Below are 51,099 nucleotides of genomic sequence, written 5' to 3' on the forward strand. Positions count from 1 at the left end.
ATTGCTTTTTTCATAATCATCGTCCAATTAAAAATCCAACCTTAAAGTCGAATTGGGGTTTAATATTATTTTTTGAATTTAAATCATACCGAAATTCGATATTCGTACTGTTTGCGCCGCTTATTGGCAAAAGCACTCTGAATATCAATGGAATTCCAAAAGTATATTTTGGATTTTCGAGTCTTTGGATAAGTTCTGGTGCGGGAGCTTCTATATTGTTGATTATAAACTCGGAGCCGATACCGGCAAAGAATACTTTCCATATTCTATAGTCAATATTTGCACCTATAGTGTAATTTGAAACAAGGGTTGATTCAAACCGCTTATCATTTGCCCAGCCCATTTTTGAAGCATTAAAAACTGTTTGCAGTTCTATTGTCAATCCTGAATTGTCTGAAATGTGGTAACCACCATCGAGTGTAACCCCAAGCCCATCGGGATAGTAGCCCGTGCTATTCTCCCAGTCAAAATCAGCACCGCCATATAGCCTGTCCCAAAACCGTTTAGACGATTTACCATCTATTTTTACCGGCTTTTCCTTGGTTTCTTTCTTATTCGCTTGGCTAGTGGTATCGTTAACCTCTTGTTTAACTTTTTGCAGTTTCGCAAATAACTCCTTTACATTCTTAGCCCCATTTACTTGGTCAGGCGAAAGCAAACCGTCGGCTGTTATCTTTTTCTGCAACATATCAAGCAGCTTTGTCTGGCTAAAACTCGAGGCATTCATTTTAGGATCAAGCTGGGTGCCGGAATAGTCTGCCATTTGCGGCTTCATAATCGAAGCAAATTCGGGTTTCGCCTCAAGCGATTTCATGATTCCCATATGTTTATCCGCAAATCCTGCAAGCAATTTTGAATCCTGCTCTTTATATGATTGCCACAGTAAAGCGCGTTTCCTTAATTTCCGCAGCATTTTTTTCTGTTGCTTCGTGCCTTCTTTAAATGTAGTCTTGTACAGGTGCACACGCTTTTTCATATAATCAGCATAGTACTTTGACCCATATTTTTTCTGATTGGCTTTGTGCTTTACTTCGGCTTGATTGGAGTTTTGGGTATTTAATCCGGGAATATTTTCTTCACTTAATTTAACAGCCGCTGAAATGACTTTTTGCTTTTGACTTTTTAAAGTTTGAGGCTTGTTATTTCTATCGGTTTCCATTTTACCAAAGCTGGCAGCCGCAGAGCGCATCAAGGCATTTGCGCGAAAGGCATTACTATCGCATAAAGTATATAAGAGCTTGTCTTCTAAGTCAATAAATTTTAAGAAGCTTTTTCTGTAAGCCTTTTCACTCCTTCTATCTAGAATGGCGAGCTGTTTTCCATAACCTTTCGTAAACTTTTTAAAATCGTTTACTTTAGGTATTTTAAAGGCTTTTAAATGTCCGTTCCGGGCATCGTTCAGAGAAGGAAAACGAAAATTTCCCTGGGCAAAGGCCACTTGGCTAAAAACTATAAAGGCTATAAGAGTTGATATGCGTCTCAACGTAATCATGGCGGCAAGGTAAAGAATCCATTTTGCAAAATTTAACCATGTCTGCTGAAAACGTTAATTCTTTCCGCAATTACAAATTGTGTCTAAATGACACTTAGTGCGTTACTAAAGGCATTCAGAATGAAATCTATTGTTGATAACTTTTTTCGAATATTATTGCTTAATTCAATTTTCGAAATGATTTTTGAGGCGGTCAGTCAAAATTATTGGTCGTTTATTTAAACTTTTGATCATTTTTTTTAACTGAATCATGAAAATATTTGGAATTAGAGGTAGTTTTTCTCTTCACGACAATTGGTCTCTCTCATTCTCTAAAAATCGTTCTTTTTTCGTAAATTCACGTGGCAGAATATAGAACAGCTCCCAAAAATATTTCTTCACCTCCAGTATTTATTCATTACCAAAGCATCTCCAAAGCACGCCAGCCTCTATGCAACCAGTATACATCTCTACTGGAAACCCTATCTACCTCTATACCAACAAGAGTCAAAGGATAGCCTATTCGAATCCCACACAAAATAGCGACCTACTTGTTTAAATTGTATCTTTGCAAACCGAAAAGAAAAGATGAAAAAAGACGAAATAGTATTAGACAGCATTGAGTCTGCTATTAACGATATTAAAGCCGGACGAGTAGTAATAGTGGTAGATGATGAAGACCGTGAGAACGAAGGCGATTTTGTGGCAGCCGCCAGATCTGCTACTCCCGAAATGATAAATTTTATGGCTACTCACGGACGCGGACTTATTTGCGCCCCGCTTATTGAAAGCCGTTGCGAAGAATTGGAACTAGGACTTATGGTGCAGAGTAACTCAGCGACACATGAAACTCCATTTACAGTTTCAGTAGATTTACTGGGTCAAGGTTGCACAACGGGTATTTCGGCCAGCGACCGTGCTAAAACGGTGCAGGCGCTTATTAATCCAACTACAAAACCTTCAGATTTGGGCAAGCCCGGACATATATTTCCGCTTAAAGCGAAAAGTGGTGGCGTACTGCGACGTACAGGACATACCGAAGCTGCCATTGACCTGGCGCGCATGGCTGGATTTGAACCCGCAGGTGTAATCGTCGAAATAATGAATGAAGACGGCACCATGGCCAGGTTGCCACAGCTAAAGGAAATTGCAGAAAGATTTGACCTGAAGCTTATCAGCATTCAGGATCTTATTCAATACCGCTTAAAACACGAATCGCTGATTACTAAAGATATCGCAGTGGAATTGCCAACCGAATACGGTGATTTTCAATTGCATTTATACCATCAGGTTACCAACGATCAAAAGCACATTGCCCTTGTAAAAGGCACTTGGACTGAAGATGAGTCTGTACTGGTACGCGTACACAGCAGCTGCCTTACCGGAGATATTTTTGGTTCGTGCCGTTGCGATTGCGGCCCCCAACTTCACGCCGCTATGCAGCAGGTAGAAGCCGCCGGAAAAGGCGTAGTGGTTTATATGAATCAGGAAGGACGAGGAATAGGTCTGCTGAACAAACTAAAAGCATATAAACTTCAGGAGCAAGGTCTTGATACTGTTGAAGCCAATCTACAACTCGGTTTTAAAATGGATGAGCGCGACTACGGAATTGGCGCACAGATATTGCGCGATCTCGGTGTTCGCAAAATGAAACTTCTTACCAATAATCCAAAAAAACGCGCCGGCCTAATTGGGTACGGATTGGAGATTATAGATATCGTTCCTATAGAAATGCGCGCTAATAAGCACAACAAACGGTACCTAGAAACCAAGAGAGATAAAATGGGTCATAGTTTGAAGATGGATGATAGCGAATAGGTTTTTAGTTCTTGGTTTTTGGATCTTAGTTTCTTGTGCGGTTGGTAACTTTCGACTAAAGTGAATCAGCAGGGATGGTTGGCTATTTTTGTTGCACTAATAGATATATGCCTTTGATGAAGAATCGTGGAGAAAAATCATAATGAACTGTTTATCAATGCACGCGCGCCCCCAAACCCCTAAAGCGGCGAGCCAACTGCACGGTAAATCATTTCATGAGAAACTTTGAATTTAATTACCCAACCGAATGGTAACAGGATTAATTTAAAGGAAAACAGTTGTGTTTGCAAGAGGTGTGCGGGTCTCCCTTTAGGGCCGGGGCGCGGGAAGGAGTTGAAAATCAATTTCTTAAAATAATTTTATCGAAACGATCTAGTTTTCAGACCTGATGTCTAAAGAGATTAGTTCAGGGGCTAAGGAGGAGCGCAGGCATGGTATTTCCCTGTTTTTAGAAGAAAGTTTCGTCACTTAACCTAGCGACTTGAGACTAGCGACTCGCGACCCGAGGCTAAGACCCCACACGCGCGACCCGCGACTCGAAACTACTGCTTCTCCGCCTTATCATTACTAAACAGCCCTTTTATCTCTGTAAAGAATTCATCAAGAGTGTCAAAATCTTCCTGATAAACCAGCCCTATTCCTTGGGTGTAGATTGAGCTTGAAGTAGAAAACACTTCATACGGATTGGTCTCGTTAAATACTTTCAATCGAATTTTTCCATCTTTGGTAAGTGAATATTCCACAAGGAAATCTCCCAGAATGCTCGTTTGGCTTGGATTGTATTGGGTTTCGGTGGCAGAGGTAACGCCAAAGTTGCCACGAACCGTAAGTCGCTCGTTAAAGAGCTGGGTACTAAGTGCCACGGCTATTTCCTGATTGCTTATTTGATCGCCGGGACGGTAATTCACACCAATGTCAAATTCATTGCTCAATTCTGATAGCCAGCTGCTTATCTGCGAACTCACAAAATCGCTTGTTGTAGCCGCTCCCAATCCGCTAACACCCGCCAATGCCTGATTATTTGCCGTTTGTGCAACCGGTAAAAAGCGATTGAGAATGAGCAGAGAAAATACCTGCTGATTGAGCTGCTGTGTGGTACTTGCAATACTCGCCAGCTGACTCCTTTCTGTTTCGGTGGCTGCCGGAAGTTCAATTTCGAAATTAATTCCCGGATTCAAAAGCTTTCCACTTAGGCCAAGAACCACATTCACATCTTCACGACCCCGATACCTGTCTTGGTTTTCGATCATGATGGGATACAACGGTGTGCGCAGACTATACGTGGCTGTAATATCAATATCGGCCTGATATGGATCTCCATACCAGCCTATTACCCCACCCTGACGCACTTTAAACTGCTTGTTGATCAGGTTTTGAAGTGTAAACAAATAGCTCCCTTCCTGAATTTCATATCTACCAAACATCAAAAATTCACCTGTTGGCGAAATCTCTAAAGTAATCTTTCCGCTTCCTCTTCCGCGAATGATGTCGCCCGCTTTTTCGTCAAAGATGAGCTGTATCTCAGCATCGGGCGTGGCATCTACATTAAGTCGCAATTGCACGCCACTTAAATCTAGCTCCCGTACTTGTTGCTCGTCGTCTTTCTTACTCACAAAATGGACAAAGTTCTCCATCGTTACATCCTCCGTTTCATCAAGCGGAAGCTTTATGGACGTCCCTTTTTGAGTAGTTGCATCGATATTAATCTCAAGAAATCCCTCATAACCACCTATCTGCATAGTGCCTGTGCCGTAAGCAGTTCCGTAGTATGTGCTGTTCATGTCGCGCGTGGTGTTCATCAGAAAAAAGCTATTTGCCTCTACTGACACATCGTATGACCAGCGGCTATAATCTTCATGAAACGCCGATGCAACCACAAAGCCTTTATGACCGGACTCGTCGTAAATAGGTTTGTAGTCAATTCCAAACCAGCCATCCTCTACCCGCACCCGGTCATTAAATCGGTAATAAGTATTTAAGTATTCGACTTTAAAAATCGCATCTTGAAAATCGATATATCCATCAAGTACCGGAGCGGTAAGATCTCCGGTTATAGCAATTTCGCCATTTGCAAACCCGCTGTAATCATTGATTTGCGGAATTTTAAACGCGTTGAGTATCCCCAGATTGAAATCATTTAAAAAGAGTTTTCCCTTAAGTGGATTTTCCTTGCCAATTAGATAATCACCTTTAAAATCAATAATTTTATCGCCTCCGCGAATTAGATCTCCCACCAGGCTTAGCGAATTTGCATCAGCCAAATACCTGCTGCTCGCTGTAACATTTCCCAGTTCGTACTCGCCATAGCCGAGGCTATCAATCGTAAGATCGGCCTTTACTATGCGCTCATCGTAAAAATCGCGAAGGGTACCGTTTAGGTTTAGCACACCACGCAGCGATTTATTCATGTCTATGCCTAAAGAATCAAGTGAAGAAAAATCAAAATTTTGCAGTGATACCCGCAATTCATCCTCCTTATTTTTACTTATAATTCCTTGTACATCCAGTCTTTGGTTGTGGTTTGTAAAAAGTAGGCTGTCGACCTGAATTCTTGTAGAGTCGATAATTATTTTCGCTGTGCGATCTATTCTCCAAAGCGAATTTTCACTCCCCAGATATCCCGGTTTTAGCTCAATGACGCTGTGCCGACCGGCACCAAAGGTTACCTGCCCCTGCAAATCAGCTTGAGTAGATCTGTCGCTATTGAACCAACCTATACCTACCTGACCAATATCGTTGTATGCCTCCAAATCAATATCCAGATTTTCCAGGTGGAGCTTTTGAATTTCTGCGGTGCCGGCGTATATTTTTCCTTTTAATATTTCGCTTATTTTTCCAAGGTCGGCTGTAACATCTTCAACAGAGTAATCACGGTATCCCAAATAAGTAGATCTCAAAAACAGGCTAAACGATCTGTCGCGCGAATTATAAGATCCGTACGTCGTCGTGCCCGATGCAATATCAAGCTCAGGCAATAAAAGACCCGTTATCAGATTTTTCTGTTTGTAGCTTAAGCTAAAATCAAAGTTCTGTTCATTTTTCACCTTTTCCCTTTCGGCAACAGCTGGCAGGACCTCAGCTATCAGGTTTTGAAAACTTTGCGGCAATTCGGCAACATCAAAAGCTCCGGTGAGGTTAATGTCAACCACATCGCTGGTGAAACTTATTTTTCGATTGCTCACATTTCCCACCGCCGAGAGTTTAACCTCGTCGAGAAATAAAAGCGAATCACCAAAACAGATAAAGGTATCATAGGCTGATAATGAGCCATTAATATCGTTGGCCGACTTCCCAATCGCATTCAGCGAAAGCCGCGTGCTAAACGATAAATGCTCTTGGGTATCAACAAGTTTTAGAGTAGTGAGATCAACATTGATAATGTCTGCATCAAAATCCAAAATTGGAACTTTTGATGAAAAGTCAACAATTCCCTGAAATCTAAAATCAACATTTGGATCGCGTGAAGTAAGCTGGCCTTCAAATTTCTTGCTAGCCACTTTACCATCTACATTTATATTGCGGTAATTATAACCAGAGTATTCCATGCTCTCTATTTTTCCTACAACGGTAGCCGATTGTAGTTTTTCTTGAGAGTATGCTGTAACATCGGCCTTTACGGCAACAATTCCAAACTCTTTTATATCGAATACCCTTCCTACATCTAAACTTTTGGTGCTTATTCCACCGTCGTAGTTCACCCTTTTTTTCAATGAATCTGCTTCTACATGCAAGTCGAGTTTTACAGTTCCCGCCTCGGTGGTCAGATTTCCATAGGCTACAAAATCGTCTGGAAATCCAGTATATGATCCTTCAAAGAAAAGACTTCCCGCACGCTCTAATTCAACCGGAAGGCTACTTTTGAAATTTGGATCGGGACTTAAATCAGTACTAATTGCAGCCAAATCATGGTAGTCGCTCGACAATTGTTTTATGCGCAGATCAATAAAAGCATTTTCGGCATCGGGCAAACCAGTAATATCAATATCGCCTCTAAAAATGCTTCGCTCTCCGGCTGTTAGTCGCATGTCACGACCTTTAATATTAGCAATGGGCCCAGTGATTTTGCCTTCTACGTAAATCGGGAAATCTATATTGTAAAGCTGTGGCACGAAATAGCCAATATCTTTTAAATTTAAAGTACTCTTGTCCAGTTCAGATTTCCACTTTATGGAATGCAAAAAATCTCCATAATCATCCCAGCTCTTTTGCCGTAAGGCTATATTGCCAAGTATTTTGCTATTTGGAGTTGAAAGCTCCAGATTTTGAGTTTGAATTCCATCGTTGTCTACAATGAGTGTTCCACTTAAATTACTCAATGTCATTCCGCTCTTTTCGCGAAAGCTAAACGATTCAAATTCACAGTTTAAACTATCATTTATAAAAATAAAATCTTCAATATTTCCATTGATATAATTTACCGAAATATTATTGAGATCCATTCCGGTTTCCAGCGGATCGCTGTATGGATTTGAATAGGTAAAGCTGCAATTGCGTAACATAACCGATTTTGCCGAAAGGAGTAAATCTGACTTTATCGAATCAACATCGAGTGTATCGGGATTACTGAAATATTCGGTAATAAAATCGAGGTTCATAGCCCCGTTTTCATCAATTCTGCGCAGGTTTACACGGGCATTATCGAGTTCCAGATCGCCAAATCGGAAGGTATTGCTGCGTATTCCCAGCCTTCTTACGGTAAGGTTTATCCGCTTAGCATACATTAATGTATCGTCTTGCTGATCAAAAACAACAAAGCCATTTAGGGTAAGTCTGTTTATAAAATCAATATCGATTTTATCTACCATCACTCTGGCATTCAGTCGCTCGCTAAGGCTATTTGCAACCCACTGGCCTAATTTCGTCTGTACAGTACTCGAATTTGTAACCACGAAAAAAAGCCCTGCCAGCAAAACAAGCAGAATGAATAAAATGAACAATATTTTGCGCAGTGCTCTTATCGTCTAAAGATTATAAATTTGTCGAAAATAATACAAGTTCACGACCCATTGAAAAGTAATTCGGACATTCTCATTCTCGGCATTGAATCTTCTTGCGATGATACCTCTGCCGCCGTGATAAAGAACGACAAAATTCTTGCCAATATCACTGCCGGGCAAGATGTTCACAAGCTTTATGGCGGAGTGGTGCCAGAGCTTGCGTCGAGAGCGCACCAAAAACACATTGTGCCCGTAGTTTCGCAGGCTTTGGCTCAAGCCAATATTTCGGCTGGCGATCTTGATGCAATCGCCTATACCCGCGGCCCCGGGTTGCTCGGTTCCCTGCTCGTGGGTAGCTCTTTTGCAAAATCAATGGCGCAGGCACTTGGCATTCCTGCTATTCCCGTGCACCACATGAAGGCGCATGTATTGGCTCATTTTATCGATTCACACCTTCCTGTTCCGCCTTTTCCTTTCTTAAATTTAACGGTAAGTGGTGGCCATACCCAAATAATAAAGGTGAGCGATCCTTTTACTTTCGATGTTATTGGTCAAACGCTTGATGATGCAGCTGGTGAAGCGTTTGACAAATCTGCTAAATTATTAGGGCTCCCCTATCCCGGTGGCCCGGAAATAGACAGGCAGGCAAAATCTGGAGACAAAAACCGGTTTACTTTTACCAAACCAAAAGTTGAAGGTTTGAGTTTTAGCTTTAGCGGGCTTAAAACCAATTTCAGAAACTTTGTAGAAAAGGAGACGCGCCGCAATGCTGATTTTAAGCGTGATAACATGGCCGATCTCTGCGCATCTATTCAACATACCATTGTAGAAATGCTGATGGAGCGGCTTGTTGAAGCGGCAGCGCTTACAGGTATAAAACACGTTGCAATTGCTGGCGGAGTATCAGCCAACAGTTATTTGCGGACTCAACTCGTGGCCGTCGCAGACAAATATGGTTGGCAAACATACATTCCGCCTTTTGAATATTGTACAGACAACGGTGCAATGATAGCGATAGCGGGATATTTCGAATTTCAAAATAAAGAACGCGATACTTCTTTGAGCACCTCTGCCACTGCACGTTGGGAAATGTAAGTTATTGTTTGAGTCCACTCCGACAAGTAAGTTGTCTTAGAATTCACTATTTGGTGTTTGGTAATTCACTATTTATCAAGAGGTTCCGCTTTCGACCAACTAATCTTTTTACACATCTTTTTCAACCTTATTTTTTTCGTCTTATTCTACATATTCGTAAAGTTGGATTGGTAGAATTTTCATCGAAGCATGTATTCCCAAAATAATTTCACTTATTGGTTGTCAATGCACTCGCGCGCCCCCAGCCCCTAAAGGGGAGCTTCCGCCGTACACATTTCGACTAAGCTCAATGCATCGCATTATCGTTCCCGAAAAAGCATAACTTTTATAAGGTTAAAAAATAGCGTATTAATGAATAATATTGCTCCTATGACTAACTTGTGCGGCTGTACCCTTTAGGGCAAGGGCGCGCGAGGGAGTTGATTACGCCCTACGGTTGGAGACCGCTGCGCTAAGTTGTTAGTTATTTGTAAAGAGTAATTTCTATTGGATAATTTTCATTCAAGATGCGCTGCATTGAGCGGTGGTTGTCGAGCGAAGCCGAGATGAGTCGAAATGTGCTTAGATATTAGTTTAGGCGTTAAGGGCGAAAAAGCGAATTGTTTCTTCAACCACCTTCTTAAGTGGTTTCGGTATTTCGATTTCATTCCATGGGTGGCTTGCGCCGAATGTATGTGAACCATTCTGAATTTCAATCAGGTGAGCATATTTGCTCCATCCTTTCAATCTGTCAGCTTCTTCAAAATTCACTGCTTCATCAATATCGCCATGAACTATAAGCCAGGGAATATCAATTTTTCGTGCCGCAGTTTCAATATTCAGTTTTTCCTTATCGGCTACATAGTCCTCATAAAACGCATATTTATGTGGCATTTCCTGTTTTGTTCGCCCATTTAGCACAGTAGTCACACCTGTTTTTTTCCAGGCATCCATATCAAAGTTAAAGCGCTCGCCATAATCAGCTACAGATGCCCAGGTAGTCAGGTGCGAAATGGCGGCAGAGCGTGCGGCATGAAGTATGACAATTCCGCCACCACGGCTATGTCCAATTAAGGCAACTTTCTTCCAGGATTTGACTTTACCATTTACCTCAATTCCCGAAGCAGCGAGATTCGTAATTGTCTCAATATCTTCGAGTTCGCGTGAATAGGTATTTTCGCTGTACGCTTCCAAATCGGGAAAGTCAATTGGGTTTTCTACCGTTCCTCCATTGTGCGAAAAGTTGAATTTCAAAAAGTCAAATCCCGCTTCCGCGAAAGCGAGCGCAGCCAAATGCCAGGCTCCCCAATCTTTGAAACCTTTGTAGCCATGAGCAAAAACTACCAGTGGTCTATCAGCTGAATTTTCTGCCAGATAAAGATCAAACGGGCTTTTGCGGTTGTCTGAACCGGAATAAACGAGATTTTGATAAATTTCCATTAAAAAATTTATTTAGTTTTGTTGAGACGAATTTAGGCATTTGAGATAGTTCCAATTCTATACGAATCTACCTTTATTTCAAAATCATATATACTACAATCGAGTCAGAAAAACCAGTCTATGAAACCATTTTACTCCCTCTCTCTCATTACTCTTTTATGTTCTTTACTGCTGTCCTCATGCGCCTTTCACAATGGAAACATGACCGGAAATGCGAGTCTTAGCACTCGGAATTTCGAAATCAAAACCATTGTTATGGGCACGGCGAAGACCTCGCATGTTTTCGGAATTGGAGGTTTGAAAAAACAAGCATTAGTCTATGAGGCCAAAAAAGATCTCTATCGCTCCTATCCCCTCTCTGAAGGTCAGGCTTTCGCCAATATTTCTGTCGATTTTAAACGTTCATACTTTTTTATTGTCAATACTACCGTGGCAACTATAACTGCAGATGTCGTTGAATTTAAGGAAGGTAGCTATGATAATATTCAAACGGGATTTCAGCAATTGATTGAATATAAATCTGATTCAACTGCCTATAGCTCGCGTCCATTCAAGACAGATCAGGTGGTGGCTTTATTTGAACATAATACACTCATTCCGGTGAGAATAGTTGCAGATATCAACACAAAAAAGGATCAATATATTGTTGAATATGTTGATCCTTCAAATGGAACCCTTAAATCAATAAAACCCGATGAACTTTTTATTATAAGCAACAATGAACTTTCAGACAATTTCAAATTCAAAATTGGAGACGAGGTGAAGGCATCAACTTCTGGTTATTCTATAGTCTTAGCTGTTGGCATTGAATATCTTATCATAAAGAGTAAATTCAAAACATATAAAGCTAAATCGGCCTTCATGAGTAAAATTTCTCAGTAATTAATAATTTGAAAATGATTCCATTTTTAAAACCAGGATTATGAAGTCAGTATTTACATTACGCACAATATTCTTTGGTCTATTTTTATCCTCTTGCGCCTTCCACGGAGGAATGATGACGGGTAATGCCAGCTTAAGTGGTGGTGATTTTGAAATAATATCTATTGAATCGGGAATGGCTAAAACAACACACATTTTTGGCATTGGCGGACTTGATCATCAGGCTTTGGTTTTTGAAGCAAAGAAAAATTTGTATAAATCTTGTCCCCTCAAAAAAGGTCAGGCTTTGGCCAATGTCACTGTTGATTTTAAAAGATCGTTATTGATTGTTGTGGCCACAACAAGAGTAACTGTTACTGCAGATTTGGTTCAGTATGGTAATGCGATCGATACAACTATCCAGCGTGGCGTAGGCATATATTCAGAACCAATCAATTTTGTTAAATCCGATACGGTTGCTCACACTCGCCCATTCGGTTACTTCACTTCAAATCAGATAGCAGCAATTTTTAAACATAAAGAGCTGGTGCCAGTCCGCATCCTCAATGGAGTTGAAACTTCGAATGGCAAGTATAATATTGAATTCTTGGAACCGGCGCGAAAAAGTGAGGTATTTATAAGGCGATCAGATCTTTATCTGGTTAATAAATCAGATGGCTTTCCGCATCACAAATTCAAAGTGGGCGATCCTGTGAAATTTTTCTTTAATACCAATATAGTGTTCCAAAACGGCGTTATAACTGCCATCGGAACAGATAAAGCAATTGTTAAATCAGGAGTTTCTACTTACGAATTAGATTTGGTTAAACTTATTCCAGTTGACTTGAAACCTACAAAAGATTAGCAATAAACAGCTTAAAATAGCAACATCAAATTCATTCTGGATCAAAGAATAAATTAGGGCGGTTTCACAAACCCTAAAATCACATTTACAGACAACTTAAAACAAAGTCGGCTGGCTGTCGTCCGGATTATCTTTCCGTTTAAACTTCTTTCGTGGTGCAGGCTTATCGGCCTCCTTTTTAGTCGTTTCATCAGGTTCGACAGTATCTGAATCTTCTTCAGGCTCTTCATCTGAACCTTCATCATTTACATCAGTTTCAGAATCCATACCGCCGTCATCTTCACCTGAATTATCTTCTGGTTCTTCTATTTCTTCCACTTCGTCTTCCAGAATTTCGGGTTCTATGCGATCAATGGCTTTTACTTTTAGCGCAGTGAGCCTATTGCCCATAGCGGCAATTCCTTTCACAGAAATAAATTCTACCAGGTCTATTTCTTCATCGTCTTGTTCGTTGCTGCGCTTGTCAAATTGCAAGTTCACGCTTGGCGTTGGATGCGTCGTTGCAAATTCCAAAAATGATTTCTCGTGTTCGGTAATAAACTCAACCGGTTTTTGACTCACTTCAGGATGGAAGCGTTTTACATTGTACTGCTCCTTCTCTCCTTCCCAATACACTGCGGTAATTATCTTTTCGGGATTCAATTTTTCGATTACCACCATGTCTTCATCAAAGCGAGTACTCAAATCAAAACCGGTAGTTTTGTAATATCCACCTTGATATACAGAAAGAATTCTATCATCGCCTTTGAAAGTACCAAGGTAAGTGCCCCTGCCATCGGCATTGAGCCTCTGCACGATATCGTCAAACCAAATTTTGCGCGGAGCAAGCGTACTGGTTCCTTTTTCTTTAAGCTCTATTTTGCTTACAATGTGCTTCGTCAAAATATTTCCTTTTGCCGCACGACCTTTAATAGACTGATCAGCAAAATCAAAATCGAATCTTAGTTTTTTAAGCGATGTTCTCGGACGCAACTTTACATGCACTACTTCGGCTTCTCCGTTATGGTTTGCGCTAAAATAGAGCAACTTTGATCCTTTGGTTCCGGCAGTAAGATCGTAATCCTTGTCGCGGGTAATGCTATTTACCGCAAACCGTTTAACCATGGCAGAACCACTTGTTCCATCTTGATACGCCATATTGTATATGGTGCGCTTGTCGCCTTTTTTCCAAACGTATGCGTGGATAATGTCCTTGCCTACAAATTTCTTCTGATCAACGCGGGTAACTTGCATGACGCCGTTTTCACGGAAAATGATAATGTCGTCAATATCAGAGCAATCGCATACATAATCTTCTTTTTTGAGACCGTAACCAATGAAGCCTTCTTTAAAATCAACGTAAAGTTTTTTATTAGCTACAACTACTTTTGAAGCTTCGATGGTATCAAAAGTTTTGATCTCTGTTTTGCGCTCTTTTCCGGCGCCGTATTTCTTTTTCAGATTTTTGAAATACTCAATGGCAAAATCAATCAGATTGTCTAAATGGTGCTGCACCTGTGCAAGATCATCTTCCAATCTGGCCAAAAGTTCGTCTGCTTTAAAGCTATCAAACTTAGATATCCGCTTGATTTTAATTTCAGTAAGCCTTACAATATCATCTTCAGTAACAGCTCGTCTTAAGTGAGAAATGTATGGCTGAAGTCCCAAACGGATATTCTCAAGCACCTCTTGCCATGTTTCGGCTTCTTCAATGTCGCGGTAAATGCGATTTTCAATAAATATTTTTTCCAGCGAAGCAAAATGCCATTGTTCATGGAGTTCATTGCGCTTAATCTCAAGCTCTAATTTTAGCAAATTAACAGTCTGATCTGTCGATCGCTTAAGCATATCATTCACATCGAGAAAATGCGGCTTATCATCTTGAATTACTGCGGCATTTGGCGCTATACTTACTTCACAATCTGTAAAGGCATAAAGCGCATCAATGGTTTTATCCGGAGATAATCCAGGTGGAAGATGGACAATAATCTCGGCCTTATCTGAAGTATTATCTTCTATCTTTTTAATCTTTATTTTCCCCTTGTCATTGGCTTTTACCACGCTATCAATAAGCGATGAGGTGGTGGTACCATGCGGTATTTCGTCAATTACAAGCGTTTTGGTATCCTGCTGGCGAATTTTTGCACGTACGCGAACGCGCCCGCCACGCAAGCCGCCATTGTACTGGCTAAAATCGGCCATTCCGCCATTTGGAAAATCGGGTAGAATATTTGGCCTTTTGCCCCGAAGTATCGCTATTGAGGCATCGATAAGTTCAATAAAATTATGCGGAAGCATTTTACAGGCGAGACCGACGGCAATACCTTCTGCACCTTGCGCCAAGAGTAGTGGAAATTTTACCGGAAGGAAAAGTGGCTCTTTATTACGACCATCGTATGACATTCCCCACTCGGTAGTTTTTGGGTTGAAAACCACGTCGCCGGCAAATTTAGACAAGCGCGCTTCAATATAACGCGGTGCAGCTGCGCCATCTCCAGTAAGGGTATTCCCCCAGTTTCCCTGCATGTCGATAAGCAGATCTTTCTGACCTAGTTGCACGAGCGCATCGCCAATTGACGCGTCGCCATGCGGGTGGTACTTCATGGTATGACCTATTATATTGGCCACCTTGTTGTAGCGCCCATCATCAAGGTCTTTCATGGAGTGCAAAATACGGCGTTGTACAGGCTTAAGCCCGTCGTACAATGCTGGAACAGCCCTTTCCAGAATTACGTATGAGGCATATTCCAGAAACCAGTTTTCGTAAAGTCCCGAAACCGGAATTACCTTTTCGCCTGTGTGAGCACCCTGCTCTTCTTCTTCGTTTGTATTATTAATATCGTCTTTTTCTTCTTCTTCCGCCATGTATATTAAGCTTCTGCAGCTTCTTCAATTATAACTCCGGGTTTTTCTTCATCCACTAAATCTTTCTCTACACGGAGATTGTCAATAATAAACTCTTGTCTTTCGGGTGTGTTTTTACCCATATAGAAAGTTAATAAATCGCTGATTGTAAAATCTTTAGATATAACAACCGGCTCCAATCTAATATCTTCGCCAATAAAGTTTTTAAACTCATCGGGCGAAATTTCGCCCAGACCTTTAAAGCGTGTTATTTCTGCTGTTTTACCAAGTTTTTCCATCGCATCGCGCTTTTCCTTGTCGGAATAGCAATAGATGGTTTCCTTTTTATTCCGAACTCTGAAAAGTGGAGTTTGGAGAATATAAAGATGGTTGTTTCTGATCAAATCAGGGAAAAACTGGAGGAAGAAAGTGAGCAACAAAAGTCGAATATGCATTCCATCTACATCGGCATCAGTAGCAACAATCACCTTGCTGTAGCGTAATCCTTCCAATCCGTCTTCTATATTAAGTGCAGCTTGTATAAGGTTAAACTCTTCATTTTCGTAAACGATCTTTTTAGTAAGGCCAAAACAGTTTAATGGTTTTCCTCTTAAAGAGAATACCGCTTGGGTATTCACATCGCGCGATTTGGTGATAGACCCTGAAGCTGAGTCACCCTCGGTTATAAACATCACTGTCTCCTTGGCGCGCTCTCCGCTTTTGGGATCGTTGTAGTGAAGCCTGCAATCGCGTAGTTTTTTATTGTGAAGATTGGCTTTCTTAGCTCTTTCTTTCGCCAGTTTGCGAATGCCGGCCAGATCTTTCCGCTCTCTTTCGTTGTTTTTAATCTTTTTCTCAATGGCTTCGGCCACTGTTGGATTCTTGTGCAGATAATTATCGAGTTTTTCTTTTAGAAAATCGTTAATAAATGCACGCACACTCTTACCGTCAGGTTCCATTTCTGTACTTCCGAGTTTGGTCTTGGTCTGCGATTCAAAAACAGGCTCTACAACCTTTATACTTACGGCGGCTATAAGACTGCTGCGAATATCTGATGGCTCGTAATTCTTACCAAAAAAGTCTTTTACCACACGGGCATAGGCTTCGCGAAAAGCACCTTGATGGGTTCCTCCCTGGGTAGTATGCTGTCCATTTACAAATGAATAATACTCTTCGCCATAAGAACTGGTATGGGTAAAAGCCACTTCAATATCGTCGCCAAGCAGGTGTATAATGGGATAAAGCGGCTCGTCCGAAATTTTCTCTTCGAGCAAATCGAGCAATCCGTTTTTGGAATGAAACCGCTCGCCGTTAAACCAAATACTCATTCCTGTATTCAGATAGCAGTAATTCCAGAGCATCCGCTCTATAAACTCACTCTTGTATTTAAAGTTTTTAAAAATGGCGTCATCCGGTCTAAAACGCACCATGGTACCATTTCGCTCTTCGGTAGATTCAATAGGTACTTCATCCTTTAAAACACCACGTTCAAAAATGGCCCTGCGCCCCACTCCCTCGCGGTAAGCCTCGATTTCAAAATAATCTGAAAGCGCATTTACCGCTTTGGTACCAACTCCATTAAGGCCTACCGACTTTTTAAATGCTTTGCTGTCGTACTTGGCGCCGGTATTGATCTTGCTTACAACATCTACAAGTTTACCAAGTGGAATTCCACGTCCGTAATCGCGCACGGTAACGTAGCCGTCCTTCACTTTAATGTCAATTTTCTTACCGTAACCCATTACATACTCGTCAATACAATTGTCGAGTACTTCTTTTATAAGAATATAAATACCATCATCGTAAGCCGTTCCATTTCCCAGCTTACCGATATACATTCCGGGTCTTAATCTAATATGTTCTTTCCAATCGAGCGACCGGATATGATCTTCATTGTAACTTACTTCTTCTGCCATTCAGTCTATTAGAAAATTGTGAAGCGAATAATCTCACTCCGCTAATAAACGCCTAAAATACGGCATTTCAGCGAATTTTTCGAGCTATCTTTTCAACAATGACGGGAATTTTTCAACTATCGGGAGCAATGGTATGAATGATTGCGTCTTATTCTGTTGCAATTGATTGAAGGAAGAATGGATAGGTAATCTTTCGGGATCATTTCAATATGCTTTATCTCGTCAGCCTGCGAATCAAATCCTTCACCTTGCTTCTTTATTCATCAATTTAAAATTTTCCATCTTCAGAACGCTTCGAACTAACCTTTCCTCAATAATACCGTATTGCTACACAAAGAATTCCCTTACAGTGTCGCATTTAATTTCGCAAATAACATTTAAAGTTTTCTCTCTGATCATTGCTACAATGATTTTATTGGGTTCTTACTTCCTGATTGTATCTTACCTGGAAGCGGTAGAAAACACAGAAAATTCAGAATTCAGGCGTCTTGATGGAATTATTCAATCTGTATCGTTGTACCTTGAGTACGATTTGATTAAAGGTACTTCTCTTTTTGATCAGGGCGGAATGCAGCTTAACGAAAGTGTGAAGGGACAGATGACAAATGTGCTCTACCTTATTAATTCGTCAAACGATTTAAGCAGCGGCATCTCCATATTAATCGTTGATCATCAAGCCGGAGATGCAACCATTCTGGATCAGAATGGCACAAAAAGCGCTCTTACCGCGAGTAATCTCGTTCAAAATTTAATCGATTTAAATCCCACTGAAGATGTGCAAATAGGGATTGGCGCAGACAATTATACCAACAGTATTTTCTATGCTCACCCGGTTGATTTTAGAACGGACAATGATATTTCGGCATACATATTTACAATTGAATATATTGGTAACAATATTGCAGAAGCCAAATCTGTATTTTATCATCGGGCTATTATATCAATTATCGCACTTCTGATAATTGGCTTATTGGGTCATAGCGCATTAAAGCGTATATTTAAACACGAAGTGTCTGCCAGGAAAGAACTTAAGGAATATATAAGCTTAGCCGAAAAGCGAAATGAGGAGCTTGAACAGTTATCATTTGTATTGAAGAAAAGCGAAAATCTGATTTTGCTTGCCGATAAAAATGGCCGAATTGAATGGCTGAATGAGAGTTATCATGAAAAGAACAATTACAGCGGTGCAGAGCTCGAGTCGTTTGTGGGCAAAGAACTCGCGGAGGTGAGCCATTATCCAAAAATTCAATCGGTAATAGACGAGGCAGTAATGACTAAATCAAAGGTGGTTTATGAAGCCAAAAGCTACAACCAAGATGGTAGTGAATTTTGGGCCAGCACCACAGTTACACCTATTATTGATAATGAAGGTGAGGTTCAGAAACTTCTATTTATTGATGCCGACATTACGCGTTTAAAACTTGCCGAAAAAGAAATTGCAAATCTGGCAAACTTTACTGAAGAACAAACCCGCCCATTGATTCGGATTAAAAATAATGGCCTTGTGCTTTATGCCAACGAAGCGAGCGAATCTATTCTTCACCTATGGAAAAGCCATGTAAATGAGGTTATTACCAAGAAATCTATTCTAGAGATTATACGGCAAACGACTTTAGAAAATGCCGAGAAATTCATTAACCTGGAGTGTAATAACCGCATTTACAACTTGCGCTTTTTTCCGGTGAAGGAAAAAGACTACGTAAATATTTATGGGGAGGATATTACGGAAGTTCAAATTACCGAAAAGGAAAATCGCAAAAAAGCCTTGCAGCTCGAACAGGATAACCTAAGTATTACAGACAGTATAAATTACGCCAGAAAAATACAAGAGGCGATTTTGCCAGACGAAGATCATATTAGACAATTTTTTAAGAATTCATTTGCCTTGAGCAAACCAAAGGATATTGTAAGTGGCGACTTTTTTTGGATATACGAAACAGTGCCTCAAAAAGAGTATCTTCTGGCATTGGCCGATTGCACCGGACATGGCGTACCGGGTGCAATGATGTCTATTGTAGGCCACAGTCTTCTAAACGAAATTGTGGAAGGTGAAGAATGTACTGATCCCGCTCAAATACTGGAGATTCTCAATAAGGAAATCATAAAATCGCTCCGACAAAAAACTTTGGAAAAATCTAGCGATGGTATGGATGTTAGTGTTCTTAGAATAAATCTGCAAAGCCGAACAATTACTTTTGCCGGTGCCTACCAGCAAGTGTATTGGATAAACCGGAAGTTAAACACTTACAAAGGTGATAGACAGCCTATTGGAGGGCTTCACCACGACAGCAACCGGAAATTTACCAATCACACCTTTAGCTATGGCCAGGGTGATTCTATTTATCTGACTAGTGATGGTTTTCAGGATCAATTTGGAGGAGAGAACAATAAAAAATTCCTTTCGAGACGATTGCAGGAATTACTCGTTACAAGTCACAAATACAGCATGCAGGCGCAATCTCATATCTTTAATCAAGCATTTGAAGAATGGCGCGGGCAGTATGAACAAATTGACGACGTATCGATGATTGGAATTAAATTTTAACGAAAATAATGCAAAACAGCTATAATTTAAATACAAATTTGTAATTTCCCTTTTTTAAAAATGAGTTCTGAATTATTTTGGATTTAAAAGAATACGTAGCTCTCAATTGCAGCACTGCGTAAATTCTTATGAATAGCAAAATATCCAACGACTCATGTTAAAAACACTACTTTTGAACCGTAACCTTTGTTTTTAAAAGTAAGAACAAAGCCAGAAACTGAAATTTATGAAATCAGAAATTTTAAATAAGCTTGAAATCCTGCTCCAAACTGAAAATGTTTTGAGTGTACAAAAAGAATTCAAACAATTGAGTGCCCAGTTCAGAAGCCTGGCTGCGCATGGTATTTCAGATATTGATGAATCTGAAGAAGATCATGAAGACGATGAGCATGATGATGAAGTGAATGCTCACGTGGAACGGGTTGAAGTGAAAACTGATACGGAAAGCAGTGATAAAAAAGAAGATACTGAAAGTATAGACGAAAAAGCACAACAGGCCGAAACCAATGAACAGAAGACGCGGGCTGTTGAAGTTTCTGACACAGCAGCAACTCCTACTATTGAAGCTATTGATCATAAGGAAGGCATAGACGAAAAAGCACAACAAGCTGAAAGCGATGATGTGAAATCAGACCATACCGAAACTTTAAAAACGGCGGCAAATATGAAAGATGAATCTGCCGCTGAAAAAACTGATCTTGAAGTTGCTCAAAATGAAAATGAAGGAATAACTGAAAAAGCGCAGCAGGCCGAAAGCGAAAAAAGTAAGCCAGAAGTTGTTGTGACTAAAGAGGGGGCTGAAGAACCTACTGCTATGGATGAAGACGATAGTGAGGATGACAGTAAGGTTGAATCGGTGGCCCAAACAACTGATAATGTGGGGATAGATGAAGCTATGCAGCGCTTTAAAGAACTAACAGCACAGTTTAAAGAAAAAACAGAAAAGCAGAAGGGACTTAAAAAACGTGAAGAAGAAGATACCGTAAAAACAGCCAAACACTTATTGCAAGAGCTTGGCTTACTTGTAGAAAACGAAGAGAATATTTCGAAGGCATTTAATGGTTTCAATGCTATTCAGGAAAAGTGGAAAAGTCTGCCAAAAGTAAGCAATGATGCATACCGCGAGCTGAATGCTGAATATAATAAGCACGCTGAGAAATTCTTTTACAATATCAATATATACAAAGAGCTAAAAGAGCTTGATCTTAAACACAATCTGGAACAAAAACTATTGGTCCTTGAAGACCAAAGGAAATTGGTAGATATCAATGACATTAGACGTATGGAAGTGGAAGTTCGTCTTAATCAGGATAGATGGAATGAAATAGGGCCTACTTATAAAGAACAATGGGACAAGATTAAAGATGAATTCTGGGATTTAACCCGAGACGTTTACAAAAAAGTACAGGATTTCTACAACCAGAGAAGGGAACAGCAAATTAAGAATTATGAGATAAAGGAAGAATTACTAAGCAGAGTAAAGCACTTAGTGAGTCTCGACTTAAAATCGAATAAAAAATGGCAGGAAAAAACAGCCGAGATTATTGAAATTCAAAAAGAATGGAAAATGATAGGCTACGTTCCCAAAGATAAAACATCTATCTGGAAGGAATTCAGAAAAACGTCTGATCAGTTTTTTGAAAATAAACGCGCCTACTATAAAGAAATAAGGGACGAACAGGATGCAAATAAAAAGCGAAAAATGCAGTTGCTTTCCCGAGCTGAGGAGCTCAAAGACAGTGAAGATTGGAGTGAAGCCTCATCAGAATTGATAAAGCTTCAAAAAGATTGGAAGGAAATAGGTCCTGCTCATCAGCGCGATGAGAATAAAATGTGGCGTAAATTCAGAGAATACTGCGACCATTTTTTTCAAAAAAGGAAAGCGCATAAATCAGAGGAATCATCAGAATTTGAAGAAAACCACAAAGCCAAAAATGCTTTATTAGAAGAGTTGGCTGCCTTTGAACCCGGTGCTGACCGAAACAAGAATATAGACACCTTAAAGGAATTTTCTGAAAAATGGCGCGGTATAGGTCACGTTCCTTATAAGGCTAAAGACAAGGTGAACAAGGAATATAAGCGGATATTAGATGAGAAATATGGTCTTTTGAAAATAGATAGGAAGGAGAAAGAAAAAATTCGGTTTGAGCAAAAACTCGAGGACATTAAAGACAATGACAAGAATGATTATTTGATTCGCAAAGAACAAGATAATATCCGAAACAAGATTTCTAAACTCAATACAGAAGCCATTCAGCTTGAAAATAACATTGGTTTCTTTGCTAATTCAAAAGGTGCCGAGAAGCTAAAACATGAAGTAGAGCTGAAAATCGATAAAGTAAAAGATGAAATTGATATTCTTAAAGAACGATTATCGATGCTTAGAGATGCTTAAACGTTTAAGCTCCGGACTATTGCTAATCCTTTTTGTAAGTCTTCAGGCTTGTAATTTTTCTGAACCCGAGAAAAGAAAGAAGCGGCCTATGGTTTATGAAGGTATGCCTATAAGCGATTTGACATTAGCGCTTGGAGCGCCAGATAGTATTCAGAACGGAGGATCCGTATATAATGCCGATTTAAACAAAACCCAGAAAGTGGAAAAATGGTACTTCGACACGCGTACTGTGGTTGTTATTGACGATACCGTAAAGACCCCCAATCTAAACGAAAGATAAGAATCGAAGCTCGTTTTTTACTGTTATTTTCTGAATACCAGGTTTCGCTGATGATGTGATTAGTGGATTTGCACTCAATTTAAGTGAAGCACTTTAATACTATCAAGGAGCGTGTTACTCTCAAAAATATTATTCACTGCGCGAATGTATTGTACTCTTTGATCAAAACGATAACTCACCTCTACGTAAAATCCAAACAAGTCGTAGATCATTAATTTTGTGCCATGCTTTGAATTTCGATTGTCTAAATACTTACCGTACTTATTTAGCAGAGATGCTTTTCCATCAAAGCTGAGTAAATTAAAATCTGTTATAGTCATAGCCTTTGTTTCTACAAATCTACATTTATTTTCGATAAAAGTCAATTAGGCTACGACGAAAATTAGTTGGGAATAATGTTTTGTGCCATTTAAAAATCCAATAGGTTCAGAATCAAGATATTTCTTAAAGGTTAAAATCAATGTTGATCTTAATATATCCTTAACCTTATCCTAAGATAGTAATACAGTTTTTTTACGTACCATTGCAACTTTAAAGAATTTGTATTTCAGATTGATCAGCCATTTTTAAAAGTCTTTATTTTACTATTGAAAAAGCGAATAATCCTATTTTAATATTGAAAATTTTTCTGGTCATCTGATGGATCCTTACTTTTTTTTGGTTATTGCCTTATTAATTCTTGCCGTTGCCGATTTGGTTGTAGGTGTTAGCAACGATGCTGTAAACTTTCTCAACTCTGCCATTGGTTCAAAAGTGGCATCGCGCAAAACTATTTTTACTATTGCTGCTCTCGGAGTTTTCATTGGTGCAGCCTTCTCAAGTGGAATGATGGAGATAGCCCGGAAAGGAATTTTCAATCCAGAGCACTTTTCTTTTGAAGATATCATGGTCATTTTTATGGCCGTAATGATAACTGACATTCTCATTCTAGACTTATTTAACTCTCTGGGACTTCCTACAAGCACCACCGTGTCGATAGTCTTCGAATTGCTCGGCGCCTCTGTTGTAACTGGATTGCTGGTGATAGCTAATAATGAGACAAAGGCTGGCTTAAGCATATTTGATGTAATAAATTACCAGAAGGCAACCGAAATCATCATTGGTATATTCGTGTCCATTGGTGTGGCTTTTAGCATTGGTGGAAGCGTACAATGGCTTAGCCGTATGCTTTTTACTTTTCATATTAAGGACAGAATTAAGAGATACGGACCACCTTTTGCCGGTATGGCAATCTCAATCATTATCTTTTTTTTATTGGTAAAGGGCTTAAAAGGAGCGGCTTTTATTCCCGATTCGTTTGCTAAAGAGGTCTCTGATAACGGGCTTTTAATTATGGTATTTACCTTCACTTTCGCTACCCTACTTACTTATTTGCTTCAAAAATTTCTAAATGTCAATCCGCTGAAAATTGTAGTTTTACTAGGTACATTTTCTTTGGCAATGGCTTTTGCCGGTAACGACCTTGTAAACTTTATTGGCGTACCGATTACCGGTTTTCTTTCTTACGACCTATGGCAAGCCTCGGGACTCAGTGCGGCTGAGTTTAATATGTCGGCACTCGCTGACTCGGTTAAGACGCCGGGTCCTATGCTTTATATTGCAGGACTTATCATGGTTCTTACGTTATGGTTTTCTTCAAAAGCCAAAAAGGTAACGGATACCGAACTCAAACTTAGCTCTCAACATGATGTTGCTGAACGATTTAAACCCAATTTTTTGTCGCACGCCATTGTAAAAGCCTCTAGCAAAATAGGCACTGCAGTCCAAAAAGTAATCTCAAGAAGGACTAATGTATATATCAATCGCAGGTTTAGGCTTTCGCCAATTACTGAAACAGATAAACCGGCATTTGACCTTGTTCGTGCAAGCGTGAACTTAATGGTGGCTAGTGTGCTAATTGCATTTGCTTCATCATTAAAGCTACCATTATCAACCACTTATGTTTCTTTTATGGTTGCTATGGGTTCTTCGCTTGCAGATAGAGCCTGGGGTTCTGGCAGTGCCCCTCATCGCGTAGCAGGGGTTCTAAACGTAGTTGGTGGATGGTTTATGACGGCTGCCGGTGCTTTTACTGCCGCCGGACTGATGGCTCTTCTCATCTATACTGGCGGGCCATGGGTTGCACTGAGTCTGTTTATAGTCGCGTTAATCGTTCTTATTAGAAGCAATTTTCCGCAGACATTCTATAAAAAGGCAAAGAGGTAATTTTGTGTAACAGCTCTTTTGAGAGTTAAGCATATTTGAATTGTGAGATTTTTCCTACTCTAAAACCTCATAAATCTCAACAGGATTTGCCTTATTCTTCAATTCTATTTTACCCAGGTTATTAAATTTAAACGATTCCTTAACTTTTTGGTAGCATTCTTCACAAACTACTATTTGATTTGGCTTTGCCCCGTCTTGCAATCGTGCAGCGGTATTTACTGTATCGCCTATTACGGTGTAATCTAGCCGCTTTAAAGTAGAAGATCCAATATTTCCACATATCATCTCACCGCTTTTAATGCCTATAGACACTTTGGGTTTGTATTGAAAATCATTGTCTAAAGCGGGAAGTTGATTAATTTTATTTCTCACGGCAAGCGCAGCATCAATTGCCCGATCAAGATGATACTCGCCGCGAAAAACAGCCATTATTGCATCGCCAATAAACTTATCTACATAGCCATTCTGTGCTGTGATCTCTTTTACCATTTCATCGAAATAGGTATTTATCATTGATACTACCGTATTTGGAGAAGCTGCTTCACTAATAGCTGTAAATCCGCAAATATCAATAAATATCACTGTTCCTTCTATCGTTTCATTGGCCATGATAGTATTTTCGTACTCTTGACTACCCATAAAATTGAGAACATTTTCATCTACATACATTTTGAGAATATTATTTTCTTTTATGGCTTGAAGGGTTTCCCTGAGGTACCGCGCATGCTTTAAAGTTTTTTCCATTGTAAGCGATAGATCTACAAAGTTGATAGGCTTGGTTATGAAATCAAATGCTCCTCTATTCATGGCCGTTCTAATATTGTCCATATCGCCATAAGCCGACACGATTACAGATTTTATTAACGGGCTAAATTCCTGAATCTTGGTCAGCAAAGTCAACCCATCCATTTCGGGCATATTGATATCGCTCAATACAATATCAATATCTGGTGAAGCCGATAATACCCTGAGGGCTTCCTTACCATTTACGGCAAATAAAAATTCATAATCACGTTGGCGAATTTCCTTGCGGAATTTTTGCTTGATGAGTACTTCCAAATCGGTTTCATCATCTACTACGAGTATTTTGGAAGTCATTATAGGGTCATTAATTTTGTTTTTAAAAGTTTGAAGTCAAGTGGTTTTGTCAAAAAATCATCCGCGCCAAGCCGTGTTGCGGTATTATAATTTTCTTCATCCCCATAAGCGGTAATCATCATAACAACCGGCGGAGGCTTTTGGTAATTTTTCTTGATGGTGTCCAGCAATTCCAGACCACTCATTCCGGGCATATTAATATCCGAAAGAATAAGCACTGCTTCATGCTCCATCTCGCTTAGGGTTTCTAAGGCTGCTTTTCCCGAAAAGGCAAAGACAAAATTGTGCTCACCACTACGTATTTCTTTTCTGAATCGCTGTTCAAAAAGAGCTTTTACATCTTGCTCGTCATCTACAACTAATATTTTCATGATTTTGGTTATTTAATAGTTTCTAACTTCAATTCTAATATTTGAATCATCTTTTTGCCCTATACTATACATGCTAATCAAAATCTGATAGTTCTATCGTAAAGGTAGTTCCTTCACCTTCTTCTGTTTCAACTTTCAACTCACCACCGTGAGATTTAACAATGTCGTAACTCATGCTCAAGCCAAGTCCGGTGCCTTCTCCCGTAGGTTTGGTTGTAAAAAAAGGCTGGAATATTTTACCTAAAGCATTTTCGGAAATACCATTTCCATTATCGCGAACAGAAATACAAATTTTTTCTCCCGATAGCTTTGTCGAAACCCATATTGTAGGCTCATAGTCGGTTGAATTCATTTGCTTTTTCTGGTTTATTGCGTAAAATGCATTTGTCATTAAATTGAGTAATACACGACCTATATCTTCTGGCACCAACTTTAGAATGTTCAATCCGGGGTCAAAATCAGTTTGAAGCTGTGCATTAAATTGTTTATCCTTAGCCCGAAATCCGTGATAAGCCAATCTAAGGAATTCGTCAGTAAGTTTATTGACATCGGTGGGAAATTTTTCTCCGGTATTTTTGCGGCTATGCTGAAGCATTCCTTTTACGATTCCATCGGCACGCTGACCGTGATGATGAATTTTCGTCAAGTTTTGTTTTATCTCACCGAGTAGTTCAGAGATAAGGGAATCATCTTTTTCCTTTACGTCTTTTGCTCGTTCTTCTTCTAATTCATCTATCAGTTCGTTGCTTAATTCCGAAAAATTGTTGACAAAGTTGAGCGGATTCTGAATTTCATGCGCAATACCTGCTGTTAGCTCACCAAGGCTTGCCATTTTTTCACTTTGTATAAGCTGGGTCTGGGTTTTTTTGAGTTTAGTAAGCGTACTTTCCAGCTCATTTTTCCGCTGTTCGAGCAAGGAATTTGCTTTTTGCTTATTTCGGTACGAAATCCAACCGCCTGTGGCGATGATAAGGGCAATCAATAAACCGCTGCCAAGTAAAAGCTGCCGGGTTTTTTCCGCCGCATCTTTTTTTGCCTGAATGACCTGATTCGCAGCCTTTTCCTTATCAAAATCATAAGTCATTGTAAGCTCTGTGGCTTTTCTAATATTTTCATTTCTTCTTACAGAATCGACTATTTGAACACCTATCTTATAATTTAAAAGTGCTTCATCATAGCGGCCGGTTTTCTCATAACTAAGCGAAAGATCTTTGTAAAGTTGCGCCAAACCTGTATCGTAGAATCCTGCTTCTTTTTTACTTTCAAGGCTTCTTTTCAATATTGGAATGGCTTTTTTATATTTTTCCTGAGCAACATAGATATTCCCGAGGGTCGAAAGCGTTTGATAAATCGTTAAAGGCTGGTGAGAGCTGTCTGCCAAAGAAATTGAGAGAATTGCCAGGTCTTCAGCCTCACGATATTTTAATTGCATCATTCTGGCCTGCGCTGCCTTTGACAAGCTGGCAGCTCCTATACTCACTTCGCCGGCTTGTTCAGCCATTTCTACAGCTAACATTGAATTTGCGTAAGCTTTATCATACTTTTTGTTTTCAAAATAAAGGTTGGCTATATTAGAATAACCATACATTTCAATCCTTTTCTCATTTAGCTCTTTTGCAAGTTCTATGGCCTCTAGAAAAGCCTGTTCAGATCTTACTGTATCTCCAATATTCCGATAGGTATTACCCATATTTACAAGAATGTTGGCCTTATCGCGGTCATTTTTGAGATTCTCTGCATTATTCAGCGCTTTTTGCTGATAAAAAATAGCCTGCGCAAAATCAGATTGCATTTGATAAGATATGGCGAGCATTTCATATGCAGGCGATATTTTGTCTCCTTTGCGAGCTTCATCAATAGCAATGGACTTTTTGTAGTAAACTGCCGACGAATCGTACATGCTCTGCACACCGTAGTACATACCCATGCCCGAAAAATAATTTGATATTAAAGCTGAATCACCAAATTGATTAGCAATTTCAGAAGCCTCATTGAGATATTTTTTTGCAGATACATACGCACCTTTGTTAATAAGGCTTGTAGATGCATACTTCGTAGCCCAATACTCGCCCTTCAAGTACCCTGCTTTTTTGGCATCTTCAATATTAACCAGTGCAAGAGCTAAAGACGAGTCGACATTTATAGCCTTTAAATAATCAACCATGAAGTTTACTACATCAATACGTTCATTTTCAGATTTCGCTTCTTTAAGTAGCTGTTGGTACTTGTCCTTAACAGCTTGAGGTTGAGCGCTAAGGTGGTTAAAAAAAAGACCACAAGCAAGAATGATTAATGATTTGAATAGCGCACGCATGGTTGGTAGCTTAAAGGGGTGATCTTTAAAATTAGGGTATCGGTATTTATATCTTTTGAAGATATAAAAAAATTCTGATTCACTGCATTTCGCGTTATATTATTTAAGCAAGGTTGTGAGAGATTCTTCAAATATTTTTGCTTTGTGCGATCTTCCATATCTGATTCGGCATTTACAAGTCGTATTTCAAAAGTCATGATATGGTTGCTAATTTCGATTTTAAGAGTTTGAAGTCGAGTGGTTTTGTCAAAAAATCATCTGCCCCGAGCCTTGTTGCTGTATTGTAGTTCTCTTCATCGCCATAAGCGGTAATCATCATAACAACAGGTGGTGGCTTTCGGTAACTTTTCTTAATTGTGGCCAGTAATTCCAAACCACTCATTCCGGGCATATTGATATCCGAAAGAATTAAAACAGCTTTCTGATCCATTTCACTTAAGATTTCCAATGCCTCTTTTCCTGAAAAGGCAAAGACAAAATTGTGCTCGCCGCTGCGTATTTCTTTTCTGAATCGCTGTTCAAAAAGTGCCTTTACATCGCGTTCGTCATCTACAACTAATATGTTCATGATTTTGGTTATTTAGGGATTCTAATAATAAAATTTGTTCCTTTATTTTCTTCAGTTTCTACTTTTAGCTCGCCATTGTGGCCTTTTGTTATGGTTTCGTAGCTCATGCTCAATCCTAGCCCGGTGCCCTCTCCGGTAGGTTTGGTAGTATAAAATGGCTGGAATATTTTATCAACAACAGCTGCCGGAATTCCACCTCCATTATCTTTTACAGAAATCTCTATAAATTGTCCGATGTTCACTGTAGAAATGGCCACTTCGGGTTCGTAAGCGCCTTCTACAAGCTGAGATTCTTTTTTCTTATTGCACGAGTAGAAGGCATTTGTCAATAAATTTAAAATGACACGACCGATATCTTGTGGTATAATATTTATCATACCGATAGATTCATCAAAGTTGGATATCAGCTTGGCATTAAATGATTTATCCTTTGCGCGCAATCCGTGGTAAGTGAGCCGTAAATACTCATCGCAGAGTGCATTGATGTCTGTTGGCTCCTTTATCTCGATACTAGATCGGCTGTGTTGGAGCATTCCTCTTACAATGGCATCAGCACGCTTTCCGTGGTATGCTATTTTCTCTAAATTTTCCTTTATATCGTTTGCAAAGACCCTTACTTCCACCAAATCACCATTATCTATTTCTTGATTCATCTCTAGAAACAATTCATTGTTTAATTCGCTGAAATTAACCACAAAATTTAAAGGATTTTTAATTTCATGTGCAATACCTGCGGTGAGTTCGCCAAGCGATGCCATTTTTTCTGATTGAATAAGCTGATTTTGTGTGGCCTTTAAGTCAATCAGTGATTCTTCTAATGCAATATTCAATTTACGCTTGTCTCTAAAACGCCAGAAAAAGACAAGTGCAAATGCCAAAACAATCGCTAGCCCCGAGAAACTTATATTTCGAATTAATTTTTCGCGCTTTATCTGGGCTTCCTGAAGCGAAAGTTGTTTATCTTGACTTGCCTTCTGAAGAGCCCGTTTATTTTCAAAAACCAACTGTTGTGTGAGCTTGGTAACCTTTTCTATTTTCTCTGCACTCACCACAGAGTCATTCATTTGCTGATAGTTGACCTCAGCTTCAAAAGCATTTTGATAATCGCCATTTGCTACATAGCTCTTTGACATTTCGCTGTAAACACTTCTCCTTATCTTATAATCTGTTTCTGCTGGCAGGCCTTCTGCACTTCTTATTGCGGCCAGAGATTCCTTGTTCTTTCCCTGCAATCTTAGTACTCCTGCAATTTGGGTTTGCGCCATAGCCTGGTATGCGCGGTTGTTATTCTCTTCGCTAATTTTAAGTGCTGTTGCATAGTTTGATAAAGCTGTATCAAAGTTTTTCAACTCTGCATTTATATTACCATTTAGTAAATAGGCATCTAGTACATACCTGACGTCGTTTTCAAGTTTTGCGTACTTCAGCGCTTCCGAACTATTGACAAGTGCTTCATCCAGTTTTTTTTGTTTAACTAGAATATTAGATATGTAGCCATATGAATTCCCAATTGAAGACATCTCATTTAAATTTAGCCGTATAGATAGTGCCGCTTGATGATTTTTCAGAGCTTCATCAAGCTTTCCCGAGAACATGTATGTTACCCCAATATCATTGTAGGTCGTGGCTATCCCGGCAGAATCACGCATGGACCGAAAAACCACTAACGCATTTTGCTGATTTTGGAGGGCGTCGGCATATTTTTCTACAAGCAAATAATTAAACCCATTGGCGAGCAGAGCGTCCGTAATTGTTAATGTGTCTTTAATTTCTCTGGCTATCCGCAAGGCCTTTGCATTACTCTCAAGCGCATCACCATAGTTTCCGGTGTAGCGATTTTCGAATCCGATATGAAGCCAAGCCCTTGCTACCTGTTTGCGATCTCCGATTTGCCTAAAGAGGTCAAGACTTTTTTTGTAGTTATCAAGAGCTTCACTGTGGAGATATTGCGCACTATATACTTCAGCAATAGACGAATAAACTGATGCGACACCAGATTTATTTCCGGTTTTCTTCCACAATTCTAAAGCGACCTGAAGGGTATCAAGTGCATGATTCGTATTTTTAAAATACAAGGAAACACCAAGATTTTCGGTGGCTTTTGCCTTTTGTATCTCATATATTTCAGCAATAGCAGGTTTTACATTCTTACTCAAGCACTTATTGGTCAGCTCAATGGCCGATAAAGCATATTTTTCAGCACTGTCAGATTGAGCATTGCTTACATAAGCCGTTGAGAGATCATTCATCAAAATGATTCGTGTAGTGTCGTGCTTTGCGCGTATCAATTGATTTTTCAAAAACCCAATATCTCGCACAGCATCTACTACCGGTTGCGCAATAACAAAACCGCTAACAAATAAACTAATCAATACTGTCAGTAATATTCTTTTCATACTACCCGGTTTCTGATCTAACTCGGAATATCCAATCATTGAATATTTATATCACTTTAATAAACCCAAAAACGGGACTTGAATACTTCATCAAAATTGCCGTAAAAAAGCGTTTTCCCAAGTTTGATTTTCAAGTTTGCAGTTCTAAACAAGCAGCTCAATCATAGATCCGTCCGTTGAATTAGGTAAATCTAAGTCTTTATTCAGTAAATCTACATTACTGAGGACGAAGACATATAAATACTTACCCAAAAGGCTGAAATATTTACCCAAGAGTCCGGTTGCCTGTTATAAATGGTGATAAGAATTCTATATAAGCGGTTTATTAAGCGGTAATTTTTCTGCTTTCGCAAAAAGTATTTGCAACTGCATCACCATAACCCCGATTTAATCATTTCTTTTCAATCCTAACTTTTACCTAATTTAGCAGACTCTATGGATCGCGTTGTTTACTATCTGGCCTATTCATTTTTATGGCTTATAACCTGGCTTCCACTGCGGATGCTTTTTATTTTTTCTGATTTCCTTTTTGTTTTGATTTACTACTTCGTTGGTTACAGAAAAGATGTAGTGCGTGAAAATTTGCGAAACAGTTTTCCTGAAAAGGATAGAAGTGAATTGCGCCGTATTGAGCGAAAGTTTTATCTACACCTTTGCGATAGCTTTATTGAATGGATGTATCCGCTGCACCGCGATGCCAAGCACATGGCGAAATATTATCATTTTAAAAACCCCGAAGTGCTAAATGAATTGTATGCTGAAGGAAAAGGTGTAGTAGGCATTTTGGGGCATTACGGAAACTGGGAATACCTCTCTCTCCTACCCCAATACGTAGATCACAAGGTCTGGGCTATTCACCTCCCTCAAAACAACAAGTATTTTAATGACCTGATTAACAGGCTTCGCTCAAAGTTTGGTGTAAATATGATGACCACTGCAGAGAGCTTTCGGAAATTGCTTTTAGAAGCCAATGCCGGAGAGACTACTATGACCTATTTTTTGGCAGATCAGAGCCCACACCGTGGAAAGATAAAATACTGGACTACTTTTTTAAATCAAGAAACTCCCGTGTTTCTCGGTGCAGAGCAAATTGCCAGAAAGCTCAATATGGCCGTGGTGTTCTTTGATATTCGAAAAGTAAAGCGGGGGCATTACGAAATAATCTTTGAGGTGCTTGCCAAAAACCCGCGCGAGTTTCCTGATTATGCCATTACCGAGATGCACGTTCGCGCGCTTGAAAAACGCATTCAGGCAGAACCAGCCTTTTGGCTTTGGAGCCATAAGCGGTGGAAGCACAAGCGAAAAGATGTGGAAAAATTAGAAATGTAAACCGGCGCTTGCACAAAAGTTGAGCGAAAAATAATTAGTCCCACGTTTCGATAAACAATACGTTCTACCAAGATACCTTCCAGCCAAAGCTTACAGGAAATACAGCAGTAACATTTGTCTCCAATTCCGGAATGGACATTATGCTAATTCCAGGTCGCATTTCAATCACAAAAAGGAGGGTTTTCCAAAATCCGGTTCTGCCCATTCCCACGCCCACTCCCAAAGGCAAATAAGCCAATGCGCTGTACCCATTGTCATTTTTTATTATCTCATTATTGCCTTCGTTGGGATAGTAATTTCCGCGACCGTTTGAAGTGTTATTACTCTCTGTGCGAGTAACGGTTGTTCTATTATCTAAAGAAATTCCGCCGGCAAAGCCCAAACCACCATACAAACTCCATAGAAATTCTGGGTTGGTACGCCATATCACAGCCACATCGGCTAATACCTGCGAAGTACGATAACGCATTTCAATTGTGCTGGTGTAGATAGAATCGATGTAGGTGTTAGTTCCTGTTTGGCTGGAAACCAATGTGTCATAAGGCGTTCTCGTTTCAAATTTTAGATTTTTAGTTAAGCGCTGTCCACCCTGATAAGTAATACCAAGACGCAAGAGAGGGTTTCGTTTTTCAGCACCGTCTTTCCCATTAAATTGTAGAGACACATAGGTATTAAAAACGCCTAAGGCGTGGTTTGTAGGTTCAAATGAATTGGAGTATTTACTCAAATCTCCAGCGAGAATATCTGAATTTGGAGCAAGTGTTTTAAACATGGTAATTGTGTTGCCATAAGATGGCAGGCTCATAACACCGCCCATTATGGTAACCTCTGAAACCGCTATGCGAGGAGTTGATGCATTTGTGTTTTGGCTGTAGGAGTCTATTGTCGTCAATAGAAAAAAAGCATAAGCCAGGGTTGAATAAAGTACTGATTTCATAGTCGTAGAGATGGGTTAAAGTTCCTAGCAAGAACAATTAAGTTTCAAATTACCCTCATTTGAAATCTTTTTTTCCTAGTCTGCCAAGTCAGATTTTATGTCTTTCGTTTGTTCAGGGCAATCCTTCATCTCATGCATAATTAGCTATTATATAAATAGATATCGAAAATTAAATGCGTATGTTTTACCATCCATCTCCATCATTACTTGTAAGAAGGCTCTGATAAAACTTATTTCCGAATTTGCAAAACAGCTTTTCTCTATCAATCTTAAAGTTAGTAGCTTTCGGTAATTAACGGCGGGATAACAATTACCATGTTAGAAACAATTATTTGGAGGAAAACCCCGATCTATTGGCGCACTTATTGATTGAGTTCATTCCGATGAACTCAGGGTTTGGTTCAAATTTCAATAAAAGTCTTTAAATTTTGAAAGAATTGTGCACATGAAGCTGGCAATAATTGGAAGCGGAGCAACCGCGATTTATATTTTAAAACACCTTTCCGAGTATAGAGATCACGGCGTAAGTGAGATTCATATATTCGAAAAGGAATCGCTAATGGGAATGGGTATGCCTTACAATCCAATTTATACCGATAAATATCATTTGGCAAATATCACTTCCGAAGAAATTCCACTTTTAACTACTTCATTTTCGGAGTGGTTGCGCGCGCAGAGTGCAGAAGTGTTGAATGACCTCGCAATTGAGAGAGACCAAATAAGCGACAATGAAGTGTATAGCAGAATTGCCCTGGGCAGATATTTACACGATCAATACACGAAAATACTTGATGATATGGCGTCTGTGGGAACGCTTGTTTTTCAATATCCGGGTATAGAAGTAATAGATATTGCCGATGAGCCAAATAAAAGTATGGCACGCATTTATGCATCTGATGGAAGCAATATGGTTTTTGATCATGTCTTCATTTCTACAGGCCATAACTTTGATCAACCAGATAAGCCAGCCAGCGGCTATTTTAAATCGCCCTGGCCAATTGAGAAAATATTGCCCCAAACCGGGACATTCTACAATTTTGAAATAGGACTGCTGGGTGCATCTCTTAGCGCCTTTGATGTGGTAACCAGTTTGGTTCATAGGCATGGTAGATTTATGAAAAGAGGTGATCGCATAATATTTAAAAAACATCCATCTGCACCTCAATTTAAAATAAAAATGCATTCAGCAGAAGGGTGGCTCCCCCACTTGCAGTACGAGCAGAAAAACCCTATGCGCGAAATCTATAGATACATTTCCAGAGATGGTCTTCTTAAGCTTTGTGACAATGAAGGAAGGCTTCGTATTGACGACTATTTTGATGCGCTTTGCCGACCCGTTTTGCGCGATTCCCTTTCGGCAAATGGATATGAAGAAGCGGCCGAACGGCTTAACGATCATACCTTTAAGTTTTCAGATTTTATTGAAAAAATGAGCGAGCGACATGAATATGAGAATCCGTTTGAAGGAATGGTGGAAGAGATGCGGGTGGCGAGCACTTCCGTAAATGAAGATATTCCCATTTACTGGAAGGAGGCTATGGACGACTTGATGTACACCCTGAATTTTCATATGGAAATGCTGCCGGCAGAAGACCAGATTTTTTTCCGCGAAAGCGTAATGCCTTTTCTTTTGAATGTTATTGCGGCTCTGCCTTTGCAATCGGCTAAAATACTGCTCGCTTTGCACGATGCCGGAGTGCTTGATTTGATAAAAGGAAAAATTGAAAATATAGAAACTGACCAAAAATCTACCCGGATTTCTGTGGTGCGAGAAGAAAATACCACGAATTACAATTACAGAATTTTTATAGAATGTGGAGGTGACAAAAAAATCAATTTGGAAAGTTATCCCTTTCAATCGCTAGTGAAAGATGGTTTGGTTAGAGCTTCAAGCGCGGCTTTCGCCAATGTGGTTGCAGAGGATGATCGCACTGACGAAACCGTTTTTAAGGAAAATGGAAAGTGGTTTAAAACCCTTCCGGGAATTGATGTGGACAGTGCATACAGAGTGATAGGAAGCGACGGGCGGGCAAACCCGCGTATATACGATCCCACATTTACACATATTCAAGGTGTTAGACCTTATTCATATGGGTTGCAGGCGTGCAATACTACAGCCGAGATTTTGGTTCAGCATTTTATAAAAAACAGGGTTAGAAATAGCGAAGTACCAGTAAGTGCGAAAGACACTAATTAGAGTTTGTCAATAGAGTCAAGTGGCTGGATCATAAAGTTCAATAGCAAGGCGCATGCAGAATTGAAAATCAAGGAGTTGACATTTGTCAATAACTGTTTTCAATTCAAGTGCAACGCCGATAGTGGACTTTATGGACAGACACTAATTAGCGGATTTTTAAAATAAGAAATATTTCAATTGCCTGAATTTACGTTCGAACGCTGATTTTTGGGCTATTCTCAATAATATTTAAACTCTTACCACCCCTCGAAAGCCGCGGCCAGCGTAATACGATTGAGCACCATTGTGGTAAATAAATACATGGTGGTACCGCCTATCTCCAAAAATAGAACCGCCGAATTTACGAATAGCTTCGGGGGTTTTGAGCCAGCTCGAAGTTTTGGTGTCAAAATCACCCAATTTTTGCAAGTTTCTGTATTCCTCTTCTGTCAGGATTTCTATTCCCATTTCGGCAGCCATATCAACAGCATTGCCTTTAGGCCGATTTTCCTTCCTACTCTCCCACCCTTTCTTGTCGTAGCAAATGCTGCGGCGCTCTTTTGGACTTTCAGTAGAGCAATCGTAAAACAAATATTCGCCCGTTTTTGACTCGACTCCTACCACATCAGGTTCTCCCCCGCTATGTTCCATTTCGTAAAGCGCGCCCAGCTTTTCGTCATTTGATTTGAGTTTCGATTCTATTTTAACCCAGTCAAGTCCTATATGGCGGTTCATATTTTTCTCAAACCGCGATTTAAGGGTAGAAATTAGTTGTTCAGCCTCTTCGGGTAAATGGTCTGGTTTACTTGATTTAGACATGGTTTCACTAATTAATTATTTTGCGAAATTTACAAAAAGCGCAGGGATATCGTAAAAAGTAACCATGAAATTGCCACTTCGTTGAAGCTACTAATTTAGTGCCAATACGAAACAGTTAAACTTTATGACCCCTCGTATATCACACCCGACGAGGGGTTTTCATATAATTTAATTGTAGCAAGTGCGGGTATTTGTGTCTTTATTCTATCCCATAACCATATTGCCAGAATCTCACAAGTAGGATTTTCAAGGCCCTCTATCTCGTTTAGCAATTTGTGGTCTATGCTGTCGATAATTGGTTTAATCACTTTTTTGACCTCGCCAAAATCAATTACCCATTTGAAGTGATCGTCTAAATCTCCTTCAAAAAAAACAGTTAAATGATACGTATGTCCGTGGACATTCTTGCACTTGTGTCCGTCGGGAACATTGGGTAAAAAGTGTGCCGAATCGAAAGTGAATTTTTTAAATATTTTCATTACTGGAATGCGTTTTCTCGATAATGCGCAAAGGTAGAGTAAAAATAGTCGCGAGGCGCGAGTCTCGATTCGCTAATGTTGAGATCAACGTACTTTTACCCACTTTTCACAAAATAAAGGCGAGCCTTACAAAACAATGTTTTACAGAATGGATAATAAAAGTCGCTCGTTACTTTTTGAACATAAAAAAGACTGCTAGTATTAAAAAGATAAATGAAATTATATGATTCATGCGGAACGTTTCTGTTTTAAAAACAATCAAGGTGAAAACGGCAAAAACCACCAATGTGATTACCTCCTGAATTACTTTGAGTTGAATAAGCGTAAATGGGCCGCCGTTTCCTTGAAAACCAATTCTATTGGCCGGAACTTGAAACATGTATTCAAACAAGGCAATTCCTCAGCTGATAAGCACTATTGAGATGCGCCCCAGCTTGCTAAACCACTTCCATTCTGCAAATTTAAGATGACCGTACCAGGCGATGATCATAAAGCTATTGCTTAAAATAAGGAGTAGAATCGTTAGAAAGGCTTTCATATTTTAGGGCAGTTTTGTCTGCTGCCAAATTATTGAATCCTATCCGAATTTGATACCCACTGAAATCAATTTTTCATGACTGCAAATTTCAGAACTTCCAGCTTCCTGTGATTCAAAACCCTCAAAAGCTGTACTTTGTAAAGCTCATTTAAATCATTGATAGCGCCGAACCTTTATGCGCTGCAATATGATCAGAATTATCACTTTTATTTCGAATTGCGGCAATTCCATGCTCACCAAACGCTCTCTTTAATATCCGTAAATTGAAACAAACAATAGAACATACTTCTTATAATATCATTCCAAATCCTTGTTTTTACTATCCGAAGTCCTAAACTTCTGCTCTACATATTGTCAAAAGCTATAAGCAATAAGAATAGGAATTATGGCGAATCGCACATATTTCTCTAAATGCTCATATTCATTTAAGACCGAAAGAATTACTGTAGAAATGATTATAAATTATTGGATTAGTTGATCTATTTCTGTTCTTATTTGATTATCCATAACCGTATTCTATTCTTCAAATTTAAAAAACTAATTGGAGTTTTAGGTAGTTGAAAACAGGCATAAAATTTATTGCAAAAGGCATCTGGCGAATTCCGGATTGATCCAATACGAAACGAACTTATAGCAGAAATATAAATTTACTCACTATGAAAATAATTAATCTTTCACCGGTCGTGGCACCCTAAAATCAGTGCCACATTCAAAACAGTGGCATGTTTTACTTAAAAATGGTATCGGAAATCCAACCAGCAGAAAGGAAATTGCAAATGCGCGCTGGCTGTATTTGGGCTTAGATACATTCCTAGAAGTACATACTGGACAAACAATAGGATTCGGTATGTTCATTGAAATTCAATAGCTAAAACAATAAAATGACGTATTGGGAGATGTTATTACCAGTTTTCTGTTGCTGAAGTTTAAATCATAATTTCCGTTGAAAATAGCATCCATTGTATCCGCCTTAAAAATAGTAAGCTGGTCATTTTCAATCTCCCAATTCGACCTGATCGTTCGAGATTCAAAACCCGGAATTACAAGTGAACCATCGTGGTTAAATTCTATTAAATCATCCTTTCTACCTATTATTTCAACTTTGAATCCACTATCAGTGCTCATTTTACTTTCAATAGTGTTTGGATAATAAAATTGATCCTTGTAAACTATGTGATCTAAATACCAGTCCATTCCGGTTAACATTTCAACTTTACTCGGTCTGGTAATGATTGAATAAGACATAAGAAAAAGTGCTATTCCGATCAAAAGGGAGACGAATATGATTACTGTTTTTTTTAATCGGTTAATATTTTTTGGATTGCCCAGAAACACGTCCGCTTTTGTGGGTTTATTTTCTTGCTCGGTTAAAAATCCACCTTCAATCAAGATTTGCCTTGCTTCTACAATTTTTGATTTGTGAACAAGGAGTTTTACACCTCCAACCGCATTCGAAATAAAATTATAGGATTGTACTGTAAGTTCGTCCTTGGTGATGCATTCAATTCCCAGAGATTCCAATTTGCTTCTTGCAACCACTACTTGAGTCGGAAGTGTAAATGTTGCTATGATTACAAAGTCTTGCATATTGATTATTTCATTTCCATTTCGGCTCAAAATTGCACCATTGGCTGGTGTTCTTAGTATCGAAAACCATTGGATAATACGTATTGAGAGTTTTGATCTGATTGGTAGCACTGAAGATCGGTTATCACCTCGCCAACCGTTTGAGTAATTCAGCATCTTCTTCGAAGATTTTCTTCACGAAGTTTGCCGTTTCTACTTGTTCTGCCGAAGTTTTTTCAACCTGGCGCAAATATTCGAGAATTGACTCCAGTTGATTTTCAGGAAGCTTTTGAATTAGTTGGCTTATTTCTGTTCTTATTTGATTATCCATAACGGTTTTCTATTCTTCAAATTTAAAAAATTTAGTGGACGGGTAGAAACTGGTTTAAAATGATAAAAATTAGACATCCTAAAGATGAGTTTTGGTGAATTGACAATATATTATTCACTCTGATCATGATATCGCTTCACTACAGGAGTTTATCAAGCTTTTTCAGCCAAGCCACAGCGTGGTAAACTCTGCGGGCACTCCCAAATGATCGTAAGTTTATCATGCGTGACTGTGTTTAAGGAATTCAATCATCATCGTTGTTTTCTAAGGGTATCTGAATGGCATCAGTTCTAATTTCAGTATGTCGGATTTCGCCACCACTCGTGCCCACATATTTGGCTAAAACCCCATCAGAAATTGCAAGTAAAAGAACAAAAATGATCAGGTATTTTGAGAATTTGTATTTTTTAATTTCAGCAATGAATGCAATCAAAGCAATTGCTCCCATAATAAGAGTAAGCGTGAAAAATGATTCTGCAAGTTCTTCATGCTCATGGATAAGTGATTCGCTAATTCCGGCAATGTTTTCTACTATTTCTTCGGCACCTTCGCCTGTATAAAAAGCGAAAATTGAACCAATAGCGCTGAAAATTAGTACGCTAAGAGCAGTGAGTTTTACTTCCGTTCTTTTTAGAAGTAGTCCGGTAATTAGGATAAGAATTCCAATCAACACACCAACAATCGGCATGTGATTTACGACAAGGTGTAAATGTGCTTCGTTCATGATTATTCTGTTATTAAGTTAAATGCACCATTTGTAAGAAACTCTGCGTTGCTATCGAAATCTGGTGCATTTAAAATTTCGATAAAGCCACTTGTTGTGGCGCCCGTTTTTACTTCTTTTTGTGAAAAGACGTATTCATTGTTTGATGAACTTTCAAGTTCCAAAACGTAGGACTTATCGTCTATTTCCACAACAGCATTTTGGGGCAATGCAGCCATTGATTTTGATGTAGCGTAAATAGTGGCTTCTACATACATGCCGGGCGTAAATTGATCAGCGCTTTTTTCATCAACTAAGTGTCCATGAATGCCAATGGTTCGATTTTCGGGGTCAATGGTTTTGTTTATCAAATGAACAGTAGCCTTATATTCCTGACCCTTATCTTCTTGAATTCTGAAGAGAATGTCCTGACCAACACGTACCTTAGGAAGGTCTTTTTCAAAAACGCTTAACTCTAAGTGCAGATGGTCTGTATTAACAAGCTCAATGGCCGCTTGAGCCGGGCTCAAAAAAGCTCCCCTTATAATGTTGACTTTTGTTATGTAAGCATCTATGGGTGAAGTGATTGCAATAACGCTGCGCATATTCTCCAAAGTCAATGTATTCGGATTAATATTCATCAGCGACAACTTTTTGCCAAGTGATTCTACTTTTACCTTGGTAACCGCATAGTCAGATTCTGCTTTTAGGAAGGTTTTTTGAGACGTTACATTATCTTCTGCCAGATTTGTTTGCCTTTCATAATCTGATTTTAGATACGTGAGTTGGCCCTTGGCTTCCAGATAATCTTGTTGCATTTGCACAAAATCAGGGTTTTCGAGAATGAAGAGTGTTTGCCCTTTCTTCACGTGTTCTCCGGGTAAAAGCTCAATGTCTTTAACCGTTCCACCAAAATACGAACTTACAGAAGCCTTGTTTTTTGGTGGCACATCAAACATCCCATTGGCTTTAACGACTTCGTGAAATTCCTTCATTTCCATTTTACCCAATTCCATACCCGAAGTTTGAAACTGGTTTTCACTCAATGTATAGCCACTTTCAGCGGGCGATTCTGCTGCAATTTCAATAGGCTCTGAATTATTAGATGAGCAAGAAACTAAAGTCAGAGCGGCAGCAAAGAATAAGTGGCTAATCGTAAAGAATTTCATCTTTGTATTTTTATATTTTCTCATCATTAATTCATTAAGTAGTTGGCTTCCAGTACAGTCATGTTGTATTGGAAGAGATTATTCAGATAGGTAGATTCTATGCTTTTGGCATTATCTAAAAGCTGGGTGTATTGCAGGAAGTTTATTTCGCCGCCCTTAAAAGCTTGTGTGGCATGGAATAAAGTTTCTTCCGAAAGTTTTTTTCCAGTTGATTCATAATATTTTAGCCCTTCGGCAAATTGGCGCAAATCAGATTGCAAAGTTTGATACCTTGAAGCCAATTGAATTTTATAATTCGCCGATTCAGATTCCAATATGGAAGAACCGATTTTTGCAGCGGCTATTTTAGATTTCTGATTACCAAACCACAATGGAATGCCCACCCCTACTTGAAATCCGGAATAAGATTGTGCACCCACACCGTCATTGGTTCCGTTAAAAACAGACGCATTCAGGTCGGGAAGCAAGCGTTGTTTTTCCAATTTAAGCTGCTGGTCTGAAAGCTTCATGGCATCGGCATAAAAGTTTAAAGTCGGGTGGTTGATAGTATCTAAGGAAACGAGTTCGATACGCTCCAGAGCCAAAGCATCAATTCGGTAAGTCGTATCAGATTGCAGCCATTGATTGAGACCGATATAAGATTTCTGAATGCTCTCAACAATTTGATTCAGCTTGAGCGAGACTTCTTTCCCCTTCGTTTCGGCGGTTAACTTTTCTAAATAATTAGATTCTCCCTGCTCATATTTTCTGTTTGCCGCGTAAGCGAATTCAGCATACAAACTATCCAGATACCTGTAGTTTTCACGCATTTGCTCCCAGTACACTATCTCATAATACACCATGGACACTTCTTTGGTAATGGTGCGCTTATCCATAACATATTGGTCTTTTGCCAATTGCGATTTACCTTGCATCACCTTTCTCTGGGCGCCATACACTGTTGGAAATTGGATAGATTGGCTAATGCCCCACACATCGAGCGGCAGATTATTCGGAGCCAAATTATTTTGGTCTCTACTGAAAAAGATTTCTGTTTTATTGATGTCTATTCCACTCCCAATAAGTTTTTCGCTTTGATCAATGCGTTGTGCAGAAGCTTTTAAGCCAAGGTTGTTTTCAATGGCAATTTCAACGGCTTGATATACCGTGATTTTTTCATTCTGGCTATAGCCAAATGCAGGAATTAAGAAGAGTAAAAGGAATGCTGCTGTCGGAATTTTCACTTTCGGGAAATGGCCTTTTCTGTCAAATAGGGCATACAAAACCGGTAGAACCACCAAGGTTAGAATTGTAGCAGAGATTAATCCGCCAACTACGACCGTGGCGAGTGGTCGCTGTACTTCGGCGCCGGCAGATGTAGAAATGGCCATAGGTAAAAAGCCTAACGCTGCCGCGGATGCCGTTAGCAAAACAGGTCTTAGACGGTTTCGAGTACCGGTGATAATACGTTCTTTCATATCGGTTATACCATTCGCCTTGAGCTCTTTAAACTCTTCAATGAGCACAATTCCATTTAGAACCGCAATACCAAATAGTGCAATAAATCCCACACCTGCGGAGATGCTAAACGGCATATCACGCACATACAAAAGAATGACACCGCCCACCGCAGACAATGGAATGGCACTATAAATAATCAATGCTTCTTTTACAGAATCAAAGGCGAAATAGAGCATTATGAATATCAATATCAACGCAATAGGAACGGCTATCATCAAACGCTCTTTTGCAGTTCGCAGATTTTCAAATTGACCGCCATAATCAACCGTGTATCCTATTGGCAACTCTACTTCTGAATTGATAGCAGCCTGCACATCAGCAACCACCGATTCAAGGTCGCGCCCACGCACGTTTACGCCTACTACAATTCTGCGTTTGGTATTATCGCGCGAAATTTTAGCGGGTCCTTTTGTAGTTGTGATTGTGGCAAATTCACTTAGTGGCAATTGATTTCCGTTGGGCAATTGGATTGTAGCCGTTTCAATGTCGTCAATGCCTTGATGGTGTTCCTTATCGAAGCGAATCACCAAATCAAATTGCTTTTCACCTTCAAAAACAGTTCCTGCAGTCATACCCGCGAAACCCATTGAAATGATATTGTTCAGGTCTTCTACATTCAAGCCGTACTTGGCGATTTTTTGGCGGTCGTATTTTACCGACATCTGCGGAAGCCCTGCCACTTTTTCCACTATAATATCAGCAGCGCCATCAATGTTTTGGATAGCTTTCTCAACTTCCAATGCCTTAGTATAAAGCACATCTAAATCTTCTCCGAAAATTTTTATAGCCAAATCGGCTCGTACGCCTGTAATCAACTCATTAAATCGCATTTCAATGGGTTGGGTAAATTCGAAATCAACGCCCGGAATTTCATTGGTCAATGCTTCTTTAAATTTGTCGGCCAGCTCATCTTTGCTTCCTGCTGATGTCCAATCACCCTTGGGTATAAGTTTGATAATGACATCACTTTCTTCCATTGACATGGGATCTGTGGGCACTTCGGCTGCACCAATGCGACTTACCACCTGATCTACTTCCGGAAATTTCTTGAGAATCTTTTCAATACGTGTCGTGGCGAGAACCGTGTTACTCAACGATGTTCCCGTTTTAAGAACGGGTTGAATTACAAAATCACCTTCATCTAAGGTTGGTATAAACTCGCCGCCCATGCGTGTAAAGAGAAAAACTGCAACTACTAAAAGTGCAACTGCAGCACTTAGCACAATTTTTTTGCTGCGCAATGCCCAGGTGATGGTAGGTTGGTACTTGCTTTCCAGAAAAGCAATAAGACGTGTAGAGATTGTTTTTTTATCGGGATCAGAAGGTCTGATAAACAGAGATGCCATAACCGGCACGTAAGTAAAACCAAGAAGCATGGTACCCAAAAGTGCGAACGTAAAAACAAGCGCCATGGGTCTGAACATTTTGCCTTCAATGCCCACTAAGGATAAAATGGGGATAAATACAATAATGATGATGAGCTGCCCAAATACGGCAGAGTGCATCATTTTACTCGCTCCCAGATGGGTGATATTGTCTATAAAACCCTGCCTTTCCCCTTTTGGTAAGGCCAAGTATTTTGTGCGCTCGGATGTGATTTTGAATGCGATAAATTCAACAATTATTACCGCACCATCTATAATAATTCCAAAGTCAATAGCGCCCAAACTCATCAGGTTGGCATCAACCCCAAAAATGTACATCAGCGACAAGGCAAAGAGCAAAGACAAAGGAATAACCGAAGCGACCACCAAGCCCGAACGCATGTTACCCAGCAGCAGAACCACAACAAAAATCACGATTAAGGATCCCAATATGAGATTTTCGGCAATGGTAAAAGTGGTTTTGGCGATAAGCTCACTTCTTTCTAAAAAGGGGTTGATGTAAACGCCTGGCGGCAGAGAAGGTGAGATCTCTGCCACACGATCTTTTACCGCTTGTATTACGGCATTTGAGTTAGCGTCTTTCAGCATCATGACTTGTCCCAGCACTTTCTCGCCTTCCCCGTTTCCAGTAATGGCACCAAAACGGGTAGCATGACCGAAGCCAACAGCAGCCACATCTTTTACGAAAACAGGCAGACCATTTCTGGTTTCAATTACAATGTTTTCGATATCTTCCAAAGATTCTACTAACCCTTCACCCCTGATAAAAAAGGATTGATTTGTTTTTTCAATGTATCCGCCACCGGCCACGCTGTTGTTTTTCTCTAATGCCGAAAAAACTTCTGAAATAGAAATACGAAGACTTCTAAGTTTTTCAGGATTCACAGCCACTTCATACTGTTTCAAATGGCCACCCCAGGTATTCACTTCTACCACACCCGGAATTCCCGAAAGCTGACGTTTCACCACCCAGTCTTGAATGGTTCGTATATCGGATAAAGAATATTGATCTCGATGGGCAGAATCTACTTCAATGGTGTATTGATAAATCTCACCAAGCCCTGTCGTGATAGGCCCCATAAAAGGTGAGCCAAATCCTGCTGGAATCTTTTCTTCAGCCGACTTTATTTTTTCAGCGATCAGTTGCCTGGGAAGGTAGGTGCCAATATTGTCATTAAAAACAACGGTTACTACCGAAAGTCCGAATTTGGAAATAGAGCGAATTTCCTTTACATCAGGCAGATTGGCCATTTCCAGCTCTACTGGATAGGTCAAAAATTTCTCTACATCTTCTGTGGCTAAATTTCTGGATGTTGTAATGATTTGCACCTGATTGTTTGTAACATCTGGCACAGCACCAATGGGAATTTCTGAAAGGGAATAAAGCCCAAAACCAACAATACCCAATGTAAATAGAAGAACTATTAGTTTATGATGAATGCTGTATTGGATGATTTTTTCTAACATTGATGTGGCTCTTTTAATAACACATCAAATGTAGAAGGGGTAGCCTTAGGGTTTTATCAAGGCTTTCTTAAGATTGGCTTAAGATTTTGGTTTAGGCCAATTTAGTAATGTGATGTAAGACCTGCCAGGTTTTGCAAACTTAGCGAAGCGATCTCACGCAGCGGAGCAAGTAAACCTGGCAGGTCTCAATTAAATTAAGCTTACTCGGATTGAAAGGGTAAACTAATTTTTTTATATAATAAACCAATTTAGTAATTTGTTGCCGCATCCGTATCAAGCCAGATTAACTCCAAACAGGTACCCAACAAATGCCGTTAATCCCATTGCCACTGTGCCCCAAAAAGTAACGCGCAGAATGGCTTTGTAAACACTTGCACCACCCGTTTTGGCAGATACTGTTCCCAGAAGGATTAAGAAGAAAATAGCCGAGCCGTACAATGAATACTCCATGTACTGAAGTGGCATAAAATAGGCTACCAGAAATGGTAGAGCGCCACCCACAGTAAAGGAAGCTCCCGATGCAAAGGCTGCCTGAAATGGTTTTGCCTGGCTAATTTCATTGATGCCCAGTTCATCTCTTACATGCGCTGCAAGTACGTCATGTTCGGTAAACTCTTTTGCTACGAGCATTGCGGTTTCTTTTTTGAGCCCTCTTTCCACATAGATTTCTGCAAGTCTTTGCAATTCAAGCTCTGGCATTTCTTCAAGCTCTTCTTTTTCTCTTTCTATATCTGCTTTTTCAATATCTGTTTGAGAGCTCACCGAAACATATTCGCCGGCAGCCATGGATAATGCACCAGCAACCAATCCGGCCAGAGTTGCTAATACGATGGGTTCTCTCATGTCGCTCGCCGCTGCCACACCAATGGCCAAACTCGCCGTTGACAAGATGCCGTCATTGGCACCCAGTACAGCCGCTCTTAGCCAGTTGCTTCGGTGTATGTAGTGATTATCTAAATAATCGTCCAATTCATTTTCCATAATCAATCCCAATTAAAATGTAATTTTCACTTCTGTTCCTTGGCCTAAAGTACTGATAATGTTCAACTTTGCGCGAATAGCTTCCGCACATTTTTTAACAATGCTCAAGCCCAGTCCATTGCCCGATATTTGCTTGTGATTGAGTGCGTCAGATCTAAAAAAGTTCTCGTAGATGTGTTCCAAATCTTTCTCATTAATCCCTATGCCTTCATCGCGAATGCTGCATACTACCTTATCTGCCGATTTGCCGCAATGAATGGCGAGTTTGCCATTGTTTGTAGAATATTTAACGGCATTGCTCAAAATGTTTTCGATCATTAAATGGGTGTAGAAGTGCGGCACAAGCAGCTTCTGATCCTGTTCAAAATCGAATAACACCGCGAGATTTTTCGCAGCTATTTGACTTTTAAAATGAGATAAGGATTCATCAATAATTGTGGGCAATGAAATGAGCTTATCCTTTTTAGAATTGTCTTGTATGTCAAGCCTGGCAAGCAGAAGCAACTGCTCCAGAGTTAGCGTCATTCTTTCAATTTCGCCCAGACTAAATTGAATTTTATCTTCGTATTCTGCTTGTGTTCGCGGTTTTCTTATCAAAACTTCAAGTGTTCCCCTAAGCGAAGCAAGCGGTGTGCGTAGTTCGTGAGATGCATCTGACGTAAACTGCTTTTCACGTTCAAGTGCATTTTCTATTCGGTCAAGCAATGCATTAAATCCGGAAGAGAGCCTATAAATTTCATCTTTATTTGGTGGTAATGCAACGCGCTCTTTCAGGTTCAGCTCGGTAATTTTCTTGATGGTATGGGTAACGTTTTTTATGGGTCTGATACTTCTTCCAGCCAGATATCTGGAAATAAAATACAGCCCTGACAAGATTACCAAAAAGGAGATGAATAATACATTCCGCAGTTTAAGAATAATCGACTTCGCCGATTCTGAAGACATGGCTGCCAATATGTAACCCTTTGTTTGTCCATCCTGCTCTAAAGGAAGCTGCACTTGCCTAATGGCTCTACTATTTAAAGACGCATTAAAATGTCCGCCAAAAATCAAATTGTTAAACGCAAGATCGTCTTCTTTAAGGTTTGGCGATTTATCCATTACCCGGCCCTTGTCATCAATTAATTGAATAAAGACAGGGTTTACCTGACTTTCGCGGTGCTCCTTTTCTTCCCATTCCGCTTTATTTCTAAACACAATGGTATCACCCATGATTTTTATTTCGCCCGTATGTTTGTGGGCTTCGTAGGATAAGTCGTTGTCAAGATTACTGTAAACCGTTTTATGTACAATAAAATAGATCGCGCCAAAAGCGATAGCCATAATAATTGCTGTTGCAATCATATAATGGAAGGCTATTCTATTTCTAAAACTAAGGCTCATATTTCTTTTGCTATATAACCGACTCCGCGAATCGTCTGGATGTAATTTTCTTCATCAGACAGTTCGAGCTTTTTACGCAAGGCATTGATATAGACATCAATCACACTTGTATTGTAGTCAAAGTGGATATCCCAAACAGTTTCTATAATTCGTGATCTTCTGCACACTTTGCCCTTATTGCGAATCAGGTATTCTAAAAGTGCAAATTCCTTTTGGGTAAGGTGTATTTCCTTATCGCCCTTATGAACCTGGTGCGTTTCTGTATTTAAAGTAATGTTACCCAATTCAAAGATGGCGTGATCACCAGACTTTGGTCGGAGCTGTACACGCACACGCTCTAAAAGTTCTTCGAAATGAAAGGGCTTTTTGATATAGTCATTTGCTCCCGCTTGCAGGCCAAATACGGTTTCATCGGTGGTATCTTTGGCTGTTAAAAAGATAACAGGTGTGTCTTGAAATTCTTTTCTAAATTGCCGGCATATCTCTATCCCGCTCATGCCGGGGAGCATCCAGTCGAGAAGCAGTAAATCATACTCGCCCGATAGTGCCAATTGCAGACCTTTCTTGCCTTCATCGGCTACATCTACAGCATACGACTCTTCTTCCAGCCCCTGTTTTAGAAAAGCGGCAATACCATCTTCATCTTCTACTATTAGAATTCTCATTGGTCAAATATCCGTAATAGTTATTTAAGCAATGGTAAATGGAAGCTTAAGATTTGCTTAAGATAGTGGACTTCGGATTTCGTATTGTGAAATATGCAACAAGTGTAAACACAAGCGTCACGGCAATTCTAAAAATCATAGCATTCAGTGTTTTTTCTTCGTAAATGCCACCATTGCTAACGTGTACCTTCAACGCATTGTATGAAACGATTAATAAAACAGATGCTATTGCCAACAAAATACTCGTCCACCTTTTGGTTTTCAAAAACCCATAAGATGAAAATAAATAAAATATGCTGGCGATAAAGTTTGACCAAACCACAAATAAAACATAGTTGCCTTCTTTGGCTCTAATGCCGAATAAATCAAAAATTACTGATGTACTCAAAAACAGGGTTAAAAGGCCAAAGCCCAAAAGTATTACGGCTGATATGTAGCGAGTGCTTTTTTCATAATGATATAGGGTTACCCATTTAAATCACGAAACATATAATTCATCTTCCGCTCCGTATTATTTATGTCGCCCTTTCAGGTAGAGTGTCCAATCTCTCGTTCCAAAAACAAGTATATTTTTGAGCTTAATTTGAATGTTTTAAGCGTTTTTAATAACTAAATATTTTATGTGTTTTTTGCACTAAAAATCTTGTTTATTATATTGATTATCAGTATATTTAAAGTCATTCTCACATAAAAATAGAATTATGAAAAAGACCAATATTGATAGTAAAACTGCTGGCTTAAAAAGTGAGCTTTCGAAGTTGAAAAAGGAAAATAAAAAACTATCTCAAAAACTGGAGAAGTCAAAATGCCAAACCGACCGATTAAAAAAGGAATTAAAAAAAAACGACGTTCTAAAAATACCCTTAAGCAAAAAGTAAGAACAATCACTTTCGAACCTATCGCAAGATATGAATATTCTGAATTTGTTGTCCGATTAAGCACTACTCTATATACCCGTATTAATTGCGGATTCCGTCAGGTTGTTAAAATACTAGATGTTATAAACGATGTTTTTGATGGAATCCTGGGTAAAATCCCTTGTCACAATACAATTGAGAATTGGGTTAAAAAATGCGGATTGAAGGTTTATGAAACATCTGGAGATTCATTGCAAGACACTAAATATGCACAGATCGTTGATGAAAGTATGATGATAGGAAGTGAGAAATTGCTACTCACACTCGGCGTCCCGGCAGAACACAAGGGACGGCCGCTCAATTCTAATGACGTAAGTATTCTTGATATAGCCGTAGCAAATAGTTGGAACGGAGAATCTGTGGGAACACAGCTAAAAACCGCATCTGAAAAAGTTGGACATGATCCACTCTACGTTATTAGCGACAATGCCTCTATTATGAAGAAGGGAATAAGATGTGCAGATTTAATACATCAACGCGACATTAGCCATTCTTTAGGAATGTTTTTGGAAAGGACATATAAGAATGCGCCTGACTTTAAAAATTATACCAAATTAATGACTGAGCCCAAGTTTAAGTACAATATGAAAAAAATAGCCTATTTGCTCCCTCCTAAACAACGAACTATTGCGCGTTTCCTCAATATTTCGGAATGGGTTAAATGGTCTTCTAAAATGCTTGATGTTTATCACACACATCAAGCAGATGAGCGAGCAGTCTTCTCATTTGTCCCCGCAAATGCATCGCTAATAGACGAGTTATCAGAAGTTACGGAATGCATAAGAAGCATTGAAGATCTCTGCAAGAATAAGGGGCTGTCAAAAGAAACAGTAGCCAAATGCCATCAAGAGATCAAAAAGCATCTATTTCACGGTGACTATAGAATGATCCAGTTAGGTGAAACTATATTTAAATTCCTAAATGATGAAGCCAAACTTATAGAAGCCGATACGGCAAATAATAACTCTTCAGACATTATCGAATCCCTCTTTGGGAAATATAAAGCTCGCAAATCGCCCAATAAACTACATGGCGTAACATCATTTATTCTCTTTATGCCACTTTACACCGAGCTTAGTAAGAACGCTCAAAATAAGTTCGACTTTAAAGCAGCATTACAAGATACGCGTATAAGACAAATTAATGTTTGGAAAAAGGAAAATCTAACACCAAATCTTATGCAACTGCGAATTAATTGTCTGAAAAAAGTAGCATGATCTCGGGAACATCAGATTGGACACCCTACCTTCCAGGTACTGTGTAAAAATCCAAATTTATTTCGACATTTTTTTATGTCGTATATTTACACTTCCAAAGGAAGACTCTTCTTGAGTTTATCCTGTGTAGCCTGAGCTTCTGCTTGGGCTATTTTTTTAT

General features: G+C 39.5%; 34 protein-coding genes and 1 pseudogene. 11 read left to right on the forward strand and 24 right to left on the reverse strand.

Annotation, left to right across the window (positions count from 1 at the left end; translation table 11 throughout):
* Positions 1-16 precede the first annotated feature (16 nt).
* Complete coding sequence (locus G3O08_RS16035) at positions 17-1,492, reverse strand: hypothetical protein (protein WP_163286412.1); 1,476 nt, start codon at positions 1,490-1,492, stop codon at positions 17-19.
* Between the two features lie 567 nt (positions 1,493-2,059).
* Here G3O08_RS16035 and G3O08_RS16040 point away from each other — a divergent pair.
* Positions 2,060-3,289, forward strand: a complete 1,230-nt coding sequence (locus G3O08_RS16040; RefSeq protein WP_163286413.1) for a bifunctional 3,4-dihydroxy-2-butanone-4-phosphate synthase/GTP cyclohydrolase II — start codon at positions 2,060-2,062, stop codon at positions 3,287-3,289.
* A gap of 542 nt (positions 3,290-3,831) precedes the next feature.
* Here the strand turns inward: G3O08_RS16040 and G3O08_RS16045 are convergent.
* On the reverse strand, positions 3,832-8,226 hold the full coding sequence (locus G3O08_RS16045) for a translocation/assembly module TamB domain-containing protein (RefSeq protein WP_163286415.1): 4,395 nt from the start codon (positions 8,224-8,226) through the stop codon (positions 3,832-3,834).
* Positions 8,227-8,265: 39 nt separating this feature from the next.
* On the opposite strand from G3O08_RS16045, the gene tsaD reads away from it, so the two are divergent.
* Entirely contained in the window at positions 8,266-9,321 is a 1,056-nt protein-coding gene (gene tsaD, locus G3O08_RS16050) for a tRNA (adenosine(37)-N6)-threonylcarbamoyltransferase complex transferase subunit TsaD (protein WP_239541287.1), read from the forward strand.
* 573 nt (positions 9,322-9,894) lie between these two features.
* On the opposite strand, the gene G3O08_RS16055 is transcribed toward tsaD, so the two are convergent.
* Positions 9,895-10,740, reverse strand: coding sequence for an alpha/beta hydrolase family protein (locus G3O08_RS16055; RefSeq protein WP_163286417.1), 846 nt, complete (start codon positions 10,738-10,740; stop codon positions 9,895-9,897).
* 120 nt (positions 10,741-10,860) lie between these two features.
* Between G3O08_RS16055 and G3O08_RS16060 the strand changes: the two genes are divergently transcribed.
* On the forward strand, positions 10,861-11,622 hold the full coding sequence (locus G3O08_RS16060) for a DUF6567 family protein (RefSeq protein WP_163286418.1): 762 nt from the start codon (positions 10,861-10,863) through the stop codon (positions 11,620-11,622).
* Between the two features lie 40 nt (positions 11,623-11,662).
* Complete coding sequence (locus G3O08_RS16065; protein WP_163286420.1) at positions 11,663-12,466, forward strand: DUF6567 family protein; 804 nt, start codon at positions 11,663-11,665, stop codon at positions 12,464-12,466.
* 96 nt (positions 12,467-12,562) lie between these two features.
* Here G3O08_RS16065 and G3O08_RS16070 read toward each other — a convergent pair whose 3' ends face one another.
* Together G3O08_RS16070 and G3O08_RS16075 are read right to left on the reverse strand one after the other, a co-directional pair.
* Positions 12,563-15,310 carry a DNA gyrase/topoisomerase IV subunit A gene (locus tag G3O08_RS16070; RefSeq protein WP_163286422.1) on the reverse strand — a complete coding sequence of 916 codons (2,748 nt, stop codon included), beginning with the start codon at positions 15,308-15,310 and terminating at the stop codon, positions 12,563-12,565.
* Positions 15,311-15,315: 5 nt separating this feature from the next.
* Positions 15,316-17,205 carry a DNA topoisomerase IV subunit B gene (locus G3O08_RS16075; protein ID WP_163286424.1) on the reverse strand — a complete coding sequence of 630 codons (1,890 nt, stop codon included), beginning with the start codon at positions 17,203-17,205 and terminating at the stop codon, positions 15,316-15,318.
* Between the two features lie 349 nt (positions 17,206-17,554).
* Between G3O08_RS16075 and G3O08_RS16080 the strand changes: the two genes are divergently transcribed.
* The 3 genes from G3O08_RS16080 to G3O08_RS16090 all read left to right on the forward strand — a co-directional run bounded on the left by G3O08_RS16080 (position 17,555) and on the right by G3O08_RS16090 (position 22,425).
* On the forward strand, positions 17,555-19,750 hold the full coding sequence (locus G3O08_RS16080; RefSeq protein WP_163286425.1) for a SpoIIE family protein phosphatase: 2,196 nt from the start codon (positions 17,555-17,557) through the stop codon (positions 19,748-19,750).
* Positions 19,751-19,976: 226 nt separating this feature from the next.
* Positions 19,977-22,145 carry a DUF349 domain-containing protein gene (locus G3O08_RS16085; protein WP_163286427.1) on the forward strand — a complete coding sequence of 723 codons (2,169 nt, stop codon included), beginning with the start codon at positions 19,977-19,979 and terminating at the stop codon, positions 22,143-22,145.
* Positions 22,146-22,164: 19 nt separating this feature from the next.
* The gene (locus G3O08_RS16090) at positions 22,165-22,425 is read left to right on the forward strand and encodes a hypothetical protein (protein ID WP_163286429.1); all 261 of its coding nucleotides are present in this window, start codon (positions 22,165-22,167) and stop codon (positions 22,423-22,425) included.
* 74 nt (positions 22,426-22,499) lie between these two features.
* Here the strand turns inward: G3O08_RS16090 and G3O08_RS16095 are convergent, their stop codons facing one another.
* Complete coding sequence (locus tag G3O08_RS16095; RefSeq protein ID WP_163286431.1) at positions 22,500-22,745, reverse strand: hypothetical protein; 246 nt, start codon at positions 22,743-22,745, stop codon at positions 22,500-22,502.
* Between the two features lie 319 nt (positions 22,746-23,064).
* Between G3O08_RS16095 and G3O08_RS16100 the strand changes: the two genes are divergently transcribed.
* The gene (locus G3O08_RS16100; protein WP_163286432.1) at positions 23,065-24,630 is read left to right on the forward strand and encodes an inorganic phosphate transporter; all 1,566 of its coding nucleotides are present in this window, start codon (positions 23,065-23,067) and stop codon (positions 24,628-24,630) included.
* 54 nt (positions 24,631-24,684) lie between these two features.
* On the opposite strand, the gene G3O08_RS16105 is transcribed toward G3O08_RS16100, so the two are convergent.
* The 5 genes from G3O08_RS16105 to G3O08_RS16125 all read right to left on the reverse strand — a co-directional run bounded on the left by G3O08_RS16105 (position 24,685) and on the right by G3O08_RS16125 (position 31,377).
* Complete coding sequence (locus G3O08_RS16105) at positions 24,685-25,728, reverse strand: adenylate/guanylate cyclase domain-containing protein (protein ID WP_163286434.1); 1,044 nt, start codon at positions 25,726-25,728, stop codon at positions 24,685-24,687.
* On the reverse strand, positions 25,728-26,099 hold the full coding sequence (locus G3O08_RS16110; protein ID WP_163286436.1) for a response regulator: 372 nt from the start codon (positions 26,097-26,099) through the stop codon (positions 25,728-25,730). The genes G3O08_RS16105 and G3O08_RS16110 overlap by 1 nt, the downstream gene beginning before the upstream one ends.
* Before the next feature lie 73 nt (positions 26,100-26,172).
* The gene (locus tag G3O08_RS16115; RefSeq protein ID WP_163286438.1) at positions 26,173-28,413 is read right to left on the reverse strand and encodes a tetratricopeptide repeat protein; all 2,241 of its coding nucleotides are present in this window, start codon (positions 28,411-28,413) and stop codon (positions 26,173-26,175) included.
* 193 nt (positions 28,414-28,606) lie between these two features.
* Positions 28,607-28,981 carry a response regulator gene (locus G3O08_RS16120; protein WP_163286440.1) on the reverse strand — a complete coding sequence of 125 codons (375 nt, stop codon included), beginning with the start codon at positions 28,979-28,981 and terminating at the stop codon, positions 28,607-28,609.
* An 8-nt stretch (positions 28,982-28,989) separates the two neighbouring features.
* Positions 28,990-31,377, reverse strand: a complete 2,388-nt coding sequence (locus tag G3O08_RS16125; RefSeq protein ID WP_163286441.1) for a tetratricopeptide repeat protein — start codon at positions 31,375-31,377, stop codon at positions 28,990-28,992.
* Between the two features lie 435 nt (positions 31,378-31,812).
* Here G3O08_RS16125 and G3O08_RS16130 point away from each other — a divergent pair, with 435 nt between their 5' ends.
* Positions 31,813-32,706, forward strand: coding sequence for a lysophospholipid acyltransferase family protein (locus G3O08_RS16130; protein ID WP_163286443.1), 894 nt, complete (start codon positions 31,813-31,815; stop codon positions 32,704-32,706).
* Between the two features lie 64 nt (positions 32,707-32,770).
* Here G3O08_RS16130 and G3O08_RS16135 read toward each other — a convergent pair whose 3' ends face one another.
* A complete protein-coding gene (locus tag G3O08_RS16135) occupies positions 32,771-33,643 on the reverse strand; it encodes a hypothetical protein (RefSeq protein ID WP_163286444.1) in 873 nt (290 codons plus the stop codon).
* 445 nt (positions 33,644-34,088) lie between these two features.
* Here G3O08_RS16135 and G3O08_RS16140 point away from each other — a divergent pair, with 445 nt between their 5' ends.
* A complete protein-coding gene (locus G3O08_RS16140; RefSeq protein WP_163286446.1) occupies positions 34,089-35,840 on the forward strand; it encodes an FAD/NAD(P)-binding protein in 1,752 nt (583 codons plus the stop codon).
* Between the two features lie 228 nt (positions 35,841-36,068).
* On the opposite strand, the gene G3O08_RS16145 is transcribed toward G3O08_RS16140, so the two are convergent.
* The 12 genes and pseudogenes from G3O08_RS16145 to G3O08_RS16200 form a co-directional block, all read right to left on the reverse strand.
* The gene (locus tag G3O08_RS16145) at positions 36,069-36,638 is read right to left on the reverse strand and encodes a DUF4256 domain-containing protein (RefSeq protein WP_163286447.1); all 570 of its coding nucleotides are present in this window, start codon (positions 36,636-36,638) and stop codon (positions 36,069-36,071) included.
* 122 nt (positions 36,639-36,760) lie between these two features.
* Positions 36,761-37,117: a 6-carboxytetrahydropterin synthase QueD gene (queD, locus tag G3O08_RS16150; RefSeq protein ID WP_163286449.1), complete on the reverse strand. Its 357-nt coding sequence runs from the start codon at positions 37,115-37,117 to the stop codon at positions 36,761-36,763.
* 169 nt (positions 37,118-37,286) lie between these two features.
* A pseudogene (locus G3O08_RS16155) lies at positions 37,287-37,655 on the reverse strand (DMT family protein).
* A gap of 861 nt (positions 37,656-38,516) precedes the next feature.
* The gene (locus G3O08_RS16160; RefSeq protein WP_163286451.1) at positions 38,517-39,398 is read right to left on the reverse strand and encodes a DUF2007 domain-containing protein; all 882 of its coding nucleotides are present in this window, start codon (positions 39,396-39,398) and stop codon (positions 38,517-38,519) included.
* On the reverse strand, positions 39,367-39,552 hold the full coding sequence (locus G3O08_RS16165; RefSeq protein WP_163286453.1) for a hypothetical protein: 186 nt from the start codon (positions 39,550-39,552) through the stop codon (positions 39,367-39,369). Before G3O08_RS16165 ends, G3O08_RS16160 begins: the two co-directional genes overlap by 32 nt.
* A gap of 244 nt (positions 39,553-39,796) precedes the next feature.
* Positions 39,797-40,276, reverse strand: coding sequence for a hypothetical protein (locus G3O08_RS16170; RefSeq protein ID WP_163286455.1), 480 nt, complete (start codon positions 40,274-40,276; stop codon positions 39,797-39,799).
* 2 nt (positions 40,277-40,278) lie between these two features.
* Positions 40,279-41,424, reverse strand: a complete 1,146-nt coding sequence (locus G3O08_RS16175) for an efflux RND transporter periplasmic adaptor subunit (RefSeq protein ID WP_163286457.1) — start codon at positions 41,422-41,424, stop codon at positions 40,279-40,281.
* Positions 41,425-41,450: 26 nt separating this feature from the next.
* Positions 41,451-45,776: a CusA/CzcA family heavy metal efflux RND transporter gene (locus tag G3O08_RS16180; RefSeq protein ID WP_163286459.1), complete on the reverse strand. Its 4,326-nt coding sequence runs from the start codon at positions 45,774-45,776 to the stop codon at positions 41,451-41,453.
* 273 nt (positions 45,777-46,049) lie between these two features.
* On the reverse strand, positions 46,050-46,757 hold the full coding sequence (locus G3O08_RS16185) for a VIT1/CCC1 transporter family protein (protein WP_163286460.1): 708 nt from the start codon (positions 46,755-46,757) through the stop codon (positions 46,050-46,052).
* Positions 46,758-46,769: 12 nt separating this feature from the next.
* The gene (locus G3O08_RS16190) at positions 46,770-48,140 is read right to left on the reverse strand and encodes a sensor histidine kinase (protein WP_163286462.1); all 1,371 of its coding nucleotides are present in this window, start codon (positions 48,138-48,140) and stop codon (positions 46,770-46,772) included.
* Entirely contained in the window at positions 48,137-48,805 is a 669-nt protein-coding gene (locus G3O08_RS16195) for a response regulator transcription factor (RefSeq protein WP_163286464.1), read from the reverse strand. The genes G3O08_RS16190 and G3O08_RS16195 overlap by 4 nt, the downstream gene beginning before the upstream one ends.
* Positions 48,806-48,851: 46 nt before the next feature.
* Positions 48,852-49,193, reverse strand: a complete 342-nt coding sequence (locus G3O08_RS16200; protein ID WP_239541289.1) for a hypothetical protein — start codon at positions 49,191-49,193, stop codon at positions 48,852-48,854.
* 417 nt (positions 49,194-49,610) lie between these two features.
* On the opposite strand from G3O08_RS16200, the gene G3O08_RS16205 reads away from it, so the two are divergent.
* A complete protein-coding gene (locus G3O08_RS16205) occupies positions 49,611-50,939 on the forward strand; it encodes a hypothetical protein (protein WP_163286466.1) in 1,329 nt (442 codons plus the stop codon).
* Positions 50,940-51,099: the final 160 nt, after the last annotated feature.

It is taken from the genome of Cryomorpha ignava, from assembly GCF_010686655.1.
Taxonomy (GTDB): Bacteria; Bacteroidota; Bacteroidia; order Flavobacteriales_D; family Cryomorphaceae; genus Cryomorpha; species Cryomorpha ignava.

Bases quoted from the DNA above. Each gene is read 5' to 3' on its own strand.
- G3O08_RS16070 (WP_163286422.1), bottom strand. From the start codon at position 15,310: ATGGCGGAAGAAGAAGAAAAAGACGATATTAATAATACAAACGAAGAA.
- G3O08_RS16140 (WP_163286446.1), top strand. From the start codon at position 34,089: ATGAAGCTGGCAATAATTGGAAGCGGAGCAACCGCGATTTATATTTTA.
- G3O08_RS16095 (WP_163286431.1), bottom strand. From the start codon at position 22,745: ATGACTATAACAGATTTTAATTTACTCAGCTTTGATGGAAAAGCATCT.
- G3O08_RS16170 (WP_163286455.1), bottom strand. From the start codon at position 40,276: ATGAACGAAGCACATTTACACCTTGTCGTAAATCACATGCCGATTGTT.
- G3O08_RS16185 (WP_163286460.1), bottom strand. From the start codon at position 46,757: ATGGAAAATGAATTGGACGATTATTTAGATAATCACTACATACACCGA.
- G3O08_RS16085 (WP_163286427.1), top strand. From the start codon at position 19,977: ATGAAATCAGAAATTTTAAATAAGCTTGAAATCCTGCTCCAAACTGAA.
- G3O08_RS16160 (WP_163286451.1), bottom strand. From the start codon at position 39,398: ATGCTGAATTACTCAAACGGTTGGCGAGGTGATAACCGATCTTCAGTG.
- G3O08_RS16195 (WP_163286464.1), bottom strand. From the start codon at position 48,805: ATGAGAATTCTAATAGTAGAAGATGAAGATGGTATTGCCGCTTTTCTA.
- G3O08_RS16105 (WP_163286434.1), bottom strand. From the start codon at position 25,728: ATGACTTCCAAAATACTCGTAGTAGATGATGAAACCGATTTGGAAGTA.
- queD (WP_163286449.1), bottom strand. From the start codon at position 37,117: ATGAAAATATTTAAAAAATTCACTTTCGATTCGGCACACTTTTTACCC.
- G3O08_RS16035 (WP_163286412.1), bottom strand. From the start codon at position 1,492: ATGATTACGTTGAGACGCATATCAACTCTTATAGCCTTTATAGTTTTT.
- G3O08_RS16055 (WP_163286417.1), bottom strand. From the start codon at position 10,740: ATGGAAATTTATCAAAATCTCGTTTATTCCGGTTCAGACAACCGCAAA.
- G3O08_RS16120 (WP_163286440.1), bottom strand. From the start codon at position 28,981: ATGAACATATTAGTTGTAGATGACGAACGCGATGTAAAGGCACTTTTT.
- G3O08_RS16165 (WP_163286453.1), bottom strand. From the start codon at position 39,552: ATGGATAATCAAATAAGAACAGAAATAAGCCAACTAATTCAAAAGCTT.
- G3O08_RS16130 (WP_163286443.1), top strand. From the start codon at position 31,813: ATGGATCGCGTTGTTTACTATCTGGCCTATTCATTTTTATGGCTTATA.
- G3O08_RS16040 (WP_163286413.1), top strand. From the start codon at position 2,060: ATGAAAAAAGACGAAATAGTATTAGACAGCATTGAGTCTGCTATTAAC.
- G3O08_RS16100 (WP_163286432.1), top strand. From the start codon at position 23,065: ATGGATCCTTACTTTTTTTTGGTTATTGCCTTATTAATTCTTGCCGTT.
- G3O08_RS16175 (WP_163286457.1), bottom strand. From the start codon at position 41,424: ATGAAATTCTTTACGATTAGCCACTTATTCTTTGCTGCCGCTCTGACT.
- G3O08_RS16075 (WP_163286424.1), bottom strand. From the start codon at position 17,205: ATGGCAGAAGAAGTAAGTTACAATGAAGATCATATCCGGTCGCTCGAT.
- G3O08_RS16180 (WP_163286459.1), bottom strand. From the start codon at position 45,776: ATGTTAGAAAAAATCATCCAATACAGCATTCATCATAAACTAATAGTT.
- G3O08_RS16115 (WP_163286438.1), bottom strand. From the start codon at position 28,413: ATGCGTGCGCTATTCAAATCATTAATCATTCTTGCTTGTGGTCTTTTT.
- G3O08_RS16190 (WP_163286462.1), bottom strand. From the start codon at position 48,140: ATGAGCCTTAGTTTTAGAAATAGAATAGCCTTCCATTATATGATTGCA.
- G3O08_RS16205 (WP_163286466.1), top strand. From the start codon at position 49,611: ATGCCAAACCGACCGATTAAAAAAGGAATTAAAAAAAAACGACGTTCT.
- G3O08_RS16135 (WP_163286444.1), bottom strand. From the start codon at position 33,643: ATGAAATCAGTACTTTATTCAACCCTGGCTTATGCTTTTTTTCTATTG.
- G3O08_RS16145 (WP_163286447.1), bottom strand. From the start codon at position 36,638: ATGTCTAAATCAAGTAAACCAGACCATTTACCCGAAGAGGCTGAACAA.
- G3O08_RS16110 (WP_163286436.1), bottom strand. From the start codon at position 26,099: ATGAAAATATTAGTTGTAGATGACGAGCAAGATGTAAAAGCTCTTTTT.
- G3O08_RS16125 (WP_163286441.1), bottom strand. From the start codon at position 31,377: ATGAAAAGAATATTACTGACAGTATTGATTAGTTTATTTGTTAGCGGT.
- G3O08_RS16065 (WP_163286420.1), top strand. From the start codon at position 11,663: ATGAAGTCAGTATTTACATTACGCACAATATTCTTTGGTCTATTTTTA.
- G3O08_RS16060 (WP_163286418.1), top strand. From the start codon at position 10,861: ATGAAACCATTTTACTCCCTCTCTCTCATTACTCTTTTATGTTCTTTA.